Origin of the sequence: Nonomuraea sp. NPDC049695, from assembly GCF_040674955.1 — a bacterium.
In the GTDB taxonomy this organism is placed as follows: domain Bacteria; phylum Actinomycetota; class Actinomycetes; order Streptosporangiales; family Streptosporangiaceae; genus Nonomuraea; species Nonomuraea helvata.
Genome location: NZ_JBFANV010000091.1, coordinates 1 through 40,563, shown reverse-complemented (window position 1 = coordinate 40,563; position 40,563 = coordinate 1). Strand labels below are relative to the sequence as shown.

General features: G+C 70.1%; 34 protein-coding genes and 5 pseudogenes. 21 read left to right on the top strand and 18 right to left on the bottom strand.

Annotation, left to right across the window (positions count from 1 at the left end):
• Nucleotides 1–375: pseudogene (locus AB0J64_RS46305) on the top strand (FAD-binding monooxygenase); the annotation flags it as partial.
• A 10-nt stretch (nt 376–385) separates the two neighbouring features.
• On the opposite strand, the gene AB0J64_RS46300 reads toward AB0J64_RS46305, so the two are convergent.
• The gene (locus AB0J64_RS46300; protein WP_364042423.1) at nt 386–1,237 is read right to left on the bottom strand and encodes an SDR family oxidoreductase; all 852 of its coding nucleotides are present in this window, start codon (nt 1,235–1,237) and stop codon (nt 386–388) included.
• Nucleotides 1,238–1,324: 87 nt separating this feature from the next.
• On the opposite strand from AB0J64_RS46300, the gene AB0J64_RS46295 reads away from it, so the two are divergent.
• The 3 genes from AB0J64_RS46295 (at nt 1,325) to AB0J64_RS46285 (ending at nt 3,941) form a co-directional block, all read left to right on the top strand.
• Nucleotides 1,325–1,930 (top strand): TetR family transcriptional regulator, encoded by a 606-nt coding sequence (locus AB0J64_RS46295; RefSeq protein WP_364042421.1) that lies wholly within the window; start codon nt 1,325–1,327, stop codon nt 1,928–1,930.
• A gap of 24 nt (nt 1,931–1,954) precedes the next feature.
• Entirely contained in the window at nt 1,955–3,004 is a 1,050-nt protein-coding gene (locus AB0J64_RS46290) for a hypothetical protein (protein WP_364042419.1), read from the top strand.
• Nucleotides 3,005–3,185: 181 nt separating this feature from the next.
• The gene (locus tag AB0J64_RS46285) at nt 3,186–3,941 is read left to right on the top strand and encodes a hypothetical protein (protein ID WP_364042417.1); all 756 of its coding nucleotides are present in this window, start codon (nt 3,186–3,188) and stop codon (nt 3,939–3,941) included.
• Nucleotides 3,942–3,953: 12 nt separating this feature from the next.
• Here the strand turns inward: AB0J64_RS46285 and AB0J64_RS46280 are convergent, their stop codons facing one another.
• From AB0J64_RS46280 to AB0J64_RS46260, 5 genes are read right to left on the bottom strand one after another with little or no spacing between them, the layout of a single operon-like run.
• Nucleotides 3,954–4,754 carry a carbohydrate ABC transporter permease gene (locus AB0J64_RS46280; protein ID WP_364042415.1) on the bottom strand — a complete coding sequence of 267 codons (801 nt, stop codon included), beginning with the start codon at nt 4,752–4,754 and terminating at the stop codon, nt 3,954–3,956.
• A gap of 32 nt (nt 4,755–4,786) precedes the next feature.
• Nucleotides 4,787–5,701, bottom strand: coding sequence for a sugar ABC transporter permease (locus AB0J64_RS46275; protein WP_364042413.1), 915 nt, complete (start codon nt 5,699–5,701; stop codon nt 4,787–4,789).
• Nucleotides 5,702–5,712: 11 nt separating this feature from the next.
• Nucleotides 5,713–7,032 carry an ABC transporter substrate-binding protein gene (locus tag AB0J64_RS46270; protein WP_364042411.1) on the bottom strand — a complete coding sequence of 440 codons (1,320 nt, stop codon included), beginning with the start codon at nt 7,030–7,032 and terminating at the stop codon, nt 5,713–5,715.
• 11 nt (nt 7,033–7,043) lie between these two features.
• Nucleotides 7,044–9,137, bottom strand: a complete 2,094-nt coding sequence (locus tag AB0J64_RS46265; RefSeq protein ID WP_364042409.1) for a glycoside hydrolase family 36 protein — start codon at nt 9,135–9,137, stop codon at nt 7,044–7,046.
• A gap of 38 nt (nt 9,138–9,175) precedes the next feature.
• Nucleotides 9,176–11,224, bottom strand: a complete 2,049-nt coding sequence (locus AB0J64_RS46260) for a CBM35 domain-containing protein (protein ID WP_364042407.1) — start codon at nt 11,222–11,224, stop codon at nt 9,176–9,178.
• A gap of 251 nt (nt 11,225–11,475) precedes the next feature.
• On the opposite strand from AB0J64_RS46260, the gene AB0J64_RS46255 reads away from it, so the two are divergent.
• The 3 genes from AB0J64_RS46255 (at nt 11,476) to infA (ending at nt 13,673) form a co-directional block, all read left to right on the top strand.
• The gene (locus tag AB0J64_RS46255; protein WP_364042405.1) at nt 11,476–12,426 is read left to right on the top strand and encodes a GNAT family N-acetyltransferase; all 951 of its coding nucleotides are present in this window, start codon (nt 11,476–11,478) and stop codon (nt 12,424–12,426) included.
• Between the two features lie 195 nt (nt 12,427–12,621).
• A complete protein-coding gene (locus tag AB0J64_RS46250) occupies nt 12,622–13,407 on the top strand; it encodes a GNAT family N-acetyltransferase (protein ID WP_364042403.1) in 786 nt (261 codons plus the stop codon).
• Between the two features lie 41 nt (nt 13,408–13,448).
• The gene (infA, locus tag AB0J64_RS46245; RefSeq protein ID WP_364042401.1) at nt 13,449–13,673 is read left to right on the top strand and encodes a translation initiation factor IF-1; all 225 of its coding nucleotides are present in this window, start codon (nt 13,449–13,451) and stop codon (nt 13,671–13,673) included.
• A 52-nt stretch (nt 13,674–13,725) separates the two neighbouring features.
• On the opposite strand, the gene AB0J64_RS46240 is transcribed toward infA, so the two are convergent.
• Entirely contained in the window at nt 13,726–16,092 is a 2,367-nt protein-coding gene (locus AB0J64_RS46240; protein WP_364042399.1) for an ExeM/NucH family extracellular endonuclease, read from the bottom strand.
• 107 nt (nt 16,093–16,199) lie between these two features.
• Nucleotides 16,200–17,387 (bottom strand): ROK family transcriptional regulator, encoded by a 1,188-nt coding sequence (locus tag AB0J64_RS46235; RefSeq protein ID WP_364042397.1) that lies wholly within the window; start codon nt 17,385–17,387, stop codon nt 16,200–16,202.
• Between the two features lie 175 nt (nt 17,388–17,562).
• Between AB0J64_RS46235 and AB0J64_RS46230 the strand changes: the two genes are divergently transcribed.
• A complete protein-coding gene (locus AB0J64_RS46230; RefSeq protein ID WP_364042395.1) occupies nt 17,563–21,045 on the top strand; it encodes an alpha-N-acetylglucosaminidase TIM-barrel domain-containing protein in 3,483 nt (1,160 codons plus the stop codon).
• A gap of 57 nt (nt 21,046–21,102) precedes the next feature.
• On the opposite strand, the gene AB0J64_RS46225 is transcribed toward AB0J64_RS46230, so the two are convergent.
• Nucleotides 21,103–22,824: an alpha/beta fold hydrolase gene (locus AB0J64_RS46225; RefSeq protein WP_364042393.1), complete on the bottom strand. Its 1,722-nt coding sequence runs from the start codon at nt 22,822–22,824 to the stop codon at nt 21,103–21,105.
• Nucleotides 22,825–22,930: 106 nt separating this feature from the next.
• Complete coding sequence (locus tag AB0J64_RS46220; protein ID WP_364042391.1) at nt 22,931–23,965, bottom strand: sigma-70 family RNA polymerase sigma factor; 1,035 nt, start codon at nt 23,963–23,965, stop codon at nt 22,931–22,933.
• Between the two features lie 73 nt (nt 23,966–24,038).
• On the opposite strand from AB0J64_RS46220, the gene AB0J64_RS46215 reads away from it, so the two are divergent.
• Nucleotides 24,039–24,398 carry a VOC family protein gene (locus AB0J64_RS46215; RefSeq protein WP_364042389.1) on the top strand — a complete coding sequence of 120 codons (360 nt, stop codon included), beginning with the start codon at nt 24,039–24,041 and terminating at the stop codon, nt 24,396–24,398.
• 31 nt (nt 24,399–24,429) lie between these two features.
• On the top strand, nt 24,430–25,095 hold the full coding sequence (locus AB0J64_RS46210) for a maleylpyruvate isomerase family mycothiol-dependent enzyme (RefSeq protein ID WP_364042387.1): 666 nt from the start codon (nt 24,430–24,432) through the stop codon (nt 25,093–25,095).
• Between the two features lie 250 nt (nt 25,096–25,345).
• Here AB0J64_RS46210 and AB0J64_RS46205 read toward each other — a convergent pair whose 3' ends face one another.
• Nucleotides 25,346–25,843 carry a MarR family transcriptional regulator gene (locus AB0J64_RS46205; protein WP_364042385.1) on the bottom strand — a complete coding sequence of 166 codons (498 nt, stop codon included), beginning with the start codon at nt 25,841–25,843 and terminating at the stop codon, nt 25,346–25,348.
• Between the two features lie 91 nt (nt 25,844–25,934).
• On the opposite strand from AB0J64_RS46205, the gene AB0J64_RS46200 reads away from it, so the two are divergent.
• Complete coding sequence (locus tag AB0J64_RS46200; RefSeq protein WP_364042383.1) at nt 25,935–26,789, top strand: NAD-dependent epimerase/dehydratase family protein; 855 nt, start codon at nt 25,935–25,937, stop codon at nt 26,787–26,789.
• Between the two features lie 105 nt (nt 26,790–26,894).
• Here AB0J64_RS46200 and AB0J64_RS46195 read toward each other — a convergent pair whose 3' ends face one another.
• From AB0J64_RS46195 to AB0J64_RS46180, 4 genes and pseudogenes are all read right to left on the bottom strand, one after another.
• The gene (locus AB0J64_RS46195) at nt 26,895–27,233 is read right to left on the bottom strand and encodes a response regulator transcription factor (protein WP_364042425.1); all 339 of its coding nucleotides are present in this window, start codon (nt 27,231–27,233) and stop codon (nt 26,895–26,897) included.
• Nucleotides 27,216–27,527 (bottom strand): annotated as a pseudogene (locus AB0J64_RS46190) (response regulator transcription factor); the annotation flags it as partial. The pseudogene AB0J64_RS46190 and the gene AB0J64_RS46195, both read right to left, overlap by 18 nt.
• 20 nt (nt 27,528–27,547) lie before the next feature.
• A pseudogene (locus tag AB0J64_RS46185) lies at nt 27,548–27,766 on the bottom strand (hypothetical protein); the annotation flags it as partial.
• Nucleotides 27,767–28,076: 310 nt separating this feature from the next.
• A pseudogene (locus AB0J64_RS46180) lies at nt 28,077–28,658 on the bottom strand (histidine kinase dimerization/phosphoacceptor domain-containing protein); the annotation flags it as partial.
• A gap of 307 nt (nt 28,659–28,965) precedes the next feature.
• Between AB0J64_RS46180 and AB0J64_RS46175 the strand changes: the two are divergent.
• From AB0J64_RS46175 to AB0J64_RS46165, 3 genes are read left to right on the top strand one after another with little or no spacing between them, the layout of a single operon-like run.
• A complete protein-coding gene (locus tag AB0J64_RS46175; RefSeq protein ID WP_364042381.1) occupies nt 28,966–29,913 on the top strand; it encodes an ATP-binding cassette domain-containing protein in 948 nt (315 codons plus the stop codon).
• Nucleotides 29,910–30,707 carry a hypothetical protein gene (locus tag AB0J64_RS46170; protein WP_364042379.1) on the top strand — a complete coding sequence of 266 codons (798 nt, stop codon included), beginning with the start codon at nt 29,910–29,912 and terminating at the stop codon, nt 30,705–30,707. Before AB0J64_RS46175 ends, AB0J64_RS46170 begins: the two co-directional genes overlap by 4 nt.
• Nucleotides 30,708–30,728: 21 nt before the next feature.
• Nucleotides 30,729–31,940: a dienelactone hydrolase family protein gene (locus tag AB0J64_RS46165; protein WP_364042377.1), complete on the top strand. Its 1,212-nt coding sequence runs from the start codon at nt 30,729–30,731 to the stop codon at nt 31,938–31,940.
• A 160-nt stretch (nt 31,941–32,100) separates the two neighbouring features.
• Here AB0J64_RS46165 and AB0J64_RS46160 read toward each other — a convergent pair whose 3' ends face one another.
• Nucleotides 32,101–32,904 (bottom strand): SDR family oxidoreductase, encoded by an 804-nt coding sequence (locus AB0J64_RS46160; RefSeq protein ID WP_364042375.1) that lies wholly within the window; start codon nt 32,902–32,904, stop codon nt 32,101–32,103.
• An 84-nt stretch (nt 32,905–32,988) separates the two neighbouring features.
• On the opposite strand from AB0J64_RS46160, the gene AB0J64_RS46155 reads away from it, so the two are divergent.
• Together AB0J64_RS46155 and AB0J64_RS46150 are read left to right on the top strand one after the other, a co-directional pair.
• Nucleotides 32,989–33,630: a helix-turn-helix domain-containing protein gene (locus tag AB0J64_RS46155; protein WP_364042373.1), complete on the top strand. Its 642-nt coding sequence runs from the start codon at nt 32,989–32,991 to the stop codon at nt 33,628–33,630.
• Between the two features lie 621 nt (nt 33,631–34,251).
• Nucleotides 34,252–34,569 carry a DUF6355 family natural product biosynthesis protein gene (locus tag AB0J64_RS46150; RefSeq protein WP_364042371.1) on the top strand — a complete coding sequence of 106 codons (318 nt, stop codon included), beginning with the start codon at nt 34,252–34,254 and terminating at the stop codon, nt 34,567–34,569.
• A 1,088-nt stretch (nt 34,570–35,657) separates the two neighbouring features.
• On the opposite strand, the gene AB0J64_RS46145 is transcribed toward AB0J64_RS46150, so the two are convergent.
• Both AB0J64_RS46145 and AB0J64_RS46140 read right to left on the bottom strand, forming a co-directional pair.
• Nucleotides 35,658–36,656, bottom strand: coding sequence for a hypothetical protein (locus AB0J64_RS46145; RefSeq protein ID WP_364042369.1), 999 nt, complete (start codon nt 36,654–36,656; stop codon nt 35,658–35,660).
• Between the two features lie 5 nt (nt 36,657–36,661).
• A complete protein-coding gene (locus tag AB0J64_RS46140) occupies nt 36,662–36,802 on the bottom strand; it encodes a hypothetical protein (protein WP_364042367.1) in 141 nt (46 codons plus the stop codon).
• Between the two features lie 52 nt (nt 36,803–36,854).
• Between AB0J64_RS46140 and AB0J64_RS46135 the strand changes: the two genes are divergently transcribed.
• The 5 genes and pseudogenes from AB0J64_RS46135 (at nt 36,855) to AB0J64_RS46115 (ending at nt 40,469) form a co-directional block, all read left to right on the top strand.
• On the top strand, nt 36,855–37,130 hold the full coding sequence (locus AB0J64_RS46135) for a helix-turn-helix domain-containing protein (RefSeq protein WP_364042365.1): 276 nt from the start codon (nt 36,855–36,857) through the stop codon (nt 37,128–37,130).
• Nucleotides 37,131–37,222: 92 nt separating this feature from the next.
• Nucleotides 37,223–37,588: pseudogene (locus tag AB0J64_RS46130) on the top strand (transposase family protein); the annotation flags it as partial.
• 323 nt (nt 37,589–37,911) lie between these two features.
• Nucleotides 37,912–38,859, top strand: coding sequence for an ATP-binding cassette domain-containing protein (locus AB0J64_RS46125; RefSeq protein ID WP_364042363.1), 948 nt, complete (start codon nt 37,912–37,914; stop codon nt 38,857–38,859).
• Nucleotides 38,856–39,650 (top strand): ABC transporter permease, encoded by a 795-nt coding sequence (locus tag AB0J64_RS46120; protein WP_364042361.1) that lies wholly within the window; start codon nt 38,856–38,858, stop codon nt 39,648–39,650. Before AB0J64_RS46125 ends, AB0J64_RS46120 begins: the two co-directional genes overlap by 4 nt.
• A 12-nt stretch (nt 39,651–39,662) precedes the next feature.
• Nucleotides 39,663–40,469, top strand: coding sequence for a MerR family transcriptional regulator (locus tag AB0J64_RS46115; protein WP_364042359.1), 807 nt, complete (start codon nt 39,663–39,665; stop codon nt 40,467–40,469).
• Nucleotides 40,470–40,563: the final 94 nt, after the last annotated feature.

Sequence of the window (40,563 nt, the reverse complement as noted above, 5' to 3'; positions counted from 1 at the left end):
GCCCTCGTCGGCGACGCCGCACACACCACCCACTACTCCATCGGCGCGGGCACCGCCCTCGCCCTCGGAGACGCCGCCTTCCTCGCCCACTCCCTGTATCAAGACACCCGGCTGGAGTCCGCCCTGGCCCGCTACGACCGGCGGCGCAGAGCCGAGATCAGACGCATCCAACGCGCGGCCCGCAACAGCGCCCAGTGGTACGAGAACCTCCCGCGCTACATGGACCTCTCGCCGCTGGAGATGTTCACGCTGCTGGGCAAGCGGCATTCGCGGGTGCTGCCGCACGTCCCGCCGCGGCTGTACTACCAGGTCGGGCATGCGATCGAGCGGCTCCCGTCGCTGGGCCTCTTCCGGCGCGGCTCGAAGGCCGGATGAGACGTCCGCCTCACGCCAGGCTCTGCCCGCCGTCCACGGTGATCACCTGGCCGGTGACGTAGTTGTTGGCCATCAGGAACAGGGCGGATGCGGCGGCCTCCTCGGCGGTGCCGTAGCGTCCGAGCGGGGTGCTCTCCCCGGCCTTGGCGATCGCGGCGTCGCTGCCGAGCCCGGCCACCGTGCGCAGCAGCGGCGTGTCGAAGCTGCCGAAGCGGACGGTGTTCACCCGAAGGCGCCTCGGCGCCAGCTCGACGGCGAGCGCCTTGGTGAAGGTCTCGACGGCGCCGATGGCCGCCAGCGGGCCGGTCATCCCGGGGATCGGGCGGATCGCGTAAGTGCCGGAGCTGAAGGTGATGGAACCGCCCCCGGGCAGCCGGGCCGCCGCCACACGGGCGGCGGCGAAGGCGCCCCAGACCCGGGTGTCCAGGACGGAACGCAGGTCGCCGGCCGAGAGCTCGGTCAGCGGTCCGGCGCCGCCGATGCCGCCGGCCGTCACGAGCACATGGTCGACCGGGCCCGCCTGGTCGAAGATCTCCGCCAGGGCGTCCTCATCCGTGCCGTCGGCGGACATGCCGAACACCGAGTCGGCGTGGCGCCCGGCGGACTCGCCCGCCCCGGCTCCCGCGCGAGCGACGCCGTCACCTTCCGCCCGCGCCGCCGCATCGCGTACGCGGCCCACGGCCGCCGTCAACCTGCTCTGATCGCGCCCGACCAGGACGACGCGGGCGCCCACGCCGGCGAGCAGCACGCCGGCCGCCAGGCCGATGCCCGAGCTGCCGCCGATGACGACGACGGTGGAGCCGGCGAGGCCGGTGGGCAGCGGGGAGCGGACCGGCACGGGAGCGATGGTGGTCGCGGACATGATGTCTCCTCAGAAATAAACCATCTGGTTGGTTTAGATCAAAGCGACTGTCGCCCAGAAAGTCAACTGGATGGTTTAATCGAGTTCATGAGCTATGACGCGGAGGCCACCCGCCGGCGGATCTTCCAGGCCGCCGCCGCCGAGTTCGCCGCGCACGGGCTGGCCGGGGCCCGGGTCGAGCGCATCGCCACCGCCGCCAAGGCCAACAAGCAGGCGATCTACCTGTACTTCGGCGGTAAGGACAAGCTGTTCGGCGCCGTGGTGCGGGCCAAGGTCGACGAGGTCTGCCACTCCGGCGCCCTCGACCCCGGCGCGGTTGCGGAGTCCGTGGGGCAGTTGTTCGACTGGTACCAGGACCATCCGGAGCTGATCAGGCTGCTGCTGTGGGAGGCGCTGGAATCCGGCGCGGGTCCCGTCCAGGGCGAGGACGAACGCCGTGCGGACTATCGGGACAACGTACGGGACCTCGTCGATGCGGGCGTCGGCGCAGGGCTGGACGAGCCGGAGCGCACTCGCGCCGCCCAGGACTGGATGTTCACCCTGCTCGGCCTGGTCGCCTGGAACTTCGCCGTCCCCCAGCTGTGCCGCCTCGTGCTCGACGAACAGGACGACAAGGCGGTCCTCGCCCGGCGTCGCGACGCCGTGGTGGCGACCGTCCGCACCCTCGCCGCGGCCCGGGCCGGCGACGCCTGAGCGTGGCACCCGCATAATGGGCCGATGCTGAGCAAGGTGCTCCTTTCGCTCCTCGTGGCGGCGGGCCCGGTCCCGGCGGATCCGCCGAGCTGGCAACCGATCCGGATCCACGACTACGGCGGCTGCGATGCCATGACGCACATCGTCGCGGTGAGCCATGACGACGTCTGGGCGTTCGGCCATACCGACGCCGTCGACGACGAATGCGGGGATGGCGGCGCTCACCCGGTGGCCCAGCACTGGGACGGGTCGGCGTGGCGGACCGCCAGGCTCCCGGGCCACATCTACGGCAATGTCAGCGCGGTGGGCGCGTCCTCGTCCGCCGACGTGTGGGCCTTCACCAGCAACGACGTCGGCACATACTACGCACTGCACTTCGACGGGACCCGCTGGAAGGACACCGGCCAACGGGACATCTCCGGCGCGGTAGTGCTCGGACGCCATCACGTCTGGGGTTATGGCACGCGCACCAAGTTCTGGAACGGGTACGCATGGCGGACGGTGAGCCCCGTCCGGCCGGCGCCGTACGTGGTCAGCGTGGTGTCGGGCGCCGACGCCTGGGGGATCACCGGCCCGGACACCCTGTCCCACTTCGACGGCCGCTCGTGGAAGAAAGTCGCACTGGGCTCCGCGATGCCCGCCGACACGGACCATCGGCTCCTCGAGCTGACGGACGTGCTCGCGGTGAGCGAGAACGACGTGTGGCTCTTCGCCGAGCGCCTCCCGGACGACCTCCCCGAGCAGGGCGCCATCCCGCTCGCCGCGCACTTCGACGGAAGGGCCTGGTCCCGTGTCGCGCTGCCGGAACTCCGCGTATGGCGTCTCCGCGCGGCGGCCTCCGACGGAGCGGGCGGCATCCACGTCATCGCCGATCGTCCAGGCGAGGACGTCTCGTCAGCGATCCTGTCCCGCTCCGCCGCCGGCCGCTGGTCGGTCCGTACGCCGCAGGCGGGTGGGAAGAGGGTCGAACTACGGGACCTGGTCCGCATCCCCGGGACCAAGGAGGTATGGGCGGTGGGCGCCGTACGAGAGGGCGAGATGAACACCAGCTCGGCGGTCTTCGCGCTGGGGTAGCCGTCGCCTCGCTCCCGCCGTGGCGGCTATTTCCAGAGGTAGTCGTAGCGTGGCGGGGGCGGACTGATGACGACCTCACCGTCGCGGACCCGCCATTCGGTCTGCCCGTCCACTTCGTGGAAGGCGAAGAACAGGCCGCAGACGCGGTCGTAACCGTCACCATCCCACCGGAGATCGCACGATGCCCGCTCAGCAGCCCCCCACCTACGACACGTTCGTCGAGCTCGCCACCGCCGACCCCGCCGTCGTCGGTCTCGTCCTCAAGGGCTCCCACGCCCACGACATGATCACCGAGCACTCCGACCACGACCTCTACGTCGTCCTCGCCGACAGCGCGACCACGGATCTCACCCGGTTCACCGGCCACCGCACGCTCGAGCTCGACCTCGTCATCATCCGCCTCGCCGAGTTCCGCGCGGCCGGGATGCCCGGCTTCGAGCGCTACGCCCTCGCCCGCGCCAGGGTCGTGCTCGATCGGCTCGACGGAGACATCGCCCGGATCCTGGCCGCCAAGGCACGGCTCGACGCCGATGAGGCGTTCAGGGACGCCGGTGAATGGCTCGACGCCTATGCCAACTCCCTGTACCGCTCCGTCAAGAACGACCGCGACGGGCACGCGCTCGCCGCCCGCCTCGACGCCGCCGACAGCATCCGGTTCCTGCTGGAGCTGCTCTTCGCCCTCGACCGCCGTCCCCGCCCCTACAACAAGTACCTGGAATGGGAGCTTGCCCGATACCCGCTGCCCGGCTGGGACACCGGCATGCTGCTGGACGCAATGGACCGCATCTCGCGAACGGGGGATACGTCCGTGCAGCGGCGCCTCTTCGCCCAGGTCGAGGCGGTGGCCCGGCGCTCCGGGCACGGTGCGGTCCTGGACGCATGGGGCGAGGACCTCGACCTGATGCGACCGCAGAGGGCGAACGGCTCCGGTCGCTGAGCCCCTTCCACACTACTTGACGGCGCCGCTGGTGATGCCCGAGATGATCTTCCGTTGGGCCACGGCGAAGACCACGACCAGCGGCAGGCTCATCAGGATCACGTACGCGAAGATCAGATGCCAGTTGTTGAGATAGAGCCCGGCACTGGCCACGCGGAAGAGGTTGAGCGGGAGCGTGTCCAGCCGCCCGCCGATGACGAAGAAGGCGTAGAAGACGTCGTTCCAGACGTACAGGCAGACCAGGATGGTGGCCGTGGCCAGCACCGGGCGCAGCAGCGGGAGCACGACCAGCCAGAAGACCCTGAGCGGGCTCGCGCCGTCGAGCTGCGCCGCCTCCTCGAGCGAGTCGGGGATGGTACGCACGAAGCCGGTGACGAAAAAGATCACCGTGGACAGGTAGATGCCCATGTAGACGCCGATCATCCCGACCGCGGTCCCGGCCAGGCCGAGCTGGCGCAGCAGCAGGACGACGGTGACGACGGCGGGCGGCAGCACGATCCCGCTGATCGCCAGCGCGTACAGCACGGAGTTGAGCCGCGAGGCGCGCCGGGCCAGGATCCAGGCCGCCATCGACCCGAACAGCAGCACCCCCACCACCGACGGCACCACGACGAGCAGGCTGCCCAGCGTCGCCTGCAGCACCTTGCCGTCGGCCCACACCTGGCCCAGGTTCTCCAGCAGGTGCCACTGGGACGGCAGCGACAGGTCCGGCTGGAGCGCCTCGCCCTGCGACTTGCCGGCCGTCACCACCACCAGCCAGAGCGGGATGCCGATGGACGCCGCCACGAGGACGAGCGCGACGGCCGGCTGCAACCGCCTCCAAACGCTAGCGTCGCTCAAGCCGTTCACAGGACCTCCTCCCGCTTGCGCAGGACGTAGATGACGGGGAAGGCCATGAGGGCCACCAGCAGGAACAGCACCAGGCTCATCGTCGTGGCCTGCGCGAACAGCCCTTGCCCGAAGGTGCGGTAGATGAAGATGTTGAGGATCTCCGTCGTACGGGCGGGGCCGCCGCCGGTGGTGGCCTGGGCGACGTCGAACCCGTTCATCGAGCCCAGCAGCGCCGTGGCAACGTTGAACGTGATCGCGGGCGCCAGCAGCGGGAAGCGGACCGTCCAGAACGTACGCCACCGCGACGCCCCGTCGATGTGGGCGGCCTCCACGATGTCCTCAGGGACGGTCTTCAGCCCGGCCAGGTAGATGAGCATCGACAGCCCCATCCACTTCCACGCGTGGATCAGCGCGACCACCACGATCGTCCAGGTGGTGTCGCCGAGCCAGGCGTAGTCGATCCCGAGCAGCCGGTTCAGGCCGCCGGTGGGCTTGAGCAGCGCCTGGAAGATGTAGCCGACGGCCAGCGCGGACATCAGCACGGGGATGAGGAAGAACACCCTGGCCACCCGGTTGACCAGGGTGTCGCGCTCGAGCAGCACGGCCAGGCCGAAGCCGAACGCGTTCTGGAAGAGCGCCACCAGCACCGCGTACACCACCGTGACCCGCAGCGACCGGAACAGCGTGCCGTTGGAGGCCAGGTCGGTGAAGTTCTCCAGCCCCACCGGACGGATCGAGCTCTTGAAGCCCGACCAGTCGGTGAAGGCGTAGACGAAGTTGAACAGCGTCGGCAGGAAGAAGAACACCAGCAGGATGGCGAACGCCGGGGCCATGAACCACATGGGGTGCGTGCGCCGGCGGACGATCGGGCGTCCGCGGGTGGTGGTGCGCCGGGGCGCGGTCTGCCGCGCGGGGGTGGTGGTCAGCACGTGAGGACTCCTCAGAAACCGCTCGCCCCGGCCGCCTTGGCGAGCTGGGCGAACTGGTCCTGCGTGGCCGAGGCGACCTTCTCGGGCGTCAGGGTCCCGTTGATCATGTCGGCCAGGTTCAGGTACAGGTCGGGGTTGGCCACCGCGAGCGCCTGCATGGACCCGACGGCGGTGGGCAGCGAGGCGTGCACGTCGAGCAGCGCCTGCGGCACGCCCGCCGGGCTGGGCACAGACGGCTCCAGGGAGACGGTGTTGCGGTCGGCGACGAAGTCCTTGTAGCCGGGCCCCATCCAGTACGCCAGCAGCTGCCGCGCCGCGGCCTCCCGCTTGGCGTCACCGGTCTTGAACGCCACCAGCGCGTTGGACTGGTCGGGGATGAACGTGCCGACGTTCCCCGACGGCGAGATCGGGAAGAAGCCGATCTTCTTGTTCAGCGTCGCGGTGTCCGCCGAGGCCTGCAACTGCCCGAAGAACGAGTTCACCTGCACGACCATGGCGGCCTTGCCGGCCAGCAGCGCCGCGCCCTGGTCCTCGAACTTCGCCGTCTTGATGTCGGAGTTGAACAGCCCCTCGTCGATCAGCGACTTGTACGTCTTGATCGCCCCGACCACGGTCGGGTCGGTGAACTTCTCCTTGCCGGTGTTGATCCGCTCCCACAGGCCGTCCTTGGCCGCGTCGGCGAGCTGGACCTGCACCCACCACTGGGTCGCCCACTTGTCGCCGGCCATCTCGAAGAACGGGGTGACGCCCTTGCCCTTGAGCGTGCGCGCCAGCTTCACCATCTCGTCGAAGTTCCTCGGCGTGCCGGTGATCTTGTTGGCGGCGAAGACCTCCTTGTTGTAGTAGACGCCTTCGACCGCGGGGCTCGTGACGAGGGCCGCGTACCGGGTGCCGTCCAGGATGCCGGTGATGTCCTTCAGATCCGGCGACAGCTGCGGCAGCCACGGCGCGTCGTTCAGCGGCTGGAGGTTGGCCTTGGCGTTGATCGCGGTCAGCATGGACGCCGTCGGCTGCCAGAACGCCAGGTCCGGCTTGTCGCCGGTGGCGACCTTGGTCTGGATGCCCTGCTCGTACGGGTCCGGGATGGTCACGACCTCGACCGTCGCGCCCGTCGCCTTCTGGAACCCGGCGATGACCGCCTTGGGCACGGTGTTGCTGTTCTGCGCGGCCCAGATCGTCAGCTTGACGCCGTCGAGCTTCGCGGACGGGTCGGCCCAGGTGGCGGGGGCGGCCGAGGTGGAGGAGGAGGTCTCGACCGAAGGGTCGCTGCACGCGGCGAGCCCGAGCGTGAGCGTCGCCGCGGCGGCGGCGGCCGTCCATTTCATCTTCATGGTGATCTCTTTCATGAGGCGGTGCGGATGCGGAAGATCCGGGCGGAGAGGGGCTCCTCGCCACGGGACGTGAGCGTCAACACGCCAGGGCCGGGCTCCCAGTCGTGATCCCAGTCCGGCAGATGCCGCGGGTAAAGGACGTCGATCTCGACCGCATGGCCCGCCAGGTGGGGCAGGTCGAGCCGTACGGACCACGCGTCGTCCCGCCGCCAGACGCCAGCGTATGTGGTGTCGCCGGCACGTAGTCCCAGCGCGAGCGCGCCGTCGTCCCAGCGCGGCAGCCCGAGCGGCCACAGCGGCGTCGCGCGGGCCAGGTCCGCGCGGATCTCCTTGTGGACGCGTACGGCGTCGCGGACCGAGTCGAGCTGCGCGGAGCTCATCCCGTCCAGGTGGCCGGACAGGTAGAGCCGCCCCAGCATGCCGGTGCAGAGCGTGAAAGCGATCTCCTCGTCCGACATGTCGGGCTGCGGGTACGCCCAGCTCGCCGACTGCTCCGGCAGCACCGACATCGGCGCCGCCACCGCGATCGGCGGGTAGAGCCGGAAGTCCTGCTGGTCGCTGGTGGACTGCAGGTGCAGCCTGGAGAGCATCGCGTAGTCCATGCGCATGGCGCCCGACGCGCAGTTCTCCAGGGTGAGCCCGGGGTGGCGCTCGAGCACGCCCTCCAGCCAGGCCAGGTGGGCCCGGTTGCAGGCCAGCAGGCCGTCGCCGGCGCTGTCGGCGTCCAGGTCGGTGCCCGCGCCCGGGTCGATGTTGTAGTCGAGCTTGAAGTAGCCGACGCCCAGCTCCTCCACCAGCCGGTCCACGACCTGGTCCAGGTGCGCGACCGCGCGGGGATGGCGCAGGTCGAGGTGGTAGCGGCCGTTCTCGACCAGGCGCACGCCGCCGCGCTGCAGGAACGCCTCCGGCGGCAGCTTGTCCGCCATGGGGCTGCGTACCCCGATCACCTCGGGCTCCAGCCACAGGCCCGGCACCATGCCGTGCTCCCGGATGCGGCCGAGCACCTCCTCGATGCCGCGCGGGAAGCGCGTCTGCGACGGCTGCCACTCGCCGACGCTGTCCCACCAGAAGCCGTCCTCGTCGTACCAGCCGGCGTCCACGCAGAACACCTCGGCTCCCGCGGCCGCGGCGGCGTCGATCAGCGGCAGCAGCTTGGCCGTGGTCGGGTCGCCCGACAGCGTGTTCATGTAGTCGTTGAAGACCACCGGCAGCCGCTCCCGGTCGGGATGCGGCTGGACGATCGCCCGCCGGTGCGCGGTCAGCGCCGCGGCCGCCCCCTCCAGGCCCTCGCCGGACACCGCGACCGACACCGGCACCGTGGTGAACGACTCGCCCGGCGCGAGCCGATGCTGCCACTGGTGGTCGATGTCGGTCGGCCCCAGCAGCGCGACGTACGGGCCGTCGAGGCGCTCGCCGACCTCCCAGCGCCAGGGGCCGTTCTGCTCGATCTGCCACAGCCACGCCTGCCCGCTGTCGCGGTCGATCAGGCCGCCCGTGGGCAGGTGCCCGCCGGTCGACCAGGTGCCCTTCCCGACGACCGCGAGCCTGCCGCGGCCGTCCTGCCCGTGCAGGGACAGGCGCAGATCGGGTACGGCCTGCGCGCGCAGCGGCTCGCGGACCCAGCGGCTCTCGCCCAGCCACTCGCTGTCGGCCCGCACCACGTCGGAGGAGTCCACCGAGCCGGCGAAGGCGGCGGCGAACGACGTGACGCCCAGCAGCAGCGCCGGAGCCTGGCCGCGGTTGGTCACCCGCGTCCACGCCTGGAACGCGGCGACCCCGTCCGCCGAGCGGAGGAACACCTCGGCGTCCAGCCCGCTCTCGGCGTCGTGCAGGTGCACCCGCAGGAGGTGCCACGGCCCGTCCGTGCTCTGGTCGCAGCCCAGGTAGGCGAGGCGCCGGCCGACGGCCGTCTGGGAGAAGCGGTGCGAGGAGTGCGCCCGTCCGGTGCCGGGGAGCAGCAGCTCCACCAGCGGCTGCGTCGCCCGGGGCCGGTGCGCGGTGGCGGTGTCGCCGCGTGACAGCGACCGCACGCCGACCGGGCCGTCGGGTGAGACGTCGAGCACGACCCGAAGGCTCGGGTGGCCCCAGACGACGCTGGTGTTCATGGATCTCCCTTGCTGGTTCTTGCTGAGCGGTGCTTGCTCTAGCCGAGTGGTGCGGCGATCTGGATGCGGTCGACGTCGGGTGCGTAGCGGGTGGAGGCGTTGCCGAACGTGATCGTGTTCGCTCCGGCGGCCAGCGTGACGTCCACCACCGTGGTGCGGTAGTTCGACCAGCCCAGCGTGTTGCGGAAGTAGTGCCGGACGGTCGAGCCGCCGTTGACCGAGATGTCGGCGTAGCGGTCGACGATGTTGGTGTTGTAGTTGCTCGCGCCCTCGCCCAGCTCGCCGTTGGCGTACGTGACGACCATGCGGTAGCGGCCGGCCGACGGGACGGTGACGTTGTTGAAGCGCAGCGTGTTGGCCGCGCCGGCGCCGATGTAGCCGATGTAGCCGCCGCCCGAGGCGGCCGAGTTGGACGACACCCTGGCGGCGCCGCCCAGCGTGTTGGCGCCGGACTCGGCCTCGTATGCGGTGATCGTGCCCGAGGACGACGCCACGTCGATGTAGTCGAGCTGGGCCGCGCCCACCTCCAGGCGGTTGATGCCCGCGGTCAGGAACACCTTGGCGGTGACCGTGTTCCAGCCCGTGGTGGCGGGCAGGGTCACGTCGGTCAGGTCGGAGCCGTTGAGCCGGAGCCTGACCGTGCGGGAGGCCGGGGCCGAGTAGCGCAGGCCGACGTTGTAGTAGCCGTCCGTGGGGGCCGTGACCACGAACCTGGTGCTCCCGTCCACGGAGGAGACCTGGCCGTACGTGATCGAGCCCGACAAGTCGGCGAACTCCGCCTCATAGCGGGAGCCGCTGGTCGCGCCCTTGGCCGGGGTCACGACCACGTGGTAGGCCGAGGAGCCCTTGAGCCCCGTGAGCGGGATCGTGACCTGGCCGCTCGCGGGGGTGAAGTCCGCCTCGGTGACCTTGTACGGGCCGGGGGAGGGGTTCAGCCCGGTGTCGTCCACGCCCCAGACGGTGGCGTGGACCGGGGTGCCCAGCGTGCTCGGGATGCCCTTGACGACCAGGTTCGTGTCGTATGTGCCGCTCGCCGGGTTGTTCCCGCCGAAGATCACCCTGGCCTGCTTCTTGGCCTGGTCGAACGCGGCCAGCCCCTGGAGCGAGCCGCCCGCCGCCGGCGGGGTGACGGCCACGGTGCCGCCGGTCAGCTCGCCGTACCACTTGTACAGCCACCAGCCGCCGGTCGCCTGGTTGTTCCTGGTGACCAGGTCGTTCAGCCCGCCGGCCGTCGTCCAGTACGCCAGGCAGCCGTCGACCTTGCTGTTCTCGAACTTGGCCACGAACTGCACCAGATTGCCCGGCACGCCCAGGTCGCCCGACGACCGGCCGTACTCGTTGATCGTGATGCTTCTGGGGGAGATGCCGAGGCTCGACTCGATCGCCCGGTAGTCGGAGTAGTGCGCGTTCCAGCTCGTGAAGAAGTCGTTGCCCAGCTCGTGCCACGTGGTGACGTCAGGCAGCACGCTGTTGTCCCGCGCGAACTGCAGGAACGTGCGCAGGTCGGCCGAGCGGTAGCTCGCGAAGTTGGGGCCGGCGATGCGGGCGCCGGGGTCGATGGAGCGGATCCGGCGGTAGACGGTCCTGTAGTCGTTCATGAAGCCGGTCAGGTTGCCGCCGTACCAGATCTGGTCGGGCTCGTTGAACGGGACGTACACGTAGGAGGTGCGGTACGGGTCGGCGACGACCTTCCTGACCATGGTGTCGACCTTGGCCAGGTAGTCGTTGATGCCGAGGTTCTCGTACGGCCACTGCTTGTAGACATCCTGCATGTAGATCTGGATGTCGCGGCCGCCCGCGCGCTTGAACATGGGGGCGACCTTGAGCGCGTCACCGTTCGGGTGCTGCAGGCCGTCGGGGGCCTTCTGGGCGGTGACCTGGGGCTTGAGGGCGGCCAGCATGGTCTCGTTCGGGATGCCCTCGTCGCCGAGCCCGTACAGGAAGCCGGTGGCGCCGTAGCGCAGGGCGCCGGTCTGGGCGGCGAGGTCGACGACGAGCTGGGACGCGGCCTGGGCGGGAGCGGCAGGCGTGACAGCGGTCACCAGGACCACCGCCAGCACCGCTGACCAGGCATTTTTCCTCCTCATGACGGGACTACCTCCTTGCGTGCTTGCGCGTTTTCGCGCCCTTGGGGGGACGTGGAGGTGCATGGATGTGACCGGTCACATTTCCTTGGGCCTGAGTGTGACCGCTCACATTAGCGAGGAAAAGACCCTGTTACCAGGTTGTTACGAGGAAGTCTCAGGCGAGCGCTTGGTAGGCGGCCGGCGGTTTGCGCGAGGGACGTTGATCAGATAGACCTTGCAGCCGGACCTCCCGCCGACAGCTGGAGCGTGCCTTGACCGTGGAACAGAACGACCTGACCATCCGCCCGATCACCGGGCGCGAAGAACTCCCCCTTTTCTCCCGGCTGCCCTATGTCCTCAACGAGGAACTGGCGGACGACCTCGCCGCCGGCCGCCGCCGTCCGCCATGGATGTGGGTCGCACTCCGCGGCGACCGCCTGCTGGCCAGGGCCGCCTGGTGGGGCCGGAGCGGAGACGACACGCCGTTCCTCTTGGACGTTTTCGACATCGACGACAGCGGCGCGGATCGTGACCGCGTGGACGTCGGCGTGCGGCTGCTGCGGACCGCCATGGCCGCAGTCGTCCCAGCAGGCGGCTGTCCGCCCGATTACCTCCGTTGCGTCCCACCCGACTGGCGCGAGGCCGAGGCGGCCAGGCGCGTCGTCGGGGACCGCATGGTCGCACTGGAACGGACCGGCGCTCGCCTGTTCGTCGAACGACTACGCCTGGAGTGGCGCCCCGGGACGCCGATCCCCGAGCCGAGCGGGCGCCTGACGTTCCGGCCGGTCCGCGACACCGAGGAGATCCTCTCCCTGATGACCCTCGTCCTGGACGGCACGCTCGACGCGCACAGCCGCGAGGACCTGGCCCGGATGTCCGCCCGCGAGGCGGCCGTCACCCACTATGAGGACGAACTCGCGCACTACCGGAGCCCGCAGGACTGGTGGCGGGTCGCGACGCTGCCGGACGGCGAGCCGGTGGGGTTCGTCACCCCGGCCCGCAACGACTACAACCCCATCATCGGCTACCTCGCCGTACTGCCCGCGCACCGGGGCAACGGCTACATCGACGACATCCTCGCCGAGGGCACCCGTATCCTCACCGCGCAGGGCGTCCCCCGCATCCGGGCGGCCACGGATCTCGGCAACACTCCCATGGCGAACGCCTTCCGACGCGCCGGATACGTCACCTTCGAACGCACGATCAACATGACCTGGAACTGAGCCGGGTATTCGGAAAAATGGTTGTACGGGACGCTATCCGGGCTGATAGCGTTCCGCACACCGTGACACCACGCAAGGAGGTGAGACCCATGAACGCTGTATCGATGTGGGTGCTCCCCTCGTCGTCACGGTCGGGCGATTGACGTAGGTGTCGCCGGGAGCGCCTGGACAAGGCACTCCCGAAAGGCAACACCTATGAATTCTGCGCATTTCACTTCGGGCCCCGTAGTGATCACGCGGGTCGCCGAGAGCCAATGGCACGCCGTGGAGGACGACCTGACGGTCGGCCGCGGCGACGTCTCCCGCAGGCCCGACGGACGGATCTTCATCAGCATCGACGCGTGGCACGACGCGGCCTTCGACCGGCTCGCCGAGGCCATGCTGCCGGACCTGCCGAAGCCGCTGCAAACGGTGGTCGACGAGACCGACCTCGACTCGATGTCGAACTGGGAGCGAGCCGGTTTCACGGCCCGGCGCCGCGAGTGGGAGTACCTCGTGCCCACCGACCCGGAGGCCACGGGCCTCGGCTCGGTGCCACCGCCGTCGGGCGTGACGCTGCTCGGCGTCGGCGAGGCGGAGGAGGGCCCTCTGCGCACGTTGGATCGCGTGATCCGCGACGAGGTCGAGGCCACCGTCGGATGGCAGGAGATGCCGGCTGAGATGCTGCCCCGCCTGGACGGCGCCACCCTGCGGGACCCGTCGAAGTACGCGGCGGCGGCACAGTCCGATGAGTACGTGGGACTGGTCCGGCTGGCGGCGGTGACCAGGCAGCCACGGATCGGGCTGATCGCAGTCCGGCGCGACCGGCAGCGCCGCGGCATCGCCCGGGCGCTGCTCGCCCACGTGCTGGGCGCGCTGCACCGCGGCGGGATCGAAACGGCATCGGCCGAGGTGAACGAGTCCAACGGGGCAGCCATGGCGCTGTTCGAGGGCATCGGCGCCCGGCGTGCGGGCAGCAACCTGGAGTTGGTGCTCCGCTGACGTCCCTTTCATCAACGACCTCAGGGAGGAGTGCGAGAAACATGCCAAGAACATCGAACGGCATCGAAGTAGAAGGCACCGTGGTCGAGTGTCTGCGGAACGCCACCTTCAGGGTGGAACTGGAAAACGGGCACAAGGTGCTGGCGCACATCAGCGGGAAGATACGGAAGAACTACATCAAGATCCTGCCGTATGACCGGGTACTCGTGGAGCTCAGCCCGTACGACCTCAACCGGGGACGGATCATGTACCGCTACAGGACGTAGCGACGGGCGTGAGCCGCGCCGGGGACCCCTCCGGCGCGGCTCACGTGTCCATTCAGAGTTTCAGACCCATCAGCAGCGGGTCGTGGTCGGAGGAGCGGAAGGCGTCGGGCGCGTACAGATAGGGCGGGTTGAACTCGGTGTTGTAGTCCATGAACCGGCCCTCGTCGGCGTTGACGTGCCAGATCGTGGCGCCGGTCACCAGCTTGCGCGCGCCCTTGTCGGCCAGCGCGTGGTCGAGCTCACCTGACAGGCCACCGAACACGTAGCTGTAGCGGTCGTCCTTCTTGACGTACTTCTTGCTCAGGCTGGTCAGCCCGCCGTCCTCGAAGGTGTGGATCGGGTCCTCCTCGCCGTAGGCGTTGATGTCGCCGAGGACGAGCGCGTTCTTCAGCCGGAGGCTGTCGATCAGGGCCAGCACGGCCTTGGCCTGCTTGACGCGCTTGGCGTTGTAGCAGCTCTGCCCGTCGCCCTGGTCGGCGTCGTCACCCGAGGCCGTCCCGTCACCGTCGGTGCAGCCCTTGGACTTGAAGTGGTTCACCAGCACGGTGAAGGTCTTCCCGGTCCCGTCGGCCTTGCCGAACGTCTGCACGAGCGGCGGCCGGTTGAAGATCGGGTCGGACGACGACCGCGCCGCGCCGATCGGGGTGACCTTGGCCGGCTGGTAGATCAGCGCGGTCTGGATGAGGTCGGTGCCCGGGTTGGGGTGCGTGATCGCCTTGTACGTGCCGGCGCCCGCCTTGGCGTTGAGCGCGTCGACCAGGGTGTTGAGCGCCACGTTGTCGTTGCGCTCGACCTCCATCAGCCCGGCCACGGCCGGGTTGAGCGTGGTGATGTTGGCGACCAGCTTGGCGAGCTGGCGGTCCCGCTCCGCGGCGGTGGTGGCGCCGCGGGACTTGAGCGTGGTGAACCAGTTGAGCGTGTTGAGGCTGGCGACCCGGACGTCGCCGCCGACCTTCGCGGGCTGGGCGCGGCGGGGGTTCTCGGCCTTGATGACCACCGGTCCGGTCGGCTGGACGCGGTAGGCGTCGAAGCCGTACGTGAGGACGCCCGTCAGGTCCTTCACCTCGTCGCCGATCCGGACGGTGTTCGAGCCCTCCGTGTGGTACGGCAGCGTGGGCGGGTTCTGCGCGGTCGAGCCGTCGTCGAGCAGGATGGCGCGCCGCGCGTCCTTGTCGGTGTTGACCTTCTTGCGGTCGGTGGGCTGCCACAGCCGGGCGCCGCCGGCGAGGGTGATCTCGCCGAACCTGGCCAGGTTGTAGATCTCGGAGACGGCGAGGTCGCGGTCGAAGGAGACGAGCATGCCTTCGTAGCGCTCGAGGGTGATGCCCCTCTTGAGCGGCAGCTTCACCCTGGTCGGCTTGATCGTGCCGGTGCCGCAGACGTTCACCGCGGTGGCCGGCGAGATCTCGGTGAGGCCGTTGTACTCGATCGCCTTGCCGGAGACGAGGACCCGGTCACCGGGCTTGACCGGCGAGGAGGAGTACACGAACAGGCCCTCGGAGGTCGCCGGGTCGGCGTCGGGCGTGGGCGCCTGAAGGTAGAAGCCGCCGAACTGGCCCGAGCCCTGGAAGGCGCCGGTGACGACGCCCTCGACGCGGACGTTCTGACCGTCGGCAGGGCTGGTCTCGCCGCTGCCCTGCACCTGCGAGATCTGGTGCGTGGGAGCGGTGTCGCAGCTCTCGGTAGGCGTGGGTGTGGGCGTGGGCGTCACCGTCGGCGTGGGGGTCGGCGTGGGCGTCGGGGACGGGTCACCGCCGCCGCAGGGGGCCGGGGCGGTGGCGCCGTTGCGGGGCGCGGGGGCCGCGGCCTCGAAGTCGGCGGCGTTGTCGTCGGTGTCGGCGCAGCCGCCGCCCTTACGGAACGCGCCGGTGGTGTTGGTGAGCGCGGGAGCGGGAGAGGCCTCGGAGAAGTTCGCGGTGCCGTACCCGACCAGGTCGGCCAGCAGCGCGAGCTGGTCGGCGGAGCAGACGGTGGAGGAGCCGTTGCAGGCCAGGCCGTCGCTCGAGCGGACCAGCGCCACCTTGCCCGCGGTGCCGCTCATGTTGATGGCGCCGACGCTGTCGGGCTGGGGGAGCGCGCCGCTGGGGGTGGTGCCGGCGGCGAGCTGCACGAGGTGGTACTGGCCGGGGGCCAGGGTGCCGGAGAGGCCGGCCTTGTTGGAGGCGAAGTTCCCGGTGCCGCCGGCGCTGGTGTACTGCACGGACCAGCCGTCCAGTGACACGGGGGCGCCGCTGCGGTTGAACAGCTCGACGTAGTCGTTGCTGAAGGGGGCGCCGGAGTTGCCGCCTCCGCCGTAGACCTGGCTGATGACCACGGTTCCGGGGGTCGCGGCCACGGAGGGTGAGGACTGGGCTGCGATCGAACCGGCGACGACGCCGGCCGCAACGAGGACCGCTAAGGCCCGGGACTGAACACGCATGCGGGGGAGCGTAAACCGACAAACGCCTGAAAACCCATATAAGACATGGACGAGTTATGAAATTTCAAATATTGACATTGAACAGTGATCCTCGCATGACACCCCGTTCAGCAGGCGGCCAGTGTGTCGCGCCACACCTCGTCCAGTGCCAGCTGGGTCGCGCCGGTGAGCACGGTGCCCTCGGCCAGCTCCGACAGCTCCACGCTCGGCGGGGTGAGGGTCAGGTCGTCGAGGTGCCGCGCGATCGCGTCCAGCAGGACCGCGCCGGCTCGGGCGATGCCACCACCGATCACTATCGCGTGCGGGGAGAGCACGAGAACGGCGGGTGCGATCGCCTCGGCGAAGACGGCGGCGACCTGGTCGACGACCTCGGCGGCGACCGGGTCGCCCCCGGCGGCGGCCGCGAAGACGGTGGCCGCGTCCGTCGCACGGGCGAGCCCGGACCCTGGATGCTCCGCGGCGCTGCGGCGGGCGAGATCGACGATCGCCTCGGCGCCGATCGCGCGCTCCAACGGCCCACGGCCGTCGCCGGTCGAGCCGGGAAGATCACCGGCGGGTCGGATGAAGCCGATCTCCCCGGCCTGCCCCGCGCCCCGATGCAGCCGCCCGTCGATGACGACCCCGGCTCCGAGCCGCTCGCCCCACTGGACCGCGAGCAGGGTGCCCGAGCCGGTGCGCTGGTGGGCCGCCGCCAGCGCGGCCAGGTTCGCGTCGTTCTCCACCGTGACCGCACACCTGAAACGGGCCCGCAGGTGGCCGACGAGGTCGATCTCCGACCAGCCCGGCACGCTCGGCGCGAACAGCACCCGGCCGGTGCCTGCCTCGACGATGCCCGGGGTCCCCGCGGTCACGGCCGTGATCTGCCCGGCGGCCAGGCCGGCCCTCGCCAGCGCCTCGCCCGCTGCCTCGTCGACCGCCTCGAGCAGGTGCCGGGCGTCACGCCGATGGACCGTCCGGCGGATCACGGCGAGGCGCTCACCGGCGAGGTCGGTGATGCCCGCCGTGACGGTGTGCGGCCCGAGGTCGAGGCCGAGCACGGGCGCGGCCCGGCCGTTCAGTGAGAACCGCGTCGCCGGTCTGCCCACCGTGGCCGGCTGCGGCGCGTGCTGCCGCAGCCAGCCGGCGGCCAGCAGATCCTCCACGGCCTGGGCGACCGTCGGGCGGGTGAGCTCGGTCAGCTGGGCGAGTTCGGCCAACCGCACCGGCTCGGGCGCGCACTGCCGGACGGCGTCGAGCACCGTGGCCCGGTTCATCCTGCGCAGCACCGGCGTGCCCGCCGGCCGCTCCTCCTTCATCCGCGCTCCCATCCGGGGTCTTGACCTACCGGTCGCCTACGGCTGAGTATATTTCGTAAAGACCTTACGTAAAGTCTTTACATAATTGGGCCCCTGCATGCCCCCTCGGAGGTGGCCGCCGATGACCCGTTCCCGCGAACCCCGAAGCCCCATCCCTCTCTTACCGCGACCCCTGATGGCGCTCGCCGTCCTGCTCTCGATGCTCGCCGCCCCCTTCGTCCACCAGCCCGGCGCGGCGGCCGACACGCCCGCGCAGCCGGCCTCCGCCCGGCTCGACAGTCCGGCGGCGCAGGCCTTGGAACGCCTGATCGGGACCTCGCGCGCCAGGCAGGTCACCCTGCGCACACTCGACAAGGGCGCGGGCCGGGACCGGTTCGAGGTGTACGCCGACAAGGGCCGCCTCGTCGTCGCCGGTACGACCCCCGCGGTCCAGCTGACCGGCTTCGGCTCCTATCTGCGCCAGGTGGCACACGCCGACATCTCGATCAACGGCTCCCAGACCGACCTGCCCCAGCGCCTGCCCCTGCCCACGGCCCCCATCACCAGGGACTCGTCGGTGGATCACCGCTTCGCTCTCAACGACACCAACCAGGGCTACGCGGGCGCGTACCTGAGCTGGACGGAGTGGCAGCGGCGGATCGACGTCCTGGCCCTGCACGGCATCAACGAGGTGCTCGTCTACGAGGGCCAGGAGGCCGTCTACCAGCGCACCTTCATGGAGTTCGGCTACTCCGACCAGGAGATGCGCCAGTGGATCCCGCAGCCGGGCCACCAGTCCTGGTGGCTGCTGCAGAACATGTGCTGCACCGACAGCCCGATCTCCCAGCACCTCATCGACCAGCGGATCGGGCTCGGCCGCAAGATGGCCGACCGCCTGCGTTCGCTGGGCATGGTCCCCGTGCTGCCCGGCTATTTCGGCACCGTGCCCACGGACTTCAAGACCCGCAACCCGGGAGCCAACACGGTCCCGCAGGGCACCTGGAACCAGCTCGAACGCCCCCACTGGCTCGACCCGACAAATCCCGTCTTCGAGCGCGTCGCGGCCACGTTCTACCGCGTGCAGACCGAGCTGTTCGGCTCCAGCACGATGTACAAGATGGACCTGCTGCACGAGGGCGGCACGGCCGGAACGGTCAACGTCGCGCAGGCGTCCCAGGCGGTGCAGCGGGCGCTGAACGCCGCCCATCCCGACGCGCTGTGGACGATCCTGGGCTGGCAGAGCAACCCGCTGCCGGCGACGCTCCAGGCCATCGACCGCAGCAAGATGTTCATCGTCGACGGCATCAGCGAGGAGCCCGGCATCACCGACCGGGACAAGGACTTCTTCGGCACCGGGTACGCGTTCGGCACCATCTGGAACTTCGGCGGCCATTTCAACCTCGGCGCCAGGCTGACCGTGTGGAACGAGAAGTTCCACGCCTGGCGTGACAAGCCCGGCACGGCGATGAACGGCATCGCGGTGATGCCCGAGGCCATCGACAACAACCCGGCCGCGGTCGCGTTCTTCGCCGACCTGCCGTGGCAGGACGGCCCGGTCGACATGCGGCAGTGGTTCGCCGACTACGCCACCGCCCGGTACGGCGGCGACGACCCCCATGCCAAGGCGGCCTGGCAGATCCTCCTCGACACCGTCTACAGCTGGCCCGCCGGCGCCGACAGCCGGCACGTCACCGGCCTGTACGACGACGAGCCCGGCCTGGCGAACACCGGCTACCCGCTGCAGTACGACATCGCCGCCTTCGACCGGGCGCTCGACGAGCTGCTCCAGGTGGACCGGCGGCTGCGCGGCTCCGGCGCCTACCGTTACGACCTCGTCGACGTCGCACGGCAGGTGCTGGCCAACCACAGCCGGCTGCAGCTGCCCAAGATCCGCGCCGCCTACCGGGCCAAGGATCTCGAACGCTTCGAGCGCCTCACCGGCCAGTGGATGGACCAGATGCGGCTGATGGATCGGCTGCTCGGCACCGACGAGAACTTCCTGCTCGGGGTCTGGCAGAAGGAGGCCCGCCGGCAGGCCGCCACCCCGGCCGAGGCGGCGACCCTGGACTACAACCTCAAGTCGCTGGTCACGCTCTGGGCCACCGGCGCCCGTCTGCAGGACTACGCGCGCAGGGAGATGAACGGCCTCGTCGGGCAGTACTACGCCAAGCGGTGGCAGCTCTTCTTCGACAGCCTGAAGGCCGCGCTGCGCTCGGGCAAGGAGTACCCCGAGCCGATCGACTGGCTCGCCGTCGCCCAGGACTGGGCCAGAGCCGGCACCAAGCTGGCCTCAGAACCGAGCGGCGACTTCTACCGCGAAGCGAGCCGGGTGGCCGCGCTGCCGGACGGCGCGGTGACCGTCGGGGTCGACCGCAAGGGTGTCAAGCCGGGTGAGACGGTGCAGGCCACCGCCGTGTTCACCAACGACAACACGCTGCGGCCCACCGGCAAGGTCACCCTCCGGCTCGATGCCCCGCGCGGATACCAGGTGCGGGCCACCTCACCGACCCGCGCCGACCAGGTCGCCCCGCTCGGCGAGCTCACCGCGACGTGGACGGTGACCGTCCCCGCCGACCGGACCCCGGGCGACACCCCGGCGCTGGACGTCACCGCCTCCTGGCGGTCCGGCGACGCCGACCGGCAGGATCGGGCCTCGACCCGCCTGCTGATCGCCGGAGCCGTGCCCGCGTCGTACCGGACGATGACCAACGTGCCGGCCGAATTCGCCCCCACCGGCGACGGCGTCGCGATCGCGGCGGGCGGTGCGGACCTGTGGCGGGAGACCAACGAGCTGGCCACCGCCTACCGCACGGGCGCCCTGGCCGACGGGCAGCAGCTCGCGAGCACGGTGCTGCGCGAGGACGGCTCGTCGGAGTGGACCCGGGCCGGGCTGGTGGTGAGCAACGACCTGGCCACCCCCGGCTCCACCGGCTACGCGAACATCGCCGTCACCCCCGGTCACGGCTGCGTGTTCAGCTGGGACTCCGACGGCAACGGGCAGTTCGACTCGTACGCGGAGGTGGGCGGGTTCGCACCGCCCGTGCAGGTGCGCATCGGCAGGTCCGGCGACCGGCTCACCGGCTCGTGCAGCAGCGACGGCAGGAACTGGTCGCTGATCGGGTCGGCCCGCGTCCCGGGCACCGGCGCCGCGCTCGACGCCGGCCTGTTCGTCAGCGCGGCCAACCGCTACACCGGCCAGCAGGCGGTCGCCACGCTGACCGATCCGGCACCGGCCCCGTCGACCGCCCGCGACGGCGCGGGGGACACGCTGCAGAGCCTCCGCAAACCGGTCACCGCCCTGAGCTGGGAGCCGAGCCGGGGTCCTGAGCACGCGAACGACGGCAACCGGGCCAACTCGCCGTACTTCGCCAGCCAGCTGACCTGGGACACCACCTGGTGGCAGGTCGACCTGGGCGCGGTCAACGACATCTCACGCGTCAACGTACGCAACTATGTCGGGGGCGGACGTTACTACGAGTACCGGCTGGAAGGCAGCCTCGACGGCACCACCTGGTACACCCTCGGCGGCCGCCGAGGCGCGCGGGCCGTGACCGACGCCGGAGACACCATGACCACTGAGGCCAAGGCCCGGTACGTCCGGGTGGTCGGCACCCACAACAGCGCCAACCTGTCGTTCCACCTCACCGAGGTCAGCGTGTACGGGACGCCGGAGCAGTGACCCGCGCAGACGCCGCCCATGGCCACGCAGCCGGGCCATGGGCGGCGTCATGCGCGCTCAGTCGTCGCTCACCTGGGAACCGCCCCAGGGGAGCCGGTCGGTCGGCCACAGCTCGGGCTGCCGCTTGACCGTGGCGTCGGCTCGGCCGCCCACGGGGCAGCGGAAGCCGTGCGGGGGCACGGTCAGCGAGATCAGGTAGTTGTCGATGGGCACCGTACTGCACTCGTCCTTGCCGTAGATGCGGTGGCCCCAGCCCTCGTACGTGAGCAGCACCGCCTTGGGGCCGAGCTGGCGGCCCACGTTGGCCGACCAGACGTACGGCGTGGAGGGATCGTGGATCGAGTTGCCCAGCAGCAGCGGAGCACCGCCCGGGTAGCGCAGCCGGTGCTGCGGGTTGGTGGTGGGGTGGCCGAGGCAGACGGGCAGGTCCTCGATCGGCATGGGGTTGAGACGCATGTCGGGAGCCAGGCGGCGGGAGCTACGCAGCAGCGCGGCGTACTCCTGGTAATTGCGGACCCGCAGGTTGTAGTCCTCGCAGAGGATCGTGGTCGGCAGTTCGGCGACCTCCCCTGTCACGGGCTGCCGGCCGGGCGGCGGAGGCACCCACTCCGGCGGCGGTCCGCCGTCCAGGGCGCGCAGCATCTCGCTCAGCAGTTGCCAGGCGGGGCCCTCGGTCCCCAGCACGCCCTGCCAGAGGACCTGCACCTCGGTCATCGGACGATCCGGGACGCCCGGGTAGTACAGCTGACCGCCGCGTGCCTTGGCCAGCAGCCGCTCCCACAGCGCCCGGACGTCCTGACCGTGCAGGGCGCAGGCGGACTCGTGGTCACACCAGGCGACGAACTCGTCGAACGCGTCCTCGACGGCGGCCGCCTCCGTGTCGAGGAAGGCCTTGACGCCGAGGCTGTGGTCCATGTTGCTGTCGAGCGCCAGGGCCCGGATGCGGCCGGGGAACAGCTCGGCGTACATCTGACCGATCAGCGTGCCGTAGGAGATCCCGTAGTAGGTGAGCTTCTCCTCGCCGAGGGCGGCGCGGATGGCGTCCAGGTCCCGCGCGACGTTCGCCGAGTCGACGTGGTCGTACAGAGGGCCGGTACGGGCCCGGCAATCCTGGCGCAGCCTCCTGGCGTAGGCGCTCCATCTGTCGAAGTCGGCCTGGCTGGTCATGACCGCGTACGGCATCTGGTTGTACAGCGACGCCGAGCAGATCACGGGGTGGCTGCGGCCCACGCCCCTGGGATCGAAGCCGACGATGTCGAAGTGCCGCTGGAGCTCTTCGGTGAAGAAGTCGGGAGCGCCGTAGGCGGCCTCCACGCCCGATCCGCCCGGGCCGCCCGGGTTGATCACCAGGGAGCCGATCCGAGCCGCGGGATCGGTGGCCTTGCGCCGGGCCAGAGCCAGCTCGATGGTGGGGCCTTGCGGCCTCGACCAGTCGATCGGCACGGTCAGCGTGCCGCACTCGGCGGAGGGCTCCTCCTCACAGGGCGCCCAGACGATGCCGCCTTTCGCCGCCCCTTCCGCAATCTCGGCCGAGGCTCCGTCCGGGGTGGCCGCGCCTGCGGCCGTCGAGGTCGGTAACAGTGTCGATAACAGGGTCGCCACCACTACTGAGGCGGCGGCCAGCACAGAGGACTTTGGTCGCACATCGCTCCAATCGTCGTCGACCGGCCCCCGCATGGCACGCGGCCGACTCTGATCGTCCCCGTCGACGGCCCGTGGCCCGGCGGCGCGGCGAGCACGCACCGTGGGCAGGCCGAGCGCACCATCCAGCCGATCCACACGTTCGCTCGTACGTCCTACCACGAAACATTCACCGATGACCGTCATAGATCGTGATATGGCCGGAAATATCGCGATGATGGCGCCAATCGTCGCCTCGCCGCGCCTACACCGAGGCGGGCAGGGCGAAAGGTGGGAAGTGGTCGGGGCCGAGGAAGGAGACGATCTCGGCAATGTGCTCGCCACGCAGCGCGAACACCGTGATCGACCAGGCGAGATGCGGTCCGGTGGGGTCGGCGCCGAGGTAGAAGGCCACGGCGGGCTGGCCGTTCGCGCTGGTGAGCAGGGTGCGCCAACTGGGGCAGCGAGTCATCGGGACCTGAAGCGCGAAGTCGGCGACGGCCTCCAAGCCGGAGTACCAGTGTGCCATCGGCGGCATCGACCAGGTGACGTCCTCGGTCAGCAGCGCCACCAGAGCGTCGGCGTCGCCGCGTTCCAGCGCCGCGGCGAATCCGGTGACCAGCTTGCGTACGTGGGCGTCGCCCAGCTTCCGCAATGTCTGCTGCTGGGTGGGGGAGGAGATCCGCTCCGCGGTGAGCTTGCGGGCCCGGGCCAGGGCGGAGTGCACCGAGGCGGTGGAGGTGTCCATCATGGCGGCGATCTCGGCCGCGGAGAAACCCAGGACGTCGCAGAGCAGCAGAGCGGCCCGCTGGTTGCCCGGCAGGTGCTGCAGCGCGGCGACGAAGGCGAGTTCGACGGACTCGCGCTGCTCGTAGCGGGCCTCAGGTGTGGCGGGGCCGGCGGCGAGGCCCTGATCGGGGTAAGGGCCCAGCCAGGCGACGTCGGTCAGCGGGCCGGCGTCGAGCACGGTCCGGTCACTGGCCGGACCGAGATCGGCGGGCAGCGCCCGCTTGCCACGGGATGCCATGAGGTCCAGACAGGTGCGGGTGGCCACGGTGTAGAGCCACGAACGCAGCGAGCCACGGCCGTCGAACCGGGCAAGTCCCCGCCAGGCTCGTAGCAGGGCGTCCTGGAGCGCGTCGTCGGCGTCGTGGACCGAACCGAGCATGCGGTAGCAGTGCGCGTGCAGCTCGCGGTGGAGCGGCCCCACCAGGCGGGTGAAGGCGGCATCGTCGCCCTCGCGCGCCCGGACCAGATCGGCCTCCTCGGTCGCAAAAGGTCCGAAAGAAATTTCCCCCACGAGCGACGATTGTGCCGCATAACGGCAGTCCTACCTGCGACAGACCATGACGACTCCCGCCAGGAGGACCGCTATGACATCGACCGCACATCACCACGCGCCCGGGTGGTTCGACATCTCGACCCCCGATGCCCGGCGAGCGCGACGCTTCTATCAGGAGATGTTCGACTGGCCCGTGAACGCCGTTGACGAGACGTACGCGCTCGTCGGCGATGACGGCGGGCGGCCGACAGGCGGGATCGGGCAGGCCGGTCCGAACAGCCCTTACACCGGGATCGTCGTCTACTTCCCGGTCGATGACGTTGACGACGCACTGGCGCGAGCGCAGAGACTCGGCGGCAGCCGCGTCCTGGAGCCGGCGCGGACCCCGCTCGGCCGGATCGCGGTGTTCGCCGACCCCGACGGGAACCTGGTCGGCCTGCTGAGCCGCTGACAGCCCGGCATCCGACCTACGGGAGGGACACATGACCGATCCGGCACCCCGGCCGACCCGGCACCGCGACGCCGGCCTCTGGCCGTTGATCCACGCCGAACGGGCGGCGCTGGCGGCCGACCTGGCGCATCTGACCGACGAGCAGTGGGACACGCCGTCGCTGTGCACCGGATTGACTGTGCGCGAGGTGCTGGCGCACCTCACCGCGGGCGCCGCGCTCAATCCAGTGCGATGGCTGGCAGGCGTCATCCGCTGCCGCTTCGACTTCGACAGACAGGTGGCCATGCGGCTGGGCGAGCAACTGGGAGCGAGTCCGGCCGACACGCTCGACAGGTTCCGCGGCGTCATCACCGGCACCACCAAGCCGCCGCTGCCGACCGTGGCGATGCTGGGCGAGACGATCGTGCACGGCGAGGACATCCGGCGGCCTCTGGGCATCGGCCGCGACTACCCGATGGAGACACTCACCGTGGTCGCCGACTACTACCGGCGCTCTGACCTGGTCGTCCTCGCCAAGGGGCGGATCAGCGGCCTACGTCTCGTCGCGAACGACGGGCCCTTCACCGCGGGCTCCGGCCTGCTCGTGGCGGGCACGACGTTGGCGCTGACGATGGCCATGACCGGGCGCGCCACGTACTGCGACGAGCTCGAAGGCGAGGGCGTGGCGACCTTGCGTGACCGCGGCGAGAAAGCCTGACTCCGGTCCCACAGGCGATAGGCACGTGACGCGTCCCGCGATGGACGCCTGCCACCTGCCGGCCAGGAGCCGAGGACTCTCAGCGGGCGGCGGCCCGTCGGAGGCGCGGACCGGGTGCGGCGCGGCGCGGGTGGCGGAGGCGTCGGTCGGGGGCGGCCCGGGTGGCGGAGGTCGGGTGCGGTGCGGCGACTCGGCGGAGGCTGGCATCGGGTGCGGTGCCGCGGGCCGGCGGGGCTCGGCCGGCGGCGCTTCACTCGGGGCCGGTGTCGCCCAAGGAGATGAGGAGAGCGCGGAGGAGGCCGGCCAGCGTGTCGCGGTCGGCGGGGGAGAGGCCGGACAGGAGGCGGTCCTGGTTGGCCGCGTGACGTTCCAGGACGTCGCCGGCCACCCGCCGTCCCTCGTCCGTCAGCGCCACGAGCGTCATGCGGCGGTTGTCCGGCGCCGGCCAGCGATCGACCAGCCCCCGCTCCACCAGGTGGTCCATGCGGTTGGTGAGCGCGCCAGGACTGACCATGGCCGCGGCCGACAGGTCCTTCATGCACATGGAGTCCGTCTCGCTCCTCAGCAGGGTGGCCAGCATGTCGAACTCCCACGCCTCCAGCCCGTGCTCGGCCAGGAAATCCTTGACGCCGCGCTCGAGCAGCCGGGAGGCCCGCGACACCCGGCCGATCACCCCCATCGGTGACACGTCCACGTCGGGCCTGGTGCGTGCCCACTGACCGAGTATTACGTCGACTGCGTCTCCCATGACGGCCATCGTACGACATTGAAATGTTCGACGTCGTACGCTACCGTCCTACCTGGAAATGTTCGATGTCGAAATTTTTGAGGTGGGACAAATGAAGGTGCTGGTGATCGGCGCGACGGGGTACATCGGCGCGCCCGTGGGGGAGCGGCTGGTCGCACAGGGGCATGAGGTGGCGGCCTTCGTACGTCCGGCGGCGGACGGAGACAGGCAGGTGCCGGGCGTGGCCGACGTACGGTATGGAGATCTGGCGGACGTCGCGGCGCTGGAAAAGGCGATCACCGCGGACCTCGACGCGGTCGTGCACGCCGGCCAGTTGACCGGCGACCAGGACACCGACCTGGCCACGATCGCCGTGCTGGCCGGATCGTCCAAGAAGGTCGTCTACGTCAGCGGCGTCTGGGTGCTCGGTGAGACCGACGGGGCCGACGAGGACAGTCCGGTCAACCCAATCCCGCTGGTGGCGTACCGGGACAAGGTGGAGCGGCTGGTGATCGACGGCGGCGGCTCCGTGGTGCGTCCCGGCGTCGTGCACGGGCGTGGCGCGGGCATCCCGGCGCTGCTGCGCGCCCAGGCCGCGCGGCGCGGGTCCGGCGTGTACGTCACTGCGGGCGGCACGGCGCCGACGTGGACATTCGTGCATGTGGACGACCTGGCCGAGCTGATCGTGGCTGCGGTGGAGAAGGGGGAGCCGGCCGTCTACCACGCCGTCAGCGAGGAGGCGGTGCCCGTCACCGCCGTGGCCGAGGCGGTGGCCAGGTCGGCGGGCGTCAAGGAGACAGCCGAGCCGTGGCCGCTCGGCGAGGCCGCTCAGGAGCTCGGGGAGGGCTTCGCCGAGGCCCTGGCGCTCAGCCAACGCGTCAGCGCGGCCCGCACCCGCCAGGCACTCGGCTGGCGGCCCGCCCGCCCCGGCATCGTCGCCGACCTCGTCGAGGGTTCGTACGCTTGACGCCCGCAGGATCCGGAGCCCGTCCCTGCCGGTAGCGCTGCCGGTAGGGAGAGGGCGGGGCGGTGCCCGGCACCGCGCAGTCAGCCCGCCGCCGTTCCGAGGATGTCATGCGGCTGGGGACACGAGGCCGGCGTCATAGGCGGCGATGACGAGCTGGACGCGGTCGCGGGCGCCGAGTTTGGTGAGCAGGCTGGCGACGTGGGCCTTGGCGGTGCCGGGGCTGATGTGCAGGTGGGCGGCGATCTCGGCGTTGGACAGGCCGCGCCCGACCAGGGTCAGCACCTCGCGTTCTCGTGCGGTGACGCCGGTGAGCTCGCGCGGCCGGGATCGGGGTTCGGGGCGGCCGGCGAACTCGGCGATGAGGCGGCGGGTGACGCTGGGCGCGATCAGGGCGTCGCCGGCGGCGACGATGTGGACGGCGGACAGGATGTCCTCCAGCGCCATGTCCTTGACCAGGAACCCGCTCGCCCCGGCACGCAGCGAGGCGTAGACGTTGCTGTCGTCGTCGAACGTGGTGAGCATGATCACGCGGGTGGCGGGAGCCTCGGCGGTGATGGTCTGCGTGGCCTCGATACCGTCCATGCCGGGCATGCGGATGTCCATCACGACCACGTCGGGACGGAGCTGCCTGGTCAGCTGGATCGCCTGGGCTCCGGTCCCGGCCTCTCCGGCGACCTCGACGTCGGGGGTGCCGTCGATGACCATGCGCAGGCCGGCGCGGATGAGTGGCTGGTCGTCGGCGAGCACGACGCGGATGGTCAACGCGCCTCCACCTGAGCTGTCCGGCCGTACTCCCGGACAGCCGGCAGCGGCAAAGTGGCGGTGACGCGGAAACCGCCCTCCGGGCGTGGTCCGGCGCTGAGGCGGCCGTTCAGCAGGGCGACTCTCTCGTGCATGCCGGCGATCCCGTACCCGCTGCCGGGCGAGGCCGGGATGGCGGTGCCGTTTCCGTCGTCGGTGCCGTCGGTGCCGTCGGTGCCGTCGGTGACGTCGGTGACGTCGGTGCCGCGTCCGTTGTCGGTGACGTCGGCGCAGTTCGTGGGAGGTGTAGTCGAGCACGACCTGGCAGCGAGGGGCGTCGGCGTGGCGTACGACGTTGGTCACCGACTCCTGGACGATGCGGAAGGCGCACCGGTCCGCGGCCGGGGGCAGCGGGCGCGGGCGTCCCTGGCGGCGCACGTCCACGCGGACGCCCGCGGCCGTGGTGGTCTCGGCGAGCCGGTCGAGGTCCGCCAGACCCGCCAAGGGCGCCGGCTCCGGTTCGGAGGCGGAGACGGGCTCGCGGAGCACGCCGAGCATGTGCCGCAGCCCCTGCAGCGTCTGCCTGCTGGCGGCCTCGATCGTGCTCAGCGCGTCCCGGGCCTGCTCCGGCCGGTTGCCGATCACCCGGGCTCCCGCGCCGGCCTGGATGGCGATGACGCCGATGGTGTGCGCGACCATGTCGTGCAGCTCGCGCGCGATGCGCAGCCGGTCGGCGGTGACCGCCTGAAGTTCGGCCTGCGCGCGCAGGACCTCGCCGTACTCGCGTCGCTGCCGCAACACCGTCCCCGCCGTCCAGGCGACCACGACGCCCAGGCCGAGCAGGACCGACAGCGCGAGGAAGCCCGGCGCGAAGACGCGCAGCCCCTGGGCGAGCAGAGCCACGTACCAGGCTGTCTGCTGGACGATCAGCGCGGCGGCCGCCGCGGCCAGGCCGGTGCGGCGTGAGCGGGTGGCCGTGATGAAACAGACCAACAGGTCGGCCGCCGGCAACAGCGGCCAGAACCGCTCCGCGGGCTGCGCCGAGGCCACGGCCACGAGCAGTTCGGCCAGCAGCACCGCCAGCACCGCGCACGGCCGCCGCCGGGCCGACACCAGAGGGAGCGCCATGGCGACGGTGAATCCCGCGTGGAGCGCGCCCACCGGGAGCACGTTCTCGTCGTCGGCCGGCGTCATGACGTACAGCAGTGGCAGAAAGGCCACGACGGCACACCAGGTCAGTGCCGTCCGCACACCATGCGGCAGCCGCAGCGTCAAGGGTGGCCTGGGCGTTTCATCGCGCACCCGGCCGATCGTAGTCATCCGTTTCCCCGCGGGCATCGGCCTGGCGGCCTATGCCCGCGGGCCACCCCACCCGGGCGGAAACCGGCCCACGGCCGGATGCCCCGCCTGCAGGCCCTGCGACACCGTTGGGCGGGTGATCGAAGTCAACGCACTGACCAAGCGCTACGGCGAGGTGAGGGCCGTCAACGGCCTGACGTTCACCGTGCGGCCGGGCCATGTCACCGGCTTCCTCGGCCCGAACGGCGCCGGGAAAAGCACCACGATGCGGATGATCCTCGGGCTGAACCGGCCCACCAGCGGCAGCGCCACCATCGACGGCCGCCCGTTCACGCGCCTGCGCGCCGGGTTGCGGCACGCCGGCGCGCTGCTCGACGTGGGTGACGTGCACGGCGGGCGCAGCGCCGCGGCGCACCTGTCCGCGCTGGCCCGCGGCAACGGCCTGCCGCGCCGCCGGGTGACCGAGGTGCTGCGGGAGGTAGGGCTGGAGGGCGTGGCCCGCCGCCGGGTGGGCGGGTTCTCCCTGGGCATGCGGCAGCGGCTCGGCATCGCCGCCGCCCTGCTGGGCGACCCGCCGGTGCTGCTGTTCGACGAACCGGTCAACGGACTGGACCCCGAGGGCGTGCGCTGGGTCCGGGGGCTGTTCCGGCGGCTGGCCGGCGAGGGACGTACCGTGCTGGTCTCCAGCCATCTGATGAGCGAGATGGAGCACACCGCCGACCGGCTCATCGTCATCGGCCGCGGCGAGTTGATCGCCGATGAGAGCGTGGCCGAATTCGCCGCCCGCGGCACCGGCGCGTCGGTCAGCGTGCGCACGCCCGACCCCGCCGAACTCGCCGCCGTCCTCACTCTGGCAGGCGCCCACGTACGGCAGGACGGCGGCGACGCGCTGACCGTCACCGGGCTGAGCGCCGCCCGCGTCGGCGAACTCGCCTACGAGCGGCGCATCCTGCTGCGGGAACTCGCGCCGCGCACCGCCTCGCTGGAGCAGGCGTTCATGGAGCTGACCGCCGACCGCGCCGACTACCGCGCCGACTACCGCGCCGACTACCGCGCCGCCTCCCTGGCCGGTGACCGGCGATGACGCCCGTCCGCTTCCGCGACCTGCTCGCCGCCGAGTGGATCAAACTCTGGTCGCTCCGCTCCACCCGCTGGCTGCTCGGGCTCGGCACGCTGGCCATCGTCGCGTTCGCGGTCCAGAGCAGCCTGGACGCCTACAACGGCTGGCCCGGCTTCACCGCGATGGAGAAGGCCAGGTTCAACCCGCTGACCGAGGCGTTCAGCGGCCTGACCGCCACCATGCTCATGATCGGCGGGGGCAGCGTCGGCGCCCTGACGATCGTCGGCGAGTACGCCACCGGCCTCATCCGCACCACCCTGACCGCCGTCCCGGCCCGCCACCACGTCGTGGCCGCCAAGCTCACCGTCGTGGGCGCCGTCATGCTCGTGACCGGCGCGCTCGTCTCGGCGGCCACGTTCGGCGTCAGCCAGGCCATCATGTCCGGACGCGGCATCGCCGTCCCGCCCGGCGACCCCGGCGTGCTGCGCGTCCTGGCCGCCAACGCCCTGCTCGCGCCGGTGTCGGCGCTGGTCGGCACGGGAATCGGCGCGCTGGTACGGCACACCGCGGCCGCCGTCGTCACCGTCTGCGCCGCGCTGGTCATCGTGCCGACCTTCTTCCAGCCGACCGTCCACCAGTGGCTCAACGACCTGTACGCCCTGGTCCCCTTCTACGTCTGGCGCACCTGCCTGGGCCTGCCTCAGCTCCGCGACGACCCCGCCCTGCCCACGGTGGCCGGCTCCTGGACCGTCTTCGCGCTGTGGCCCCTGGCCGCCGCCGTCCTGACCTTCCTCGTCGTACACCGCCGCGACGTCTGACCGCACCTTGAAAGGAATCCGATGAACACCCTGCTGTCTCCGCGTCTGCTGGCCGTTCCGCTGACGGCCTGCCTCACCCTGACCGCCGCGACCTGCGTCACGCCGGCCGCATCGGCCACGCAACCCCGTCCTGCCGCGCAACCCGGTCCGGCCGCGCAACCCCGTCCGGCCACGGCCGCCCCCCACCTGGAACTGCCCCGCCCCACCGGCCCCGATCCGGTCGGCCGCGACATCCTGTACCTCATCGACAAGAGCCGCAAGGACCCCTGGGTCCCGGCCTCAGGTCCACGCCGGCTCATGGTCTCGATGTACTACCCCGCCCGCTCCGCCACCGGCGACCCGGCCCCGTACATGAGCTTCGAAGAGGCCAAGTCCCTCCTGCAGCGCAAGGCCCCCGGCACCGACCTGCCCGCCGAGATCATCAGTGGCATCCGCACCTACTCCCGCACCGGCGCCCGTCCCGAGAACGGCCGCCACCCGCTGGTGGTGCTCTCGCCCGGCCTCGGCCTGCCCCGCGCCAGCCTCACCTCCCTCGCCGAGGACCTGGCCAGCCACGGCTACGTCGTCGCGGCGATCGACCACGCCTACGAATCCTCCGGCACCACCTTCCCCGGCGTCGGGCTGCTCACCTGCGCCCCCCTGTGCGACCAGCCCAAGCCCCCCGAGGGCGGCAAGGCCACCATCACCAGGAACCGCGCCAAGGACGTCTCCTTCGTCCTGGACCGGCTGACCGGCCGCCACCCCGCCTGGAAGCGCGCCGAGCTGATCAATCCCCGGCGCATCGGCATGGCCGGCCACTCACTCGGCGGCGACGCCGCCTCCGCGACCATGCTGGCCGACAAGCGGGTCAAGGCCGGGATCAACCTCGACGGCACCATCAACGCCACCCTCCCCGCCGCCGGCCTCGGCGACCGCCCCTTCCTGCTGATGGGCAGCCAGAACGACCACAGCCCGGGCAAGGACCACACCTGGGACGGCACCTGGCAGGTGCTGCGCGGCTGGAAGCGCTGGCTCACCGTCGCCCACGCCGAGCACAGCAGCTTCACCGACCTGGCCATGGTGGCGAGCAAGGCCGGCATGTCGTCCCCCGACACCATCGCCGCCGAACGAGCGACAGCGCTCACCCGCGCCTACGTCGCGGCCTTCTTCGACCAGCACCTCAAGAACAGCAGACAACCCCTGCTCGACGCTCCCACACCGGCCAACCCCGAGGTCACGTTCCACAACCCGTAACTCGTCGCCAGGACGGTCGGCTCTATGGCGCGCTGGTTACTGGCGCGCGGCAAGACGATCCGAGAAGGGCATCCGCTGGGGCCGGCGGCTCACAAAGGCCACAGCCTGATCGCCGGTCCCGGGGAACGTTCCCGGTCAGAGCCGAGTGCGGAACTGCTCGTCAGGGGCGGGCGTGGACACCGATGCCGCCGGAAACGACGAGGTTGTCGCCGGTGATGTAGCCGGCGGCGTCCGAAGCGAGGAAGGCCACGGCTTCGGCGATATCGGCGGGAGCGCCGACGCGGCCAAGCGGGACGTCCCGAGCCCAGGAGTCGATCATTTCCTGGGAGACACCCATCTTGCTGTAGACAGGAGTGTTGATCAGTCCTGGGCTGACGGCGTTGACGCGGATGCGGCGGGGGGCGAGCTCGAGCGCGAGGGACCGCATGAGGGGCACCAGAGCGCCCTTGGCGGCAGTCATGGCGGCTCCGACCCCTTCGCCGGCGCCCACGGTGAACACGACCGAGGCGCCCTCGTTGAGGAGCGGGAGCGCCTTTTGCAGGGTGAAGAAGGTGCCCTTGACGTTGATGTCGAACAGGGCATCGAAGACGGCTTCGTCGGTTGACTCGATCGGGCCGGGCCGGGAGATGCCCGCGTTGAGGAAGAGCAGGTCGAGGGAGCCGAATTGCCGGCGTGCCTGCTCCATCGCGTGGTCGATGTCCGGCAGGGACCGTGCGTCGGCCCGGACGACCGTGACGTCTTCGGGAAGTCCGGCGTCGGCGAGATTGCTGACGCCGGTGACCATGACGCGGTAGCCGCGGGAGTGGAGCAGTGCAGCGGTCGCCTTGCCGATGCCGCTGGTTCCGCCGGTGATCAAAGCTGCAGATGCAGACATGGTGCATTCCTTTGCGTGCTTCTGGAAGGTAGGGGGATCGGTGAGCGGCTCCCGCCCGTGGGGTGTGGCGGGCCGTACCGCGACGATCACCTTTTGGCAGCGTACGTCATCCTGGCAGTGAATGCCAAGATGGCTTCGAGTGTCACTATGGCAGTACTGAGTTAACGTGGGCACATGAAGCAGGAAGCCGAGACCGCGACGGGTGCACCGGCCACGCTCTGGGACCGGACGCGGCAGCTGGCCTCCCGGGAGATCCTGGAGACGGCTCTGCGCCTGTTCACCGAGCAGGGCTACGACGAGACGACCATCGCGCAGATCGCCCGAGAGGCCGGTGTCTCCCAGCGGACCCTCTTCCGCTACTTCGGCACCAAGGAGGACCTTCTCGGCGGTAACCAGGACCAGTTCGGGCAGGTCCTGACAGACACGATCAGGGGACTGCCGGCCGAAGCCGGTGTCTGGGGGGCCCTGCGCGCAGGGGTTGCTGCCGTACTGGCCTTGCACAACAGCCGCGAACAGGCCCTGGAGCGGTTCCGTCTCCTGCACAACACGGCCTCGCTGCGTGCCGGTTGGCTCGAAAAGCGACTGCGATTCCAGGAGGACCTGCTGCCGCTCATCGAGGCGCGGATGGACGCCGCTACCGGCAGCGTGAACGCGAAGGCCCGCGCAGTGATCGCGACGGCGTTCGCATGCCTGGATGCCGCATCGATGACGTGGGTCGACAATGACGGCAAGGGCGACATCATGGACCTGTACGACGAGTGCCTGGCGGCAGTGCGTGGCCAAACCAGCTCAGATGCCGCCGAGTTCGTTGCCTGACCCATATCACCAGTAACGCTGAGACCGATCTAGCCACCCTGAGTAAAGGTGTACTCGCTGGGGTTGAATGAACGCGGGCACCGACATGAGACTGCCGACGATGCCCGCGATGGCCACCCAGAGCTGGATTGACGTGAGTTTGTTGCGGAGGCGCCGACGCGGCTGAGGGCGGGCGATGGTTCGCGCGGTGGTGCTAGGCGCGGTGCGTAAAAGTGGTGAGCGGCGCAGTGGCTTCCGTCCCATATCCCATTGTGCCGCTTCTAGCGGGCCGGGACGCAGATGTACCACCTCGTGCACCTCGCCCTCCGCGAAGGCGGCACGGAGTACACGCTGACGGGAGGGTGGCCGCTCGCCCGTGACGAGGAGGCCGTCGAGTCGGCCAGCGTGCGTAGGTGACTCGCTCCCCGGAACCGGTTCGCCGGGCAAACCCGAAGTCTCCCATTCACTGACCATGCTGGTCTCGGTCAACAGGCTCCTCGCGGCCCTCTTGAATTGAGAAATCTCCCGCTCGGCGGACCGTCTAATGACCGGCAAATGTCCGCCTGCTGTCCTGTTTTCTCGCGTCCACCATTGCGATACTTGTTAAGTGCCTGTACAAGCTGGACATTTCAGGAGAAAATCATGAGCTTCACAACGCCCGTCTTCGCGAAGTCGGTGCTCGTGGCCTTAGCGGCCGCCACCGTCGCGTTCGCCGGTACTCCAGCCTCAGCCGCGACGACCGCCGATCCAGAAGCAACCGCCCAGTTCCGCTGCGGCTACTACAGAGACGCGAACGGAAACTGGTACGGGCACTGCGATGCGCCCCCGCGGACCGACGTCATCATCAGAGTCGAGTCGTATACCGGCGATTACGACATGTGTGTCAAGCCGGGTCTGACAAAGCTCGACCCCTTTGCCCACTATGCCTATTACGCCGGCAGACTGTGCTCGGCCGGGTGACGCAAGAATTCGCGATTGCTGGGTGGCTCGCCCGGCAACCGCGACACCGGAAAGAAAAAGTCGGCTGTATCGGGCGGGTTTGGCTTGCCGCGATACCCGGCTCAAGAGATCTGGGATAGCGCTCGCAATCTCGGCTTTCGCGCAGATACTTACGAGCACATTTCCAGGCGATAGTAGCCCAGCACATCCACGGCTGACCCCAGGCATGAATAGAGGCCCGCCGCGCTGACATGCGACGTGCCTCTCTCCCCTGGGGGTTCGGGTCTACCGGCTACTCGGTGGCGGTGAGGATGGGTCTTGACCTCCTCGGGCGTGACGGTCCTGCCTCGGCTCTGGGTGACGTCGGCCGCGAGAGCCTCCGCGCTCCAGTCAGTGTTGCGCCGAGCTGGTTCGAGAACCTCCAGCCTGGTCTTCTCACTCTCGTCCGTCGTGATGTTGTAGCAGGAGGGCGTTCCGGACCTGTCCATGGGGCTGGGTTGCTTCTGCGAGGAGTTGGTCGGTCCTCGCCATCGTGACGGCCTCGTTGGCGGTTCCGCGCACGTTCGCCGAAATCGATGTTGGCCTGGATGGTTGGCGATACCGCCAACGGTTGCGCCCACGCGATCTTCTGTGTCGCACTTCCTGCGGGCGGCACCCTTATGCCCTCCGGACCCCCTTTCTGAGCTGGACGTAAGCGGAGCGCGGGACGGGACGCGTTTCTGCCGGTGCGTGTGCCGCCCCCAGCCCCTTCCTATTCGGCCGGTCGCGTTTGCGCGTCTGCGGCTATCTCAGCGCGTCGATTACTTCGGGACGAACCGCCGAAAGCGGGTGAACGTGACGCCCGTGATCGCCCGGCAGGCCGCCGAACGACTGGAGCGCGAGCCGTGCACCATCCGTAAATGGGCCAGCCGGTACAAGGCGCGTACCTTCGGCCGCGCGGTCGGGAGACCGTGTACGACTACAGCGACCTGGCGTTCATCGAATGGTGCATCTGGTCCGGCCGCCCCGTACCCCCGACAGCGGAGGCGCGCGACCAAACGAGTAGCACGCGCGGTTCTGAGGGGAGGGGGGCGCAGCAATGCGCCCCCCTTACTTGGGGAGCAGAGGGCCTAGGTGTCGAGCAGTTCCGGGGCGAAAACATCTTCGATCTTCCATTGTCGAGCGGACAGGCCCTGCTCGTAGTGGTAGCGCAGGTAGGTGTTAAGGGTGGCGTGATTGGCCAAGGTGCCGTAAGGCCACCAGTCCTCAGGGAACTGTTCGCTGTTGCGCTCGACCAGGGCGTTCATCCACGGCACCATGGTCGGGACCTGGTAGAGCCTGCGGTTGCGGCGGTAGCCGTCGGCGGCTGTGTCCTTCGCCTCGGAGAATGCGCGGTAGACCGTGTGCGCGAGGTCAGGACGATTCCGGAGGAGTTCTCGCCGGACGACGATCGTGTGCATGATCGGGAAAATCCCGGTTCGCTGGTGATAGTCGCGCTCCAGCGGCTCGAAGTCGGCAAACAACCGAGCGACGTTCGGGGATCCGTCGAGCATGCACTGCGGGACGTTCGCCGAGAACAAGGCGTCGATCTCGCCCGAGTCGAGCATCGCACCCAGCGTCTTCCCCTCCGGCGCAACGGTCACGTCGACGTCGGTCGGATGCGGATGGGGGATGAAGTCGAAGGGAGGCGCGGGGTGCTCCAGGCCCCCGATCACCCAACGGCTCTGTTCGGGTTTGAATCCGTACTCATCCATCAGGATCCCTTTGGCCCACACGCCTGAGTCCTGGCCGTAGGTGCCGAACTCACCAATAGTCTTGCCTGCGAGATCACCTGGTTCGGTGATTTCGCTATGGGTGTTGATGAAGATGCAAGAGTGCCGGAATACGCGGTTCGGAAAGATCGGCAACGCTACGTACGGCAGACCGGTCTCCAGTAGCCGCAGGTAGAACGTAAGCCCGAGTTCGGCGACGTCGAACTCGGCTCCGCGGATCAGCCGGGCGAAGATCTCCGGCAGGGTGACCCCGGTTTCCATCGTGACGTCCATGCCGTCGACGCCTACGCTCCCGTCGAACAGCGGCCGCGTCGTGTCGTACTGGAAGCACCCGATCGTGAGAACGGGGTCGGTCATGGGTATCACTCCTCGATCACTTTGCCGGGATCGACGGTCACGTGCATGATCTGCCGGAACATCTGGAATCCCTCGTCGTTCCAGGTGGCTTGCCCACGGTCCATCATCCTGAACCAGTGCTGCTGCTCAGCCTCGATCCAGGGCATCAGCTCATCCGCGACATGGTGCGGGCTTCTTCGGCGGTGAGCCGCTTGAAGCGTGGCATACGCCCGATCCTGCCACCGGCGTCCCGTCGCCCGCCGCCCGAAGGAGCCTCCGTCGTGCAGATCAAGCCCCGCGTCCGCATCGTCGACGCCGAACGCCACCAACTCGCCCACGCCCTACCAGGCGGGCGAGTCCATCCGGGCGCTCGCGCTGTCGATCGGCCGCTCGTACGGGTTCATCCACGCGCTCCTCGAAGAGGCGGGCGCCGAGATCCGGCACCGCGGCGGCGACCACCGCACCCGCCCCGCAGCGGCGAGAGCAGCTGAGTGAGCCCCGACCAGGCAGCCGCGAAGGTGGCAGAGATGCTGGACAAGGCCGCCGAGAACGCCTTGAACACCGAGTACGTGCACAGCTGCGTGGCCATCCTGGCTGCTCCCGACGGCACACCGCTGTGGACCTCCGGCTCATTGCCCGGCTCGGTACACGACCTCAACGCCGCCCGGATCTGGGGCATCCTGTGCCGTCTGAACGCCACAGACCTGATTGTCCTGGCCGACAAAGGCTACGTCGGCGCGGGCGAGCACGTGCGCGTCCCGTACAAGGGCCGCAGCAAGCCCGCCTCTCAAAAGGCCGCCAATGCCGCCCACGCCAAGCTCCGCGCACCGGGCGAACGCGCCAACGCGCAGTTGAAGACCTGGCGCATCCTGCACAAGCTCCGCTGCTGCCCTCTTCTGGCAGGTCAACTCGTGAAAGCCATCCTTGTACTACAGCTGCGCGAAGCCGGATGAAAAGCACTCACTACTGCTATGACGGTGTGCGTCTGACCGCCCGCGGAACCCTCCAACTCCTGGAAGGAAAACCTAGACGGCCGTTCGCCGAGCGGGCCGGGCACAGTGTCGACGTGCTTCTGAAGATTTACGCCAGGTGCATCGACGGGCAGCGTGAGGTGGCCAACTAACGCATCGACAAGGCGCTGGAATCATGATCCGCGAAATGTCCGCTACGGAATCCATGCGGACTGATCACACCGCTGAATGGTCCGCCTCCTTCTCTGAAGCAGGTCAGCGCGGTCTTGACCCTGACGCAGGGTCAACCTCTCAGCATGGTGGGCATGACGACGAGAACCAGTGCGATCGAGGTCGCCGGGCTGCGCAAGTCGTACGGCGACCATGAGGTGGTCGCCGGGGTCGACCTGACCGTCCCCGAAGGCACCGTCTACGCCCTGCTCGGGCCCAACGGGGCCGGCAAGACCACCACGGTCCGGATCCTGTCCACGTTGCTCCCCGCCGACGCCGGTGAGGCGCGGGTCGCCGGGTACGACGTCCGCCGCGAGGCCGACCAGGTGCGTGAGCGGATCGGAGTGACCGGACAGTTCTCCGCCGTGGACGAGTTGCTGACCGGGCGGGAGAATCTGCGGCTGATGGCCGATCTCGGCCACCTCGACCGGCGCCGCGCGGAGACCGTGGCCGGGCACCTGCTGGAGCGGTTCGACCTGGTCGATGCCGCCGACCGGCGCGCGGCGACGTACTCCGGCGGTATGAAGCGGCGGCTGGACCTGGCGATGACCCTGGTGGCCGGCCCGCGGCTGATCTTTCTCGACGAGCCGAGCACAGGTCTCGACCCGCGCAGCCGCCGTGACCTGTGGGAGATCGTGCGGGAGCTGGTGGCGGACGGGGTCACCGTCTTCCTCACCACCCAGTACCTCGAGGAGGCCGACCAGCTCGCCGACCGGATCGGTGTGCTCGACGGGGGCCGGCTGGTCGCCGAGGGCACCGCGGCCGAGCTGAAGCGGCTGGTCCCCGGCGGCCACATCGAGCTGCGGGCCGCCGACAGCGGGCGGGTGGCCGAGCTCGCCCGCCGGCTGCCCGGAGCGAGCCCGAACGCCGAGGCACTCACCGTGACCCTGCCGCACGACGGCAGCCTCACCGCGCTGCGACGGCTGCTGGACGGGATCGACGACGACGCGGTCACCGGCCTCGCCGTGCACACCCCGGACCTGGATGACGTGTTCCTGGCTCTCACCGGACACCCCACCACGGAGCAGGAGGTACGCCGGTGAGCACCACGACGTACGCCGTCCGCGACTCGGCGACCATGCTGCGCCGCAACCTGAAGCACATGGTGCGGTACCCGTCGATGACGCTGATGCTGATCGGCCAGCCGCTGCTGTTCCTGCTGCTGTTCGTCTACGTCTTCGGCGGCACCATGGGCGCCGGTCTGCCGGGAGCGCAGACGGGGGACCGCGGCGACTACCTGACGTTCATCACTCCCGGGATCTTGATGATGACGGTGGCGAGCGTGTCCATCAGCACCGCGACACTGGTCGCCACCGACATGACCAACGGGATCATCGACCGGTTCCGGACCATGGCCATCGCCAAGGTCTCGGTGCTCACCGGCCACGTGCTCGGCGCGATGATCCAGACCGCGCTCGCGCTCGCGGTGGTCCTCGGAGTGGCGTTCCTGCTCGGGCTGGAGAGCGCCGCCTCGGCGACGCGGTGGCTGGGCCTGGTCGGTCTGCTCGCGCTGCTCTCCTTGGCGATGACCTGGCTCACCGTGGCGCTGGGGCTGGCCAGTCCCGACCCGGAGACTGCGAGCAACTGGCCGATGATCTTCCTGCTGCTGCCGTTCGTGGGCAGCGGGTTCGTACCGGTCGAGTCGATGCCGGCCGGGCTGCGGTGGTTCGCCGAGCACCAGCCGTTCACGCCGATCATCGACGCCTTCCGTGCTCTGCTGGCCGGAGCGCCGGCTGGGACGGACGGGCTCTGGGCCGTCGGCTGGTGTGTGGTGATCGGATCGGTCGGCTACCTCTGGTCGCGGCGTCTCTACCGGACCCGCGCCGCGAACTAGGAGACTGGTGCGATGCTGACCATCGGCGAGCTGGCGTCGTACGCCGGGGTGACGGTGCGCGCGGTGCGGCACTACCACGCCAAGGGGCTCCTGCCGGAGCCGGAGCGGGACCACTCCGGCTACCGCAGGTACGACGCCGGCGCCGTGGTCGAGCTGATCAGGATCCGGACCCTCGCCGAGGCCGGGGTCCCGCTCGCGCGGGTGCGGGAGCTGCTCCAGGCCGACGGGGAGGAGTTCGCCGCGGCGGTCGCGGACATCGACAGGCGGCTGCGGGCGGAGATCCGGGAGCGGCAGCGGCACCGCAGGCGGATCGCCCGCCTCGCCGCCGGGGACAGCCTGGCGCTGCCCCCGGAGGTGGTCGAGTTTCTCGACCGGCTGCGGGCCCTCGGCGTCGACGAGCGGATCGTCCAGGTCGAGCGCGACGGCTGGATCCCGCTGGCCGCGCACTCGCCCGAGCGGGTCCCGGAGTGGATGGCGCGCAAGCGGGAGCAGCTCGCCGACCCGCAGCTCGTCGACTTCTACCTCACCCTGGGCCAGGCTCTCGACCGGACCGACGACGACCCACGGCTGGTCGAGCTGGCCGACAAGCTCGCCGCCTACATCACCCGGATGGCCGACGAGCAGGGCGAGGAGTACGTCGACGACGCCGACATCGAGCCGCCGTTCGCCAAGCTGATGGACGCACTGGCGTTCGACACCGCGCCGCCCGCCCGACGGCTGATCGAGCTGCTGAAGAAGCGGGGCTGGACCGGCTGGACCAAGCTCGAGCGCGTGGACCAGGCACGGGCCATGGCCAAGAAGTCGGCCGGCCCTGGCTAAGTGGCCTTGCCTGGAAGTCTCTCGGGGGTTGACTTTCGGATCTGGTGTGGTCAGTCCGTGAGGGGGGTCACGTAGAGGTCGCAGGCCAGGTCGA

Excerpts from the sequence above, each read along its gene's own strand:
- AB0J64_RS46300 (WP_364042423.1), bottom strand. The coding sequence starts at position 1,237 with ATGTCCGCGACCACCATCGCTCCCGTGCCGGTCCGCTCCCCGCTGCCC.
- AB0J64_RS46295 (WP_364042421.1), top strand. The coding sequence starts at position 1,325 with ATGAGCTATGACGCGGAGGCCACCCGCCGGCGGATCTTCCAGGCCGCC.
- AB0J64_RS46290 (WP_364042419.1), top strand. The coding sequence starts at position 1,955 with ATGCTGAGCAAGGTGCTCCTTTCGCTCCTCGTGGCGGCGGGCCCGGTC.
- AB0J64_RS46285 (WP_364042417.1), top strand. The coding sequence starts at position 3,186 with ATGCCCGCTCAGCAGCCCCCCACCTACGACACGTTCGTCGAGCTCGCC.
- AB0J64_RS46270 (WP_364042411.1), bottom strand. The coding sequence starts at position 7,032 with ATGAAGATGAAATGGACGGCCGCCGCCGCCGCGGCGACGCTCACGCTC.
- AB0J64_RS46265 (WP_364042409.1), bottom strand. The coding sequence starts at position 9,137 with ATGAACACCAGCGTCGTCTGGGGCCACCCGAGCCTTCGGGTCGTGCTC.
- AB0J64_RS46260 (WP_364042407.1), bottom strand. The coding sequence starts at position 11,224 with ATGAGGAGGAAAAATGCCTGGTCAGCGGTGCTGGCGGTGGTCCTGGTG.
- AB0J64_RS46250 (WP_364042403.1), top strand. The coding sequence starts at position 12,622 with ATGAATTCTGCGCATTTCACTTCGGGCCCCGTAGTGATCACGCGGGTC.
- infA (WP_364042401.1), top strand. The coding sequence starts at position 13,449 with ATGCCAAGAACATCGAACGGCATCGAAGTAGAAGGCACCGTGGTCGAG.
- AB0J64_RS46240 (WP_364042399.1), bottom strand. The coding sequence starts at position 16,092 with ATGCGTGTTCAGTCCCGGGCCTTAGCGGTCCTCGTTGCGGCCGGCGTC.
- AB0J64_RS46235 (WP_364042397.1), bottom strand. The coding sequence starts at position 17,387 with ATGAAGGAGGAGCGGCCGGCGGGCACGCCGGTGCTGCGCAGGATGAAC.
- AB0J64_RS46230 (WP_364042395.1), top strand. The coding sequence starts at position 17,563 with ATGGCGCTCGCCGTCCTGCTCTCGATGCTCGCCGCCCCCTTCGTCCAC.
- AB0J64_RS46215 (WP_364042389.1), top strand. The coding sequence starts at position 24,039 with ATGACATCGACCGCACATCACCACGCGCCCGGGTGGTTCGACATCTCG.
- AB0J64_RS46210 (WP_364042387.1), top strand. The coding sequence starts at position 24,430 with ATGACCGATCCGGCACCCCGGCCGACCCGGCACCGCGACGCCGGCCTC.
- AB0J64_RS46205 (WP_364042385.1), bottom strand. The coding sequence starts at position 25,843 with ATGGGAGACGCAGTCGACGTAATACTCGGTCAGTGGGCACGCACCAGG.
- AB0J64_RS46200 (WP_364042383.1), top strand. The coding sequence starts at position 25,935 with ATGAAGGTGCTGGTGATCGGCGCGACGGGGTACATCGGCGCGCCCGTG.
- AB0J64_RS46195 (WP_364042425.1), bottom strand. The coding sequence starts at position 27,233 with ATGGCGCTGGAGGACATCCTGTCCGCCGTCCACATCGTCGCCGCCGGC.
- AB0J64_RS46170 (WP_364042379.1), top strand. The coding sequence starts at position 29,910 with ATGACGCCCGTCCGCTTCCGCGACCTGCTCGCCGCCGAGTGGATCAAA.
- AB0J64_RS46165 (WP_364042377.1), top strand. The coding sequence starts at position 30,729 with ATGAACACCCTGCTGTCTCCGCGTCTGCTGGCCGTTCCGCTGACGGCC.
- AB0J64_RS46155 (WP_364042373.1), top strand. The coding sequence starts at position 32,989 with ATGAAGCAGGAAGCCGAGACCGCGACGGGTGCACCGGCCACGCTCTGG.
- AB0J64_RS46150 (WP_364042371.1), top strand. The coding sequence starts at position 34,252 with ATGAGCTTCACAACGCCCGTCTTCGCGAAGTCGGTGCTCGTGGCCTTA.
- AB0J64_RS46145 (WP_364042369.1), bottom strand. The coding sequence starts at position 36,656 with ATGACCGACCCCGTTCTCACGATCGGGTGCTTCCAGTACGACACGACG.
- AB0J64_RS46140 (WP_364042367.1), bottom strand. The coding sequence starts at position 36,802 with ATGCCCTGGATCGAGGCTGAGCAGCAGCACTGGTTCAGGATGATGGAC.
- AB0J64_RS46125 (WP_364042363.1), top strand. The coding sequence starts at position 37,912 with ATGACGACGAGAACCAGTGCGATCGAGGTCGCCGGGCTGCGCAAGTCG.
- AB0J64_RS46115 (WP_364042359.1), top strand. The coding sequence starts at position 39,663 with ATGCTGACCATCGGCGAGCTGGCGTCGTACGCCGGGGTGACGGTGCGC.